The 55,558-nt window shown below is 69.3% G+C and carries 61 protein-coding genes (2 of these 61 cut by a window edge); 19 read left to right on the top strand and 42 right to left on the bottom strand.

Translation table 11 applies throughout. The annotated features are described in order from the left end of the window. From ACQ5DX_RS18065 to ACQ5DX_RS18075, 3 genes are all read right to left on the bottom strand, one after another. Positions 1-593 carry the 5' portion of an ABC transporter ATP-binding protein gene (locus ACQ5DX_RS18065; RefSeq protein WP_430333867.1) on the bottom strand. It extends 151 nt beyond the left edge of the window, so the window shows 593 of its 744 coding nt (coding positions 1-593); its start codon is at positions 591-593; its stop codon lies off the left edge, out of view. Beyond that, complete coding sequence (locus tag ACQ5DX_RS18070; RefSeq protein ID WP_430333868.1) at positions 586-2,886, bottom strand: ABC transporter permease; 2,301 nt, start codon at positions 2,884-2,886, stop codon at positions 586-588. Before ACQ5DX_RS18070 ends, ACQ5DX_RS18065 begins: the two co-directional genes overlap by 8 nt. Before the next feature lie 135 nt (positions 2,887-3,021). Further along, a complete protein-coding gene (locus ACQ5DX_RS18075) occupies positions 3,022-4,437 on the bottom strand; it encodes an ABC transporter substrate-binding protein (RefSeq protein WP_430333869.1) in 1,416 nt (471 codons plus the stop codon). Positions 4,438-4,891: 454 nt separating this feature from the next. Between ACQ5DX_RS18075 and ACQ5DX_RS18080 the strand changes: the two genes are divergently transcribed. The 9 genes from ACQ5DX_RS18080 (at position 4,892) to ACQ5DX_RS18120 (ending at position 11,885) form a co-directional block, all read left to right on the top strand. Continuing rightward, entirely contained in the window at positions 4,892-6,112 is a 1,221-nt protein-coding gene (locus ACQ5DX_RS18080) for an inorganic phosphate transporter (RefSeq protein ID WP_430333870.1), read from the top strand. 13 nt (positions 6,113-6,125) lie between these two features. Further along, positions 6,126-6,398 (top strand): hypothetical protein, encoded by a 273-nt coding sequence (locus ACQ5DX_RS18085; protein ID WP_430333871.1) that lies wholly within the window; start codon positions 6,126-6,128, stop codon positions 6,396-6,398. Between the two features lie 43 nt (positions 6,399-6,441). After that, positions 6,442-6,810 (top strand): DUF3349 domain-containing protein, encoded by a 369-nt coding sequence (locus tag ACQ5DX_RS18090; RefSeq protein WP_430333872.1) that lies wholly within the window; start codon positions 6,442-6,444, stop codon positions 6,808-6,810. 22 nt (positions 6,811-6,832) lie between these two features. Then, positions 6,833-7,135: a DUF3349 domain-containing protein gene (locus tag ACQ5DX_RS18095; RefSeq protein WP_430333873.1), complete on the top strand. Its 303-nt coding sequence runs from the start codon at positions 6,833-6,835 to the stop codon at positions 7,133-7,135. Between the two features lie 41 nt (positions 7,136-7,176). Then, a complete protein-coding gene (gene menE / locus ACQ5DX_RS18100) occupies positions 7,177-8,349 on the top strand; it encodes an o-succinylbenzoate--CoA ligase (protein WP_430333874.1) in 1,173 nt (390 codons plus the stop codon). 309 nt (positions 8,350-8,658) lie between these two features. Continuing rightward, a complete protein-coding gene (locus tag ACQ5DX_RS18105) occupies positions 8,659-9,210 on the top strand; it encodes a hypothetical protein (protein ID WP_430333875.1) in 552 nt (183 codons plus the stop codon). Positions 9,211-9,403: 193 nt separating this feature from the next. Beyond that, positions 9,404-9,931: a hypothetical protein gene (locus ACQ5DX_RS18110; RefSeq protein WP_430333876.1), complete on the top strand. Its 528-nt coding sequence runs from the start codon at positions 9,404-9,406 to the stop codon at positions 9,929-9,931. Between the two features lie 146 nt (positions 9,932-10,077). Further along, complete coding sequence (locus ACQ5DX_RS18115; RefSeq protein WP_430333877.1) at positions 10,078-11,052, top strand: ATP-binding cassette domain-containing protein; 975 nt, start codon at positions 10,078-10,080, stop codon at positions 11,050-11,052. Beyond that, on the top strand, positions 11,049-11,885 hold the full coding sequence (locus tag ACQ5DX_RS18120; RefSeq protein ID WP_430333878.1) for an ABC transporter permease: 837 nt from the start codon (positions 11,049-11,051) through the stop codon (positions 11,883-11,885). The genes ACQ5DX_RS18115 and ACQ5DX_RS18120 overlap by 4 nt, the downstream gene beginning before the upstream one ends. A 4-nt stretch (positions 11,886-11,889) precedes the next feature. Here the strand turns inward: ACQ5DX_RS18120 and ACQ5DX_RS18125 are convergent, their stop codons facing one another. Further along, positions 11,890-15,210, bottom strand: a complete 3,321-nt coding sequence (locus tag ACQ5DX_RS18125) for a BTAD domain-containing putative transcriptional regulator (RefSeq protein ID WP_430333879.1) — start codon at positions 15,208-15,210, stop codon at positions 11,890-11,892. A gap of 69 nt (positions 15,211-15,279) precedes the next feature. On the opposite strand from ACQ5DX_RS18125, the gene ACQ5DX_RS18130 reads away from it, so the two are divergent. Further along, a complete protein-coding gene (locus ACQ5DX_RS18130) occupies positions 15,280-16,149 on the top strand; it encodes a 1,4-dihydroxy-2-naphthoate polyprenyltransferase (RefSeq protein ID WP_430333880.1) in 870 nt (289 codons plus the stop codon). Positions 16,150-16,180: 31 nt separating this feature from the next. On the opposite strand, the gene ACQ5DX_RS18135 is transcribed toward ACQ5DX_RS18130, so the two are convergent. The 3 genes from ACQ5DX_RS18135 to ACQ5DX_RS18145 are packed head-to-tail and all read right to left on the bottom strand — an operon-like array spanning position 16,181 to position 17,324. Further along, positions 16,181-16,531 (bottom strand): VOC family protein, encoded by a 351-nt coding sequence (locus tag ACQ5DX_RS18135; RefSeq protein WP_430333881.1) that lies wholly within the window; start codon positions 16,529-16,531, stop codon positions 16,181-16,183. Between the two features lies 1 nt (position 16,532). Then, positions 16,533-16,913 (bottom strand): phage holin family protein, encoded by a 381-nt coding sequence (locus tag ACQ5DX_RS18140; RefSeq protein WP_430333882.1) that lies wholly within the window; start codon positions 16,911-16,913, stop codon positions 16,533-16,535. Positions 16,914-16,970: 57 nt separating this feature from the next. Continuing rightward, entirely contained in the window at positions 16,971-17,324 is a 354-nt protein-coding gene (locus ACQ5DX_RS18145; protein WP_430333883.1) for an inorganic pyrophosphatase, read from the bottom strand. Between the two features lie 101 nt (positions 17,325-17,425). Between ACQ5DX_RS18145 and ACQ5DX_RS18150 the strand changes: the two genes are divergently transcribed. Beyond that, positions 17,426-17,755 carry a succinate dehydrogenase gene (locus ACQ5DX_RS18150; RefSeq protein ID WP_430333884.1) on the top strand — a complete coding sequence of 110 codons (330 nt, stop codon included), beginning with the start codon at positions 17,426-17,428 and terminating at the stop codon, positions 17,753-17,755. A gap of 4 nt (positions 17,756-17,759) precedes the next feature. On the opposite strand, the gene ACQ5DX_RS18155 is transcribed toward ACQ5DX_RS18150, so the two are convergent. Beyond that, positions 17,760-18,497, bottom strand: a complete 738-nt coding sequence (locus ACQ5DX_RS18155; RefSeq protein WP_430333885.1) for a lysophospholipid acyltransferase family protein — start codon at positions 18,495-18,497, stop codon at positions 17,760-17,762. Between the two features lie 97 nt (positions 18,498-18,594). Then, entirely contained in the window at positions 18,595-19,446 is an 852-nt protein-coding gene (locus ACQ5DX_RS18160) for an SDR family NAD(P)-dependent oxidoreductase (protein WP_430333886.1), read from the bottom strand. 183 nt (positions 19,447-19,629) lie between these two features. Between ACQ5DX_RS18160 and ACQ5DX_RS18165 the strand changes: the two genes are divergently transcribed. Beyond that, positions 19,630-19,941: a hypothetical protein gene (locus tag ACQ5DX_RS18165; RefSeq protein WP_430333887.1), complete on the top strand. Its 312-nt coding sequence runs from the start codon at positions 19,630-19,632 to the stop codon at positions 19,939-19,941. 3 nt (positions 19,942-19,944) lie between these two features. Continuing rightward, complete coding sequence (locus ACQ5DX_RS18170; RefSeq protein ID WP_430333888.1) at positions 19,945-20,490, top strand: GNAT family N-acetyltransferase; 546 nt, start codon at positions 19,945-19,947, stop codon at positions 20,488-20,490. Here ACQ5DX_RS18170 and ACQ5DX_RS18175 read toward each other — a convergent pair. Further along, positions 20,487-21,575 (bottom strand): PLP-dependent cysteine synthase family protein, encoded by a 1,089-nt coding sequence (locus ACQ5DX_RS18175; protein ID WP_430333889.1) that lies wholly within the window; start codon positions 21,573-21,575, stop codon positions 20,487-20,489. The genes ACQ5DX_RS18170 and ACQ5DX_RS18175 overlap by 4 nt on opposite strands. Continuing rightward, on the bottom strand, positions 21,572-21,925 hold the full coding sequence (locus ACQ5DX_RS18180) for a DUF4229 domain-containing protein (protein ID WP_430333890.1): 354 nt from the start codon (positions 21,923-21,925) through the stop codon (positions 21,572-21,574). The genes ACQ5DX_RS18175 and ACQ5DX_RS18180 overlap by 4 nt, the downstream gene beginning before the upstream one ends. Before the next feature lie 436 nt (positions 21,926-22,361). Here ACQ5DX_RS18180 and ACQ5DX_RS18185 point away from each other — a divergent pair, with 436 nt between their 5' ends. Both ACQ5DX_RS18185 and ACQ5DX_RS18190 read left to right on the top strand, forming a co-directional pair. After that, positions 22,362-22,574: a BldC family transcriptional regulator gene (locus tag ACQ5DX_RS18185; protein ID WP_430333891.1), complete on the top strand. Its 213-nt coding sequence runs from the start codon at positions 22,362-22,364 to the stop codon at positions 22,572-22,574. 81 nt (positions 22,575-22,655) lie between these two features. Next, a complete protein-coding gene (locus ACQ5DX_RS18190; RefSeq protein WP_430333892.1) occupies positions 22,656-22,886 on the top strand; it encodes a hypothetical protein in 231 nt (76 codons plus the stop codon). Positions 22,887-23,271: 385 nt separating this feature from the next. Here ACQ5DX_RS18190 and ccsB read toward each other — a convergent pair whose 3' ends face one another. Genes ccsB through hemL form a run of 6 tightly spaced genes read right to left on the bottom strand, consistent with a single transcriptional unit; the run spans position 23,272 to position 29,453 of the window. Then, positions 23,272-24,261, bottom strand: a complete 990-nt coding sequence (gene ccsB / locus ACQ5DX_RS18195; RefSeq protein ID WP_430333893.1) for a c-type cytochrome biogenesis protein CcsB — start codon at positions 24,259-24,261, stop codon at positions 23,272-23,274. Between the two features lie 39 nt (positions 24,262-24,300). After that, complete coding sequence (gene resB / locus ACQ5DX_RS18200; protein ID WP_430333894.1) at positions 24,301-25,980, bottom strand: cytochrome c biogenesis protein ResB; 1,680 nt, start codon at positions 25,978-25,980, stop codon at positions 24,301-24,303. Further along, positions 25,977-26,804, bottom strand: coding sequence for a cytochrome c biogenesis CcdA family protein (locus tag ACQ5DX_RS18205; protein WP_430333895.1), 828 nt, complete (start codon positions 26,802-26,804; stop codon positions 25,977-25,979). The genes resB and ACQ5DX_RS18205 overlap by 4 nt, the downstream gene beginning before the upstream one ends. Next, positions 26,801-27,415 (bottom strand): TlpA disulfide reductase family protein, encoded by a 615-nt coding sequence (locus tag ACQ5DX_RS18210; protein WP_430333896.1) that lies wholly within the window; start codon positions 27,413-27,415, stop codon positions 26,801-26,803. The genes ACQ5DX_RS18205 and ACQ5DX_RS18210 overlap by 4 nt, the downstream gene beginning before the upstream one ends. Further along, positions 27,412-28,086, bottom strand: coding sequence for a histidine phosphatase family protein (locus ACQ5DX_RS18215; protein WP_430333897.1), 675 nt, complete (start codon positions 28,084-28,086; stop codon positions 27,412-27,414). Before ACQ5DX_RS18215 ends, ACQ5DX_RS18210 begins: the two co-directional genes overlap by 4 nt. A gap of 32 nt (positions 28,087-28,118) precedes the next feature. Further along, entirely contained in the window at positions 28,119-29,453 is a 1,335-nt protein-coding gene (gene hemL, locus ACQ5DX_RS18220) for a glutamate-1-semialdehyde 2,1-aminomutase (RefSeq protein WP_430333898.1), read from the bottom strand. Positions 29,454-29,601: 148 nt separating this feature from the next. On the opposite strand from hemL, the gene ACQ5DX_RS18225 reads away from it, so the two are divergent. Continuing rightward, positions 29,602-31,542: an acyl-CoA dehydrogenase gene (locus ACQ5DX_RS18225; protein ID WP_430333899.1), complete on the top strand. Its 1,941-nt coding sequence runs from the start codon at positions 29,602-29,604 to the stop codon at positions 31,540-31,542. Here ACQ5DX_RS18225 and ACQ5DX_RS18230 read toward each other — a convergent pair. From ACQ5DX_RS18230 to ACQ5DX_RS18290, 13 genes are all read right to left on the bottom strand, one after another. Then, positions 31,526-33,691 (bottom strand): heavy metal translocating P-type ATPase, encoded by a 2,166-nt coding sequence (locus tag ACQ5DX_RS18230; RefSeq protein ID WP_430333900.1) that lies wholly within the window; start codon positions 33,689-33,691, stop codon positions 31,526-31,528. The two genes, ACQ5DX_RS18225 and ACQ5DX_RS18230, sit on opposite strands and share 17 nt — an antisense overlap. After that, complete coding sequence (locus ACQ5DX_RS18235) at positions 33,688-33,891, bottom strand: heavy-metal-associated domain-containing protein (protein WP_430333901.1); 204 nt, start codon at positions 33,889-33,891, stop codon at positions 33,688-33,690. Before ACQ5DX_RS18235 ends, ACQ5DX_RS18230 begins: the two co-directional genes overlap by 4 nt. A gap of 16 nt (positions 33,892-33,907) precedes the next feature. Then, a complete protein-coding gene (locus ACQ5DX_RS18240) occupies positions 33,908-34,189 on the bottom strand; it encodes a metal-sensitive transcriptional regulator (RefSeq protein WP_013416995.1) in 282 nt (93 codons plus the stop codon). A gap of 27 nt (positions 34,190-34,216) precedes the next feature. Beyond that, entirely contained in the window at positions 34,217-34,450 is a 234-nt protein-coding gene (locus ACQ5DX_RS18245; RefSeq protein WP_430333902.1) for a hypothetical protein, read from the bottom strand. Further along, entirely contained in the window at positions 34,447-34,950 is a 504-nt protein-coding gene (locus ACQ5DX_RS18250; protein WP_430333903.1) for a hypothetical protein, read from the bottom strand. The genes ACQ5DX_RS18245 and ACQ5DX_RS18250 overlap by 4 nt, the downstream gene beginning before the upstream one ends. Continuing rightward, positions 34,919-35,335 carry a hypothetical protein gene (locus ACQ5DX_RS18255; protein ID WP_430333904.1) on the bottom strand — a complete coding sequence of 139 codons (417 nt, stop codon included), beginning with the start codon at positions 35,333-35,335 and terminating at the stop codon, positions 34,919-34,921. The genes ACQ5DX_RS18250 and ACQ5DX_RS18255 overlap by 32 nt, the downstream gene beginning before the upstream one ends. Positions 35,336-35,602: 267 nt before the next feature. Next, positions 35,603-36,247, bottom strand: coding sequence for a hypothetical protein (locus ACQ5DX_RS18260; protein WP_430333905.1), 645 nt, complete (start codon positions 36,245-36,247; stop codon positions 35,603-35,605). Continuing rightward, positions 36,244-37,221: a porphobilinogen synthase gene (gene hemB / locus ACQ5DX_RS18265; protein WP_430333906.1), complete on the bottom strand. Its 978-nt coding sequence runs from the start codon at positions 37,219-37,221 to the stop codon at positions 36,244-36,246. Before hemB ends, ACQ5DX_RS18260 begins: the two co-directional genes overlap by 4 nt. Positions 37,222-37,296: 75 nt before the next feature. Continuing rightward, a complete protein-coding gene (locus ACQ5DX_RS18270; RefSeq protein ID WP_430333907.1) occupies positions 37,297-38,862 on the bottom strand; it encodes a uroporphyrinogen-III synthase in 1,566 nt (521 codons plus the stop codon). A gap of 72 nt (positions 38,863-38,934) precedes the next feature. Continuing rightward, complete coding sequence (gene hemC, locus ACQ5DX_RS18275; RefSeq protein ID WP_430333908.1) at positions 38,935-39,933, bottom strand: hydroxymethylbilane synthase; 999 nt, start codon at positions 39,931-39,933, stop codon at positions 38,935-38,937. Continuing rightward, positions 39,930-41,303 carry a glutamyl-tRNA reductase gene (locus ACQ5DX_RS18280; RefSeq protein ID WP_430333909.1) on the bottom strand — a complete coding sequence of 458 codons (1,374 nt, stop codon included), beginning with the start codon at positions 41,301-41,303 and terminating at the stop codon, positions 39,930-39,932. Before ACQ5DX_RS18280 ends, hemC begins: the two co-directional genes overlap by 4 nt. Beyond that, the gene (locus ACQ5DX_RS18285) at positions 41,300-42,082 is read right to left on the bottom strand and encodes a redox-sensing transcriptional repressor Rex (protein WP_430333910.1); all 783 of its coding nucleotides are present in this window, start codon (positions 42,080-42,082) and stop codon (positions 41,300-41,302) included. The genes ACQ5DX_RS18280 and ACQ5DX_RS18285 overlap by 4 nt, the downstream gene beginning before the upstream one ends. Before the next feature lie 211 nt (positions 42,083-42,293). Further along, entirely contained in the window at positions 42,294-42,557 is a 264-nt protein-coding gene (locus ACQ5DX_RS18290; protein WP_430333911.1) for a glutaredoxin family protein, read from the bottom strand. A 181-nt stretch (positions 42,558-42,738) separates the two neighbouring features. Here ACQ5DX_RS18290 and ACQ5DX_RS18295 point away from each other — a divergent pair, with 181 nt between their 5' ends. Next, on the top strand, positions 42,739-43,890 hold the full coding sequence (locus ACQ5DX_RS18295) for an HAD family hydrolase (protein WP_430333912.1): 1,152 nt from the start codon (positions 42,739-42,741) through the stop codon (positions 43,888-43,890). On the opposite strand, the gene ACQ5DX_RS18300 is transcribed toward ACQ5DX_RS18295, so the two are convergent. The 7 genes from ACQ5DX_RS18300 to ACQ5DX_RS18330 all read right to left on the bottom strand — a co-directional run bounded on the left by ACQ5DX_RS18300 (position 43,848) and on the right by ACQ5DX_RS18330 (position 49,375). Beyond that, a complete protein-coding gene (locus ACQ5DX_RS18300; protein WP_430333913.1) occupies positions 43,848-44,906 on the bottom strand; it encodes a lysophospholipid acyltransferase family protein in 1,059 nt (352 codons plus the stop codon). The genes ACQ5DX_RS18295 and ACQ5DX_RS18300 overlap by 43 nt on opposite strands. 73 nt (positions 44,907-44,979) lie before the next feature. Next, on the bottom strand, positions 44,980-46,035 hold the full coding sequence (locus ACQ5DX_RS18305) for an NAD-dependent epimerase/dehydratase family protein (RefSeq protein WP_430333914.1): 1,056 nt from the start codon (positions 46,033-46,035) through the stop codon (positions 44,980-44,982). A gap of 208 nt (positions 46,036-46,243) precedes the next feature. Further along, a complete protein-coding gene (locus ACQ5DX_RS18310) occupies positions 46,244-46,345 on the bottom strand; it encodes a 30S ribosomal protein bS22 (RefSeq protein ID WP_003402602.1) in 102 nt (33 codons plus the stop codon). Between the two features lie 208 nt (positions 46,346-46,553). Beyond that, the gene (locus ACQ5DX_RS18315) at positions 46,554-46,814 is read right to left on the bottom strand and encodes a helix-turn-helix domain-containing protein (RefSeq protein WP_430333915.1); all 261 of its coding nucleotides are present in this window, start codon (positions 46,812-46,814) and stop codon (positions 46,554-46,556) included. A gap of 138 nt (positions 46,815-46,952) precedes the next feature. Beyond that, entirely contained in the window at positions 46,953-47,768 is an 816-nt protein-coding gene (gene proC / locus ACQ5DX_RS18320; protein ID WP_430333916.1) for a pyrroline-5-carboxylate reductase, read from the bottom strand. 81 nt (positions 47,769-47,849) lie between these two features. After that, on the bottom strand, positions 47,850-48,707 hold the full coding sequence (locus tag ACQ5DX_RS18325; RefSeq protein WP_430333917.1) for a thioesterase family protein: 858 nt from the start codon (positions 48,705-48,707) through the stop codon (positions 47,850-47,852). Beyond that, positions 48,704-49,375, bottom strand: a complete 672-nt coding sequence (locus tag ACQ5DX_RS18330; protein ID WP_430333918.1) for a MerR family transcriptional regulator — start codon at positions 49,373-49,375, stop codon at positions 48,704-48,706. Before ACQ5DX_RS18330 ends, ACQ5DX_RS18325 begins: the two co-directional genes overlap by 4 nt. Positions 49,376-49,487: 112 nt before the next feature. On the opposite strand from ACQ5DX_RS18330, the gene ACQ5DX_RS18335 reads away from it, so the two are divergent. Beyond that, complete coding sequence (locus ACQ5DX_RS18335) at positions 49,488-49,904, top strand: hypothetical protein (protein WP_430333919.1); 417 nt, start codon at positions 49,488-49,490, stop codon at positions 49,902-49,904. 3 nt (positions 49,905-49,907) lie between these two features. Here ACQ5DX_RS18335 and ACQ5DX_RS18340 read toward each other — a convergent pair whose 3' ends face one another. Genes ACQ5DX_RS18340 through ACQ5DX_RS18350 form a run of 3 tightly spaced genes read right to left on the bottom strand, consistent with a single transcriptional unit; the run spans position 49,908 to position 52,810 of the window. Then, positions 49,908-50,750, bottom strand: coding sequence for a sugar phosphate isomerase/epimerase family protein (locus ACQ5DX_RS18340; protein ID WP_430333920.1), 843 nt, complete (start codon positions 50,748-50,750; stop codon positions 49,908-49,910). Positions 50,751-50,789: 39 nt separating this feature from the next. After that, on the bottom strand, positions 50,790-51,860 hold the full coding sequence (locus ACQ5DX_RS18345) for a hypothetical protein (protein WP_430333921.1): 1,071 nt from the start codon (positions 51,858-51,860) through the stop codon (positions 50,790-50,792). Then, a complete protein-coding gene (locus ACQ5DX_RS18350) occupies positions 51,857-52,810 on the bottom strand; it encodes a hypothetical protein (protein WP_430333922.1) in 954 nt (317 codons plus the stop codon). Before ACQ5DX_RS18350 ends, ACQ5DX_RS18345 begins: the two co-directional genes overlap by 4 nt. Before the next feature lie 66 nt (positions 52,811-52,876). Here ACQ5DX_RS18350 and ACQ5DX_RS18355 point away from each other — a divergent pair, with 66 nt between their 5' ends. Then, complete coding sequence (locus ACQ5DX_RS18355) at positions 52,877-53,671, top strand: hypothetical protein (protein WP_430335730.1); 795 nt, start codon at positions 52,877-52,879, stop codon at positions 53,669-53,671. Positions 53,672-53,742: 71 nt separating this feature from the next. Here ACQ5DX_RS18355 and ACQ5DX_RS18360 read toward each other — a convergent pair whose 3' ends face one another. Both ACQ5DX_RS18360 and ACQ5DX_RS18365 read right to left on the bottom strand, forming a co-directional pair. After that, on the bottom strand, positions 53,743-54,432 hold the full coding sequence (locus ACQ5DX_RS18360; RefSeq protein ID WP_430333923.1) for a winged helix-turn-helix domain-containing protein: 690 nt from the start codon (positions 54,430-54,432) through the stop codon (positions 53,743-53,745). Between the two features lie 31 nt (positions 54,433-54,463). Continuing rightward, positions 54,464-55,558, bottom strand: partial view of a sensor histidine kinase gene (locus ACQ5DX_RS18365; protein WP_430333924.1) — the 3' portion only. The gene runs 102 nt beyond the window's last position; only the last 1,095 of its 1,197 coding nucleotides appear in the window; its start codon lies beyond the right edge, outside the window; the stop codon is at positions 54,464-54,466.

The raw sequence follows: 55,558 nt of genomic DNA on the forward strand, positions 1-55,558 counted from the left end.
ACCAGGCAGATCGCGAGTCCGTCCGCGGCCAGTTGATGCAGCAGTTCCGCGAAGTCCTCGGTCTCCTGCTCGGTCTGGCCGGACGCCGGCTCGTCGAGCAGCAGCAGCCGCGGCGACGTCATCAGGGCGCGCGCCGCCTCGACCACGCGGGCGCGGCCGGTCGGGATCTCCGCGACGTCCTTGTGCGCGACGTCGGTGAGCTTGGTGAGCTCGAGGATCCGGTCGGTCTCGGCGTCCACGTCGATCCTGCTGCGCGTGTTCGCCTTGTGGATGTCGCCGGCGACCCGGATGTTGTCCCGCACCGACAGCGACAGGAACAGCTCGAGTCGCTGGAAGGTGCGGGCCAGCCCCTTGTTCGCGCGCTTGGCGGGCGAGAGCCGGGTGACGTCCTGACCGTCGAGCAGGATCTTGCCCGACGCCGGCTTCTGCAGACCGGTGATCGTGTTGAACAGCGTGGTCTTACCGGCGCCGTTCGGCCCGATGAGACCGGTGATGGCGCCGCGATCGACGGTGATGTTGACGTCATTGACCGCCACGTGGCCGCCGAAACGGACCGTGATGCCTCGGGTTTCGAGGATCGGGATGTCAGACATGGACGATCGACTCCTTCGGCGTCGAGGCGACCTGCTCGGTGGCCGTGTGGGCTGTCGCGGTGTGCACCGTGATCGCGCTGGGCAGGCCGAGTTCGCGGTCGAGTGCGAGCAGGTTCTCCTCGGTGTACGGCTCGTCGATTCCGATGTCCTCGGGCGCAGTGCCCTGTCGAGCGGCCGCGGCCTCCTCCCCCAGCACGGCGGCGGGCATGACCATCTGGCCGACGACCGGGAGCATGAACACCGTGACGATCGTGATCGTCGCGAACCACCAGTTGCCGAGGACACCGGTCACCGCGAGCACGTACGCCAGCGCGATGACGGCGGCGCCGCCGATCAGCACCGGCTTGGCGTTCCGCAGGCGGCGGTAGCCCTCGACGACGTCGTGCACCGAGCCGGACGGGTTCTTGCCGACGCCGAGGCCGATGAGGGCCGGGCTGACGGCGGCGAGGTGACCCATGAACGTCCACAGGCCCTCGAGTTCGGGCTGCGCGGCCGTGAGGTTGTTGAACGACACCATGATCACGGCGAAGCCGACGCCGGCCATGAGACCGCCGAACAGCGCGCCCGAGACGTAGCCGATGCCCGCCACGACGGTGAGCATGAGGATCGTCAGGCTGATCATGATCGAGAAGTTCTCGTTCGAGACCGCACCGGTCGCGCTCGACATGAGGATGCCGCCGAGTCCGGCGATGCCGGCCGAGAGCATGAACACGCTCAGCTTGAGCTTGACGAGGTTCTGTCCGAGCATCGCCGATGCGGCCGGACTGTCCTTCATCGCGGCGAGGCGGCGACCGTAGCCGCTGTTGCGGAGAGCGATCACGCCGATGGCGAGGACCACGAAGATCGACGTGGTGGTCATCAGGTACGCCGTCTGGTTGCTCAGGTCCAGCGGGCCGATCTTCAGCGCCGGGATCACGAGGGAGCCGCCGGTGAAGATCGAGAACTTGACGCCGAACAGTTCGTGCTCGGTGGTGTCGCGCAGCACCATGTTGCTGAGGAACACACCGAACGCCATCGTCGCGAGGGCCAGGTACAGGCCGCGCAGGCGCAGCGCCGGCAGGGCGACGAGGCCGCCGATGATCGCCGCGGCGATCGTGCCGAAGATCAGGCCCCAGATGTTCATGCGGGCAGCGAGTCCGGTTCCGGAGATGCCGAAGTGGAACGCGACGATGGTCGCGATCGCACCGAACGACACCGGCGCCAGGTTCAGCTCACCGGCGTAGCCGGTCAGCAGGGTCAGCGACAGCGCGATGATCGCGAACGACATGCCCAGGGTCAGCGTGGTGATCGCGGACTCGACCATCAGCAGGCGGATCAGGTACACGATCACGATCAGTGCGGCGCCCCACGCGACGGCCTTGCGCACGCTGGGCACGTTGTAGCGCTCGCGGGTGCGGACCGCGGTTCCGCGGAGGCGGTCCTGCGGCAGCACGATGAGCACGACGAACAGCGCGATCATCGGCAGCGAGACGCGGAAGTTCGAGGTCCACGTCCACTCGGCCGGGAAGTAACCCAGCACGTAGGTGCCGGCCAGGCCGAGCACGATGGAACCGACGAACGTGCGCGGGATGCTGCGCAGGCGACCGAACATGGCGGCTGCGAACGCGTCGATGACGAGCAGCGTCAGCATGTTCGCCTCGAGGGTGCCGCCGCTGATCGGGGTGACCAGGATGCCGGCGAGGACGGCCAGAGTGGAACCGAGCGCCCACGAGAATGCGGCGATGCGCTCGGGGTTGTGCCCGTTGAGGCGCAGGAGGTCGGGGTCGTCCACGACGCCGCGCATCGAGACACCGACGCGAGTACGAGTGAACAGGAAGCGAAGTCCGACGGCGATGGCAACTGCCGCGACCAGACAGATGATCTCGTGCGTGTGGATGGTGGCCCCGAAGAACGAGAACCGACTGTCGTCTCCGAAGAACATCTTCATGGTCCGGGGATCCTCGGGATGCCAGAACCACTGGGAGAGCGCGAGCATGCCGAGCATGATCGACACCGTGACGACGATCTTGGTGACCTCGGCGGTGTCACGGAGACCGCGCATGATCAGGGCGTACAGCAGCAGGCCCATCAGCGGTCCGGCGATGCCGATCGTGATGAGCAGCGCCACGGGTGTCGGGATGTTCCAGCCGTAGCGGAGCTGCCAGTAGAGGAAGGCGCCGAGCATGGCCTGGGCGCCGTGCGCGAAGTTGAAGATGCCGGACGTGTTGTAGGTGAGAACCAGCCCGGACGCGGCAATTGCGTACACGGAGCCCAGGACGAGACCCAGGATCGTGAACGTCACGAATGTGTCCATCTGCGAACCCTCTGAAAAACTCGGTCGGGATGACGGCGGCGCCCCGTGGCGGTGGCTCGGGGCGCCGCGTTCATCGGTCGGATCGAAGTGGCCGGATCGGTCGAGAACCTGTGGGCTACGACCGCCGGCCCCGGATTACGCCTTCGGCGTGATCACGTTCGGGTTCAGGTACTTGGTGGAGATGCGGTCGGCGTTGAGATCGGTGCCCCACGTCGACGGATCGGTCTTGATCAGGTACTTCGGGTCGCACTTGAACTCGCCCTGCTGCGTGGGGAACGCCTGGGAGTACTCGGCGCCCTTCAGCTCGACCATCAGGCCGCACTGGGCCGGGGTGTTGGTGCCGGGGTCGCTGACGGCGTGCAGGCCGCCACCGTCCCACTCGTGGATCTTCGACAGCTCGGTGATCATGCACTGACGGGTCAGGTCCGAACCGCACTCCTTTGCCGCGGTGGCCCACAGCAGGAACGACGAGGTGGACTGCATACCGAGCAGCGCGGTCTTGCCGCCCTTGGCCGTGACGAGGTCCTTGTACTGCTTGACCGCCGGGTTGGCGTCGTTCTCGAGCATCTGGAAGGTCATGTCGGCGTTGAGGTTGTCGAGCAGACCGGTGTCCTTGTTGAAGGACTGGACGGCGTTGCCGTACCACGTGGCCTCACCGAAGATGATCGGATCGAGCCCGACCTGGTCGACGGCCTTGATGAAGTTGAACTCGGCCGGCACCGGCGAGCGCGAGGTCCACATGCCCTTGGCGCCGCACTGCTTGAGCTTCTCCGCGAACGGGACGTAGCTGGCCTCGCCCTCGTAGTTGAGCGTGATGCCGCAGTCCTTGAGCGTGAAGCCGGCGGCCTCGGCCATGGACTTCGTCTTGGTCAGCGAGGTGATGATCGTGGGCATCGTCGAACCGACGAGCGTGAAGTCGCTCTTCATGTCGGGATGCATCTCGCCCATCTGGAACCAGGCGGCAGCGTTGGCGACGTCGACCGGGAACGGCACGCCCTGGTACGTCATCGGGCCGTTGGCCGCATCCGGGGAGACGGTGAAGCCCGGAACCGCGGCCATGTTGCAGGCGACGCGGGTCTGCTCGGACGTCTGGTCCATGGCGAAGCCGTGGCCGACCATCATGAACTGGCTGCGGCAGGCGTCCTGCATGACCGAGTTGGCCTGCGTCATGGCGGCGTCGTAGTCGGTGCCGACGATCTTGCGGCCGTTGATGCCGCCCTGCTCGTTGCACCAGTCGATCATCGCGGAGACGGCGTCGGACATCTCCTTGTTGAGGCCCGGGCTCTTGGCGTAGCCGCGGTCGTCGCCGTAGCCGATCTTGATCTCGGTGTCGGTGACGCCCTGGTCGGTGGCGCCCTTCGCGTCGCCCGTACCGCACGGGGAGGCCAAGGTGCCGAACTTCTCGGCGGCGGTGGACGACGACGCCTTCGCGTCACCCGATCCGGTACCCGGCACGACCGCGTCGCCGCTGCGGTCACCGGCACAGGCCGAGACCAGGGCCGCGGTCGCGGCGAGTGCCACGACCAACTTGGCTGTCTTGTTTCTCTTCACGGTCGGTGAATCTCCTTCTCAGTGCCCGAGACCGGGCCGGGGTAGAACCAACGGATCGAAAACCTGTCCGGACCTGCGGCGATGACCGATATCAGCGCGCCGACCGGAAGTCACGCAAAACCTAGGTAAAGCAAGTGTTTTCTTTAGGTAAAGAACTGGAAGGGCAGCTCACCCCGACCGCTGCCGCCATCCCGCCACCGACCTTCCCGAGCTCCACTCACCGGGAAGCTCCGTTCCCGGTGGCGAGGACCGTAACGAGCATCACACCGCCCCCCAGACGCCGGTCCCGGTGAGTGAGACAACTCCGTGATGGTCGACACACCGCTCGAAAAACGTGAGTGTTCACACACCCAAGGAACCGTCATGCGAGGTGATGGGAAGTTGAGAGCCAGCGCACCGCCGATTCACCGGATGCTCGCTGTACTTTTACGCGTTGGATACGCACAATTCGCTTGTGACCGCAGAGCTCGTCGTTCTCTTGGTAGTGGTCGTCACTGCCCTCGCTTTCGATTTCACGAACGGCTTCCACGACACCGGGAACGCGATGGCCACCTCCATCGCCACCGGCGCACTACGACCGAAGGTCGCAGTGGCACTCTCTGCAACCCTCAATCTGATCGGCGCTTTCCTCTCCGTCGAAGTCGCGGCCACCGTCGCGAAGGGGGTGGTCAACCTCCAGTCCGTCAGCGGCGAAGCGCTGCTGCTGATCGTGTTCGCCGGCCTCGTCGGCGGCATCCTGTGGAATCTCGCGACCTGGCTGTTCGGCATGCCGTCCAGCTCGTCGCACGCACTCTTCGGCGGGCTCATCGGCGCAGCCATCGCCTCGATCGGAATGGACGGCGTCGAGTGGGGCGGCGTGCTGGGCAAGGTCATCCTGCCCGCGCTGCTCGCCCCCGTCGTCGCGGGACTGGTCGCGACCGTCGGCACCCACCTGATCTACCGCATCACCAGGGACATTCCCGACGACGAGAAGAGCAGGGGCTTCCGGATCGGCCAGGTGGGCACCGCGTCGCTCGTCTCGCTGGCGCACGGCACCAACGACGCCCAGAAGACGATGGGCGTCATCTTCCTGGCGCTCGTCGCCCACGGGTCGCTCTCCGCGGACGCCGAGATGCCGTTCTGGGTCAAGCTCAGCTGCGCCATCGCGATCGCGCTCGGCACCTACCTCGGCGGTTGGCGCATCATCCGCACGCTCGGCAAGGGCCTGGTCGAGATCGCCGCACCGCAGGGCATGGCCGCCGAATCGTCGTCCGCGGCGATCATCCTGACCTCGAGCCACCTGGGCCTGCCGCTGTCGACCACACACGTCGCGACCGGATCGATCATGGGTACCGGCCTCGGCCGCAAGGGCTCCGAAGTCCGCTGGGGCGTGGCCGGCCGCATGGCCGTCGCGTGGCTCATCACGCTTCCGTCCGCCGGCATCGTCGGCGCGATCTGCTGGGCACTGGCACACCTGATCGGTGGACTGCCCGGCGTCCTCGTCGTCTTCGCCCTGCTGGTTGCGCTGTCGATCTTCATGTACCTGCGCTCGCGCCGCCAACCGATCGACCCGAGCAACGTCAACGCCGAGTGGGACGGTGGCCTGACACCCGCCGCGGAGAGCGCGCCCGGCGCCGCGGTCGCGGTAACCGACCAACTCGCCGACGCAGACCAGACCACCCGAAGCAACACCTGAGAGGAGACGACCGATGGATCTACTGACGCAGACCGCCAACTCGCTGTGGCAGGTCGTCCTCGTGGGACTTCTCTTCGGGGCGGGCCTGCCGGCCGTCTTCGCGCTGGGCCTCAAGAGCCTGTCCGTGGGCGCACGGACGAACGCGGACGGGACGACCACGGCGTCCACTCCGGGCAAGATCGGCGCGGCCGCGTGCTTCGCCGTCGTGCTGATCGCGATCATCGCCGGGATACTGATGTTGATGCAGAACTTCCTGGCCAGCAGCTTCGGCATCCACGTCTTCTGAGCGGGGCCCCTACCCCATCCACACCCCCGCTCCCATCGTGAAAGTGATCGCAACCGTGAACAACAAGTACTCGCTCCGCTCGGTACTCGATTGGCTCCGCGCCGGCTACCCGGAGGGCATTCCGGCCAAAGATCACTTCGCGCTGCTCGCGGTACTGGGCCGCCGCCTCACCGACGAGGAGATCGGGCAGGTCGTCGACCTCTCCATCGCGACCGCGCACGAGCACCCCGCTCGACACGTCGACTACGACGCCCTCAAGAGCATCATCGCCGGCATCATCCACGAGGAACCCACCGAGGAAGACATCGCCCGCGTCACCGAACGCCTCGTCGCGGGCGGGTGGCCCGTCGTCGGAGACGACACCGAAGCACCCGCCGGGGACGACCAGGAAGCCTCGGACAGCGAGAGCTGACGGACCGAGTTCAGGAGCATCATTGAGCCTGCCTCCGTTTCTCGCCTCGATCATCGACTGGCTGCGCGCCGGCTACCCGAACGGTGTGCCCGAGCAGGACTACGTCCCCCTGTTCGCCCTCCTCACCCGACGCCTGTCGGAGGAGGAGGTCGACCTCGTGACGGCCGCGCTCGTCGAGCACGGCGACCTGCCCATCTCCAAGACCGATATCCAGGTCCTGATCACCAAGATCACGAACGAGATGCCGCTGGAATCCGATGTGGACAGGGTGCAGTCGCACCTGTCCTCCGGTGGCTGGCCGCTTGCGGGCCCGCCCCTCCCCTGACCGCGCGGGGGCCGGTACTCCGGTCGTGAAACCATCGACGGGTGAGCGCGCTCCTGCACACCCTTCCGATCCCTTCCGGCAGCGAGGTGGCCTCGGTTCTGCCGACGCTCGAACGAGTGCTCGACGGCGGTGGTCCACCGCTCCTGCCGGTACCGGAAGGAGACCGGAAGGAGACCGATCGGCTCACCCGCGCCCTGCATCCGGGCGAGGCGATCGACGACGTCCCTGGCGCCGACGACGTCGCGCTCGTGATGGCGACGTCGGGCACCACCGGCGTGCCGAAGGGCGCGATGCTCACCGCCCGGGCACTGCGCGCGAGCGGCGACGCGACGCACCGGCGTCTGGGCGGTCCCGGGTCGTGGCTGCTGGCCTTGCCGGCGCATCACATCGCCGGCATGCAGGTGCTGCTGCGCAGCCTGCTGGCCGGTCGGCCACCCATCGTCGTCGATGTCACGGCGGGCTTCGATCCCGACGACCTGCCGACCGCGGTCGAAGCGATGACCGGCCCGCGCCGCTACACCTCGCTCGTGCCGACGCAGCTGGTCAAGGCCCTCGACCATCCTGGAGCGACGGAGGCGCTGGCCTCGCTCGACGCGGTCCTGCTCGGCGGTGCGGCAACGCCGGCGCCGCTGCTGCGCCGCGCGCTCGACGCCGGGATCCGGGTGGTGCGGACCTACGGGATGAGCGAGACGTGCGGCGGGTGCGTCTACGACGGCCTCCCCCTCGACGGCGCGATCGTCCGTATCGCCGACGACTCCCGCGTCGTGCTGGGCGGCGACATGGTCGCGTCGGGCTATCGCGGACTGCCGGGGCACCCGGCCTTCGCCGAGCCCGGGTGGTTCCGGACCGACGATGCCGGCACCGTGTCCGGCGGAGTCCTCACGATCCACGGCCGGCTCGACGAGGCGATCTCCACGGGCGGACTCACCGTCGTGCCACAGGTGGTCGAGTCGGTGCTCCTCGAGCATCCGGGCGTGCGCGAGTGCGCCGTCCTCGGCGTGCCGGACGATCGCCTGGGTCAGCGTGTGGTCGCGGCGATCGTCCCCGCCGCGGGGTGCGCGCCCACCCTCGAGGAACTGCGCGAACATGTCCGCGGCGCGCTCGATGCCACCGCGGCGCCGCGCGAGGTCCGACTGCTCGACGCGCTGCCTCTGCGCGGGCCGGGCAAGACCGACCGCAACGCGCTGCGGACGTCCTGGGACCGGACTCGCTGACCGTCCGGAACGCGGGTAGTTGAACAAGCAATTGAAAGTTCTTCGAACTTCGCGGTTCGAAATACAATCGTTACAGAGCTGCCAATCCGCCTCGTACGTCCGGGTTTCCGCTGTTCACATTCGTTACCGACTGGTAGGAATGTCCGATCCGGGTCGAACGGTAAAGTCCGCACCTTACCCAATTCGGGGATTCGCCTTGCGCGAACTTGACCCAGCATCGATGCTGACGCAAGTGATCTTGGTTGTCGGGGACAAGACACCGCGATCACTCATCCGTCAGTGACATTTCCAACGAATGAGGGGTTGTTCATGCACATCCGTACCCGGAAGGCGCTCACCCGCACGGTCAGTGGCGTCGCGATGGCCGCAACGGCTGCTCTCGCCGTGCCTGCGCTCGCGACCGCCGCGCCCGCGGTCTCGGCACCGAAGATCACCGCGTCTGTCGATGCCCACGCCATCACGGTGACGGTTGAGAACACCAACACCGACGCCGGCACGACGTGCGGCGCCTACGCGATCGTCGCCTCCAAGGTCTCCGAACTCGAGAAGGACCCCACCAAGCTCCTCGAACCCGGATTCGCGGCATGGAAGGTCGCGTCGAAGGATCGCGTCGCTGCCGCGAGCACCAAGGAGTTCACCACGCCGAACTTCAACGACGGCGTGTACGCCGTGATCGGCGAGTGCACGTCGGCTTCCGGCGTTCCCGCGGTGAGCCAGCCCAAGATCGTCAGCCTGCCCGAGAACGCGCTGTTCGGCAGCCTGGAGAACGGCGCACTGAAGAACATCGTCGAGTTCCTCACCAGCGGGAACATCGACGGCCTGATCAAGGCGATCTCGGCGGGCTCCTCGCAGCCGGCGTAACGCCACTGGTCCTGCGCGGCGGCCCGGCTGTAGGTCGGGGATGTCCGGGCCGCCGCGCATCTTCCCCCCTTTTTGCACGACACCGGTTGCACGAGGTGCATCCGACGTCGTTCCTGTCGCGGGTGATCCCCGCCCTGCGTTCGTCCACGAACCCCGGCAGAGGTCCACTTCCCACCGCTGAAAGGACACGATCATGCGTGCACGATCCACCACAATCCTCACCCGCGCTGCCGTCGGCGGCGCGGTTGCCACCGCCGCACTGCTGGCCGGCCCCGCACTCGCGTCGGCCACACCCGCCCAGGAGTTCACCGGACCGGTCCTGACGACCGAGGCACACGACAACGTCGTCACCGTCACGGTCGGCAACCCCAACGTCGAATACCCGATGAGCACGTGCGGCGCGGTAGCCGTCGACGCCGCGAAAGCGCCTCAGGCCCTGGACGATCCGACCAAGCTGCTCGAGCCCGGCTTCGTCGTGTGGACCAGCGGTCTCGAAGCTGTCACTCCGGGCGCCACCACGTCGTACACGACAGCGCCGCTCGCCGACGGCGTGTACGCGTTCGTCGGCGCCTGCATCTCGCTGTCCAACCCCACGCCGGTGCTCGGTCAGCCTCAGCTCGTCCACATCGGTGAGGCGTTCGGCAGCCTCGAAACGGTGACCGGCAGCCTCGGCGACCTCATTCCGAACCTCGGCGATCTGCTCGGTGGCCTGCTGAAATAACACGAACCCTCCGGAAGACCCGGGGCCGCGGTGTACACACCGCGGCCCCGGTGTGTGTCCGCCTCCGAACGACGCGACAGGCGCTCGTACGCACCGCGCAAGGGCCCTGCAAGGGCGCTGCAAGAGGGCCACGCAAAGGTGAGGTCATGAACCTCGACACCTCACCCCCGGCGATCGAAGCCGTCGGGCTCGTCAAGACGTTCGGGCAGCAGCGCGCCGTGGACGGCGTGAGCCTCACCGTGCCGACCGGCTCGGTGTACGGCGTCCTCGGCCCCAACGGCGCCGGCAAGACCACCACGGTCCGGATGCTCGCCACCCTGCTGCGCCCCGACGGCGGCCAGGCCCGGATCTTCGGCCGCGACGTCGTCCGTGAATCGACCGCGGTCCGCTCCCTCGTCGGCGTCACCGGCCAGTACGCGTCCGTCGACGAGGACCTCACCGCCACAGAGAATCTCGTGATCTTCTCGCGGCTGCTGGGCCTGAGTCGTGCCGACGCGAAGCGCAAGGCGACCGAACTCCTCGAGGAGTTCGCGCTGACCGAGGCCGCATCGAAGCCGCTCAAGAACTTCTCGGGCGGCATGCGCCGGCGCCTCGACCTGGCGGCCAGTCTGATTGCCCGTCCCCCGCTGCTGTTCCTCGACGAGCCCACCACCGGGCTCGATCCGCGCACCCGCGCGCAGATGTGGGACACCATCCGCCGCCTCGTCGCCGAGGGCTCGACGGTCCTGCTCACGACGCAGTACCTCGACGAAGCCGACCAACTGGCCGACCGGATCGCGGTGATCGACCGCGGCCGGGTGATCGCCGACGGCACCGCGGACGAACTCAAGGCATCGGTCGGCGTATCGGCGCTGCAACTGTCACTCGCGGACCGCGGCCGGATCGACGAGGCCCGGATCCTCATCTCCAGCGCACTCGGGCTCGACGCGACCGTCACACCCGAGTCGGGCCGCATCACCGCGCCGCTGGCGGATCCGTCGATCACCGCGGATCTACTTGTGCGACTGCGCGATCACGGTATCGCGGTCGACGAGATCACCGTCTCCAAGCCGAGTCTCGACGAGGTCTTCCTCACCATCACCGGTCACGACACCGCCGAATCCGAAGGGAGCGCCGCATGACCACCACCCTCACCTCGCCCTCGACCACGACGACGACCGGCACCCGGACCGTCGCGGCCGTCGATCGCATCAGCCTCCGGGACTCCGTCGTCCACAGCTTCACGATGGCCTACCGCGGCATCCTGAAGATCAAGCACAATCCCGAGCAACTGTTCGACGTGGTGATCCAGCCGATCATCTTCACGTTCATGTTCACGTACATCTTCGGAGGCGCGATCTCCGGGGACGTGAAGTCGTACCTGCCGATCATCATCCCGGGCATCCTCGTGCAGACCGTCATCACGACGTCGATCGTGACGGGCACCCAGCTACGCGAGGACATGGACAAGGGCGTCTTCGACCGGTTCAAGTCGCTGCCGATCGCCCGGATCGCGCCGCTGTCCGGGGCACTGCTCGCCGACGTCGTCCGGTATCTGATCGCGACGACCATCACGATCGTCGTCGGCATCGCGATGGGCTACCGCCCGGGCGGCGGATTCGTGGGCGTCGCATCCGCCGCGCTGCTGGTCATGGTGTGCGCGTTCGCAATCAGCTGGATCTTCGCGCTCATGGGTGTGCTGATGAGCAAAGCCTCTGCCGTGCAGGGTGTCTCGATGATGATCCTGTTCCCGCTGACCTTCATGTCCAACGCGTTCGTGCCGGCCGACACGATGCCAGGCTGGATGCAGGCGTTCGTGAACGTCAACCCGGTCTCGCATCTGGTGACCGCGGTCCGCGAGCTCGCCAACGACGGCCACTTCGGAATCCACGCGGTGTACGCGCTGCTGGGCGCGGCTGTGATCGTCGCGATCATGGCGCCGCTGACGGTGCGCACCTACATGCGCAAGGCCTGACGGCTCACCCCTCCGACAGCGCCAGAAGCTCGAGAATCTCGTGACGCGCGGCGGCGCGCGGTGTCCCCTGGACGGACGCCAGCGCCGCCGCGACGGCGTCGTCACCGACCACGGCCCCGGCCGCATCGAGGTTACGGTCGAGACGCATCGACGGATAGTCCTGTCGTGCATGCACTCTCGTCGCCAGAGCAAGAAGCCGTAACTCCCGTTCGACGACACCGCGGCCGGTGGCGATTCGGTAGCCGGCGACGGCGCACGCCACCGCGCCGGTTTGCGGTAGATCCGGGTAGCCACCGGGTCCCAGCCGCTGCATCGACACCACCGCGATCCGGTCGGCGAGATCGGCCACGGGCTCGGGGCGTCCGGCCAGCACGTGGGCATCCACGGCCGCGGCAGCCACCATGATCTCGAACGGGTCGGCCGGAAGCTCCGCCGCGAGGCCGCCGGCGTGCCCCACCGCACGCCGGTACTCGGCCAGCCCCCGATCGACTGCGCCGACGGCCAGATCCGACTCCGCGGTGCTCGCCGACAGCGACGCCTGGTTGTGCGTGTCCTCGTTGTTCGCACTCTTGCTCGGCGCGTTCGCATGCATCGGGGCGAGCGTCGCGAGTTCGGACCGGGCCTCGGCGATCCGGCCGGCCCCGACGAGGGCGGCCACCATGAAGCCCCGCACCTGCAGGCTCTCGTCGTACAGGTGCAGGTCCCACAACCCCTCGGCGGAACGCCGGTAGAAGCCGACGGCTTCGTCGTACCGTGCGGACTGCGCGCACAGGCTGCCGAGGTGCTGACACACCATCGCCAGCCCCCAAGTGTCGTTCGTGTGTTCGGCCAGATCGAGCGCCAGCCGGGCATCCGATTCCGAGCCGAAGAGGTCGCCGTTGTTCTCCCGGAGGTTGGAGCGCGCCATCAACGCAGAACTGCGCGCGCCGGCATCGGCAGAGCGCACCGCCGTCGCCAGTGCCCGTGCCAGGCCGCGCCCGGACCCGGGCACCAGGATCAGCGTTGCGTTGACCCGCGACGACTCGCTGATGTCGGTGCGGGTGGCGAGCAGCCGCCGCAGGCGCATCCGGGCGATCGCAACCGAGCGCAGATTGCCACCCATCGCCATGTGGGCTGCGGCCAGCGCGTACGCCGACGCCAGGTGGTCACCCGGGACGTCCTCCGGATCGAGCCCCGAATCATCGAGTTCGATCACGCGCGGAACCCACGTGAAGACCTCCGAGTGCGCACCCCGTAGGGCCCACATGCCGCCGAGCACCGGGAAGACCGTGAGAACAGTGCGAACCGACTTCTCCGACAGCGCGTAGCGCAGTACCGCGAGCAGATTGTCGTGCTCGGCCTCCACTCGGTGCGCCGCCGCGATCTGCCGGCCGGACATGAAGTCGTGGAACACCTCTCGCGACATTTGCTCCGCCCACGCGACAGTTCGAGCGCTCACCTCGGCGGCTTCGTCGTCGTCCGACTGGTCCTCGCCGAACTCCCGCACGGTCTCGAGCATGTGGTAGCGCAACCCCACCGAGTCGGCGCCGGCGGCGGGTTCCACCACCGACAGCATCGACTGGTTCACCAACCCCTCGAGGGCATCGGCGACGTCGGCGACCTCGCCCCACTGGGCGACCGCGACGGCGGCCTCGGATGTGAAGCCACCGGGGAACCGGCACAGTCGGCGCAGCGCAGCGCGTTCGGGATCCTCGAGCAGGTTCCAGCTCCAGTCGATGACCGCCCGCAAGGTGCGGTGCCGCTCGGGCGACGTGCGGTCGCCCGAGCGCAGCAACGCGAACCGGTCGACGAGTCGGGCGTTGATCTCCTCGACGCTGAGCGTGCGGACCCGGGCCGCGGCGAGTTCGATCGCGAGCGGCAGACCGTCCAGCGTCCGGCAGAGCCGCTCGACCTCACCGCGGTCAAGACGCACCGAGGGCCGCACCGCAAGGGCCCGGGTCCGGAACAGTTCGACCGCGGGGGAACCGTCGTCGTCGATTGCCAACGGGGGCAACGGATAAACCGCCTCCGCCGTGATCGCCATCGGCGCGCGACTGGTGGCCAGGACCGTCAGGTGCGGGCTCGCCGAGATGAGGTCGGACACCACATCGGCGACGTCGTCGATCAGGTGCTCGCAGTTGTCGAGGATCAGCAGGGACGGCCGCGCCGCCAACACGTCCCGCAGCCGCTGACGCGCGTCGTGGATCCGGGTGCGCGTGAGCCCGCCCGGGACGAGATCGGCCTCGCTCAGGCCCAGCGTGCCGCTGATCGCGGCGATGACGTCCTCGCCGCTGCGCAGCGGGGCCAGTTCGACGAGTGCGACCGGCATCCGCGCGGAGATCTCGCCGCCGAGCGCGTGGGCCACCCGGGTCTTCCCGGTACCGCCGGGACCGAGAACCGTCACGACACGCGACGACGCCAGCAGCAGTTCGAGCGCGGCCAGATCGGTCTTCCGTCCGAGCAACGGGTTGGGCGCCGCCCGGAGCCCGATGACGGTGGGCAGCACGCGGTTCGCCGACTCCGGCTCGTCGACCGCGACGCCGCCACCGGACGTCGATTCTTCGGCCGGCCCACCCCGCAGGATCGTGGCGTTGAGATCGACCAGCCGGACGGACGGATCGACGCCCAGTCGGTCCGCCAGTCGGCCCCGCAGATCGGCGAACACCTCGAGCGCCTCGTTGGACCGCCCCGCACCGTGCAGGCACTCCATGAGCAGCGCGTGCGCTCCCTCGTCGAGCGGGGACGCGCCGGCTGCGGCACGGGCGATCGGCAATGCGTCGCCGTACTCCCCGGCAGCGACGAGCGCCGCGAGTTCGACAGCGTCGAGAGCACGCCGGTGGGTTGCCGCCTCCGTCGCCAGATCGTCGGCGAGGCCACCGTCGGGCAGATCGGCGCCGGGCTCACCACGCCAGAGAGCACGAGCCTGCCGGACCGCGTCGAGCGCACCCTGCTGGTCGCCGTCGGCGTGGCACTGTCCCGCCCGTCGCGCGAGTGTGCGCGCCCGCGCCAGGTCCACCTGCTGCGGGTCGAGCGTCAAACGGTAACCGGCCGGGCCCGCCTCGACGGCGCCGTCGGGCAACACCGACCGTAAACGTGAGATCTGGGTGTGCAGGGCGTTCGCCGGCGACTTCGGCGGGGTGTCGCCCCACACGTCCTCGACGAGTGCCGCCGCGCTGCGGCTGTGCCCCGGACGTCGGGCGAGGGCCACCAGCAGGCTGCGGGCACGCGGCCCGGGCAGCGGTACCAGGACGTCGTCGCGCCGCGTGGAAACCGCACCCAACAGCGCCACCTCGACCGGCGGTTCCGTGGGCGCCGGAGTCTGCGAATGGCTCGTCACGGGTTGCACCGGCGACCAGCCTATGGGAGGAGCCGACCGTGCGGCTACCCGATTCGGCCGGGGTGAAAGGATCGGGGCATGGCTTCTGTGTCGCAGTGGATCGAGGGCGCTCGTCCACGCACCCTCCCGAACGCGATCTCCCCCGTCCTCGCCGGTACCGGCGCGGCCGCGTCCCTGGGCGGTGCGGTGTGGTGGAAGGCGCTGCTCGCACTGGTCGTCTCGCTCGCGCTGATCGTCGGCGTGAACTTCGCCAACGACTACTCGGACGGCATCCGCGGAACCGACGACGAGCGGGTCGGCCCGCTGCGTCTCGTCGGTTCCGGGCTCGCGTCACCCTCCGCGGTCAAGGCCGCGGCAATGAGTTGTTTCGCGGTGGCGGCGGTGGCCGGCATCGTTCTGGCCCTGGTCTCGGCGTGGTGGCTGATCCTGGTCGGCGCGGTGTGCATCCTGGGCGCCTGGTACTACACCGGCGGCAAGAAGCCGTACGGCTACAGCGGATTCGGCGAGATCGCGGTGTTCGTGTTCTTCGGCCTCGTCGCCGTCCTCGGCACCGAGTTCGTCCAGGCCGACCGCGTCGACTGGGCCGGGCTGGTCGCCGCGATCGCGGTGGGCTCGTTCTCGAGCGCGGTGCTCGTCGCGAACAATCTGCGCGACATCCCCACCGACACCGAGTCCGGGAAGATCACGCTCGCAGTCAAACTCGGCGACGCACGGACCCGCACGCTGCATCTGATGCTGATGGTCGTCCCGTTCGTCGCCACCCTCGCGCTGTTGGTGCGGACGCCGTGGGCCCTCGTCGGCCTTCTCGCTCTTCCGCTGGCGGTCAAGGCGAACGCGCCGATCCGCACCGGCGGCCGCGGACCGGCGCTGATCCCCGCCCTCGCGATCACGGGCATGTCCATGTTGGTGTGGTCCGCGGCCACCGGGCTGGCCCTCGGGCTGGGCTGAGCCCCACAGCCACGCCGGAATCGGCTGCCGCTCAGGCGCGGTGCCCGAGCACGTTCACGACCCGGCCGTCCGGGTCGCGGACGAAGAACCGTCGCACGCCCCACTCCTCGTCCTGCAACGGGTGGACGATGGTCGCGCCGCGCGCGACCATCGTCTCGTAGACGGCGTCGACGTCGTCCACCTCGATGCTCATGTCGGGATGCACCGGCGCGGTCGCGTCGTCGCCCATGATCGTCACCTGGGCGGTGGGATTCGACGGCGACGCCATCGTCGTCACCCACCCCTGGTTCATCACCTCGACCAGCCCGAGAGCGCCGTAGAACTCCCGGCTCTCGTCGATGGAACGTGCGTGGATGTCGGGCACGACCCGCCTGATCGTCATGTCAACGCTTGTCCGGCACGAGGGCGCTGAGCACGAAGTTCACCAACGAGATGATCAGCGCACCCCACACGGCGGTCCAGAAGCCGTCGATGGTGAGGCCCCAATCGGTCTGCGAGCTGAGCCATGCCGTGAGCAACAGCATCAGCGCGTTGATCACGAGCGTGAACAACCCGAGCGTCAGGATGAGCAGCGGCAGCGAGAGCAATTTCACGATGGGCTTCACGAACGCGTTGACGACGGTGAAGACCAGCGCGATGCCGAGCAGGATCAGGATGTCCGTGCCGGTGCCCTGGCCCGAGTCGGCAATGTAGATGCCACTCAGCCACTGCGCGGCGAGCCAGATGGCGATCGCGTTGATCACCAGGCGAATCACGAATGTCATGGCCTCATGCTGGCACGAACCGGCCCGGCAAGGTGCGCGCCCGTGACGTCGCGCCGGTCACGGCCGCCGCACCACGGCGGCGTTCAACCGGAGCCGCTCGTGCAGGAAATGCTCGATGACGCCGATCTCGTCCTCGGTGCACGCGAGCAGGACCTTCACCTCGACGTCGCGTTTCGTCAGATCCGCGGTGAGCGCAACCCCCACGATGCCGACGCCGTCGGCCGACCCGCGGAACACGTCCACGCCCTCGCCGTCGCCGCCCGCGGTGTCCTCGAGGAATCCGTAGTCGACGGGGTAGACGACCTCCGGGAACCGTGGGTGCGCGCTGCCGCGCGGACGATCGATCCGAAGAGGCGCCTTGCGGACCAACTGATCCAGGGCCGAGAAGTACGCCGCCAGGTTCGTGTCCATACTTCCAGCGTGCCACGAAAGCCGAGGCGGCAGCCGCGAACCGGAGGCACGATACTCGGAGAACGAGGACAATGCACGCATCCATCCACTACGCTCGCAACATGACCGCGTGCCGTGTCAACTGGTGGACGGCCCTCGCCGCCGCCGCGTTGCTCGTCGCCGTCGGATTCGTGGCCTCGCAACTCGCACACCTGACCGACGGGTCGGCCACGGCGGGCCGCGAGTACGGCGAGAGCCAGGCCGTGATGTACAACCAGTTCGCCACCAGCGATCCGACCGATCAGCAGATCCACCAGTGGTGCAGCACCGGCGCCCAACTGTCCGCCGACACCCAGATCTGGTATCGGGGCGGCATCATCCAGGTGGGTGAACTCGACCAGAAGCGTTTCGCGGAAGGCTGTTTCGAGACCTACCGCGCCGCGACGCGATAACCGGTCAACGCGCGGCGACGGCCCCGTCGACGGCGATCTGCAGGTTCTCCGCGACCAGTCGCCTGATGTCCATCGGTGTCGTCGGCAGGTCGACGACCGGAGCACCGACGTAGACCTCGGCCGATCGGCCTGTGTCCGGGTTCGGCCCGTAGCTGATGCCGATGCTCACCAGTGCCGGCGGCGCACCGAGTTTGCCGGCCTTGACCGCGATGTGCCCGACACCGCTGTTGATCTGCTGCAGGCGGGTCGGATCGCCCTCGTTGCAGGTGCCCTCCGGGAAGATCGCGAGGACGTCGCCGCGGGCGAGACGTTCGGCCGAGATCTCCATCATGCGACGACCGGCGTCGGCGACGGCCCGGAGGCCGTGGTTCTTGCTGCGGAACACCGGAATCGAGCCCATCAGGTCCACCCTGCGGCGCAGGCCCGGCTCGGCGAACAGTTCGTCCTTCGCCAGGACCCGCGTCCTCCCGATCGCCCGGCGCAGCGGGGTCTGCCACGCGGTCGCGGCGAGCGTGTACTGGTCCCGCTCGGTCAGGTGGTTCGCGACGACGATCAGCGGCGTCCCCGACGCGAGCAGGCCCCGAAGTCGCTCCCGCGCACCGTCTGCGTACCGGACCTGTGGGCGGAAGCGCGCACTCAGCGTGGCGTAGGCCGCCTTGGCGAGGACCCGGTTCTGCTGGTGATCGCGGTAGAAGCGGTAGACGTCCTCGTAGTTGTCGAGCGTGACTTCGGGCCGGGTCATGTCGAGTCTCTCCTTCGGATCCCCACCCGACGACCACGGTACACAACCTACGGAACCGTAGGTTGAGTACCGTGGTCGATCCCGACGGCCCCTCAGGTCACGGGTTGCGCGGACGATTCGTCCAGCCGCCCTCGGGCTTCGGGAACCAGCCGCCGGCCGCGAACGTGCCGCCATCGACGTGCACCGTCGAACCGGTCGTGTAGCGCCCGAGATCGGAGGCCAGGAACAACGCGGCACCGGCTACGTCGTCCGGCTGCCCCGGCCCGCCCAGAGGCGCCCAGGTGGGCCACTTGGCCCACTCCTCCTCCGACACCAGATCGGTGTACGGCACCTGCACCGACTCGATGAGGTCCGGCGCGATCGCGTTGACCCGGACGCCGATCCGCCCGACCTCGACCGCCAGGCTGCGGCTGAACTGGGTCACCGCCGCCTTGTACGCCGCGTACACGCTGTGCCCGGGGATCGCCCGGTGCGCCTCGACCGTCGTGAGGTTCACGATCGAACCACCGCGGCCCCGGTCCGCCATGCCCGGCAGTACCGCGTGCGTGAGTCGCAGGACGTGGTCGAGGTTGATGCCGCCGACCTGCGCCCAGAACTCGGGGTCCGTCTCGGCGAACGGCCGTGGCGGACGCAGGAAGTGTCCGACATTGTTCACCAGGACGTCCGGCGCGAATTCCACGATCCGCCCCGGCACGACCGGCTCGAGGACGTCGCATGCGAGGACCTCGATCGAACCGCCCGCAGCGGCGTCGAATTCGAGCGCACGGGCCGCCTCGACATCGACGTCGGCGACGAGTACGGCGGCACCGTGCGACGCGAACGAGCGGGCGATCGACGCCCCGATCCCGTGCGCACCCCCGGTGACGACGGCCCGCTGACCGGGCAGCAGGGGGCCAGGGCGAAACGCCGGGCGGGACGACTGCGCAGACTGCGCGGGTTCTGACGGCACAACTTCCTCCTCGAAGTGGGGACAGACCGATGATCGAGCCCACTGCCGCACTCGCACACGGTATTTCCCGGCCAGCGAGAAACGCGGGGGTGCGCATTTCCGTGCGGGTCGCCCGACGCGCACCGCGCCCGCGTGGTTAGCCTCGAACCGAAGGACCCCACCAAACGAACGGGAGAAATCACCATGCTGAGCAAGACCGCCAACTCCGCTCTCGCCGCCGCCGGACTGGTCGGCGGATACGCCGTCGCTCGACAGACCGGCAACCGCCAGCTCGGCGGTGCGGTTCTCGCGGGCGTCGGCACCGTCTGCACCTACAACTGGGCCAAGAGCTCGGGCCCGGGCCGCGCGGCCGCCCTGCTGGGGACCTACATCGGCGCGTTCGGCGGCTCGCATCCGCTGGCGAAGAAGATCGGCGCATGGCCGTCGGTAGGCGTCGTCGCCGCCGGCACCGTGATCGCGTCGCAGGCCCTCACGAAGTCTTCCGCCCGAGGCTGACGGATGATCCGCCTCGCCGAACCCGCCGACCTGCCTCGTCTCCAGGAGATCGAGGTGGCGGCGGGCTCGGCCTTCCGGACGGTGGGGATGGACGCGATCGCCGACGATCAGGCACCCCCGATCGCGTGGTTCGAGGAGTACCGCACCGACGGCCGCGTCTGGGTGTGGGCCGAACGAGCGGCCCCCGCGGTGGCGTTCTGCGTCGTCGACATCATCGACGGCAATGCACACCTCGAGCAGGTGTCGGTGCATCCCGAACAGGCGCGACAGGGACTGGGCGCGGCGTTGATCGACCACATCGAGGAATGGGCCCGCGACCGCGGCCTACCCGAGATCACGCTCACCACATTCGTCGACGTGCCGTGGAACGCGCCGTACTACACGCGCCTGGGATTCGGCATCGTCGCCGACAGCGACCTAGGCCCCGGCCTACGCACTGTCCGCGAGCACGAGGCCGAGCGAGGTCTGGACCGCTGGCTCCGGGTCGCGATGACCCGGCACGTCCCGATCGACCCGACCGACGGTGGACGGCCGGAAGGCCGCCGCTAGGCGGTCCAGCGCCCGGTACGGACGAATTCGTCGAGCACGGCCGTCGGCCCGGACAGGTCGATCCCCTCGGACGCCACCCAGTGGTCGTCGAAGTACGTGCCGGAGTACCGCTCGCCGCCATCGCACAGCAGCGTCACGACGCTGCCGCTGCGCCCCTGCTCGAGCATCTCGGCAACCAGCCCGAACGCACCCCACAGGTTGGTACCGGTCGAACCGCCCACCTTGCGTCCGAGCACGGCGCTGGCGTGCCGCGTCGCGGCGATCGAGCCCGCGTCGGGCACCTTGACCATCCGGTCGACCACCTGGCCGATGAACGACGGCTCGACCCGCGGACGTCCGATGCCCTCGATCCGCGATCCGCGACCCGATGTGACGGCGCAATCGCTGCTCTGCCAGGCATCGAAGAAGACGGAGTTCTCCGGGTCCACGACGCACAGGCCGGTGTCGAAGGTGCGGTAGCGCAGGAAACGGCCGATCGTGGCGCCGGTGCCACCGGTGCCGGCACCCACGACGATCCACTCCGGGATCGGATGCTCCTCACGCTGGAGTTGCGTGAAGATGCTCTCGGCGATGTTGTTGTTGCCACGCCAGTCGGTGGCACGTTCGGCGTGAGTGAACTGATCCATGTAATGGCCGCCGCTCTCGGCCGCCAGGCGCTGCGACTCGGTGTAGATGCTCGACGGGTCCGTCACGAAGTGACAGCGACCGCCCTGCGCCTCGATCAGGGCGATCTTCGCCGGGCTGGTGCTCGCCGGCATGACCGCGACGAACTCGAGCCCCAACAGCTTCGCGAAGTATGCCTCGCTCACTGCGGTCGACCCGGACGACGCCTCGATCACCGTCGTGTTCTCGGTGACCCAGCCGTTGCAGATCGCGTACAGGAACAGTGAGCGTGCCAACCGGTGCTTGAGGCTGCCGGTGATGTGAGTGGATTCGTCCTTGAGGTACAGCTGCACGTTCCACTCGGGCGGCAGCGGGTAACGCAGCAGGTGCGTGTCGGCGCTGCGCTGGGCGTCGGCCTCGATGAGGCGGACAGCATTGTCGACCCAGACCCGCGAGCTCCGACGGTCGACGACGGCCGTCACCGGCGGTCCTCACCCCGGAGCTTGGCATGCAGGTCGGCCTTCTCGGCGCGACGCTTCGCGTCGACCGCCGAGATGTCCAGGTTGACCCTCTTGCGGAGCTTGGCGAAGAGAACCAGCGACAGCGGCAGTGCGATGAGCACCGCGAACAACGCGGCGACGATCAGCGGCACGTCGACCCCGAACGCCTTGGCGCCGAAGAGGATGACGACCGCGAGGACCACCACGAGGCCGAGACGGGCCACCGAGTACAGGACGACGTCGCGGACGAGCGTCCCCGTCGTCACGGCACCAGCGGACGCACTGGTCTCATTGCGGGCCTGGTCAGGACGGTTCTGCGCTGCATCACTCACAGGACCAGGGTACCGATCGCCAGGCGGGCGCCTCGTGAGGCCAGGGGCTCGACACCCGCGGCGAGCTTCGCGAACGTCGAACCCGCTCCCCCGAATGGCGGAGGTCGCATCAGGTTGCCCACTTTCCTGTCATCACCTACCCGATGGGGCGGTCCCCTCCTTCGGCTTCGGATAGGCCCGATACGCACGGAGAAGTCAGGCCCACCCTAGGGGTGGTCGGACCTGTTCGTGGCGAGATCGCCGATTCGTTTGCCCAGCCGAGACCTCACAGTCCGACTAGTCCGATTTGTCTATTACCTCCCCTTTACCAACTTTAGATTGTTCGAGTACCCGGGGGTTCTGGTGCCACTATGTCGGAGCCGGTCGACAAACGAACCGGTCCCGAATCTCCCCACCCGGTCCATCCGAGCGATGGACCCCGACACTTGGAGGATCGATGAGCGCACCCACCTATAACGGCGCCAAGGAAGCCCTACTGACCCCGGGCCAGGTCGCCGCACTGTTCCATGTCGACCCCAAGACCGTCACGCGTTGGGCGCACGCCGGCCGGCTCGGATCTCTGCGCACCCCCGGAGGACACCGGAGGTTCCGCGAGGCCGAGGTGATGGCGCTGCTCTCTTCCCTGACGACCGAAGCGCATCACGCGTAATCGATGCAGCCCGATTGGACGTCCGCCAGGTAGATACCCGGTCAGCCCGGACGCGGCTACCCTCGTAACAGGAGGTGCACCGTGATCTACCTACTGGCGTTCATCGGCCTGGTTACGCTCGCTGTCCTGTTCTGGAAGGCGTTCGGTCCGACCGCCACCACGGCCGTCCGAGGCGGCAGCGACAGCAGGGTCGGCAGAGCCGTCGGACCCGACGACGACCCCGAGTTCCTGTGGCGTGTGGATCGTGAGAACCACCGTCGACAGTCGGGGCCGCGGCCCGGACCCGACACCCCCACAGATCCCGAGGGCTGATCGGCGCCCGTCTCCCGACGGGCGCTGGTTCGCGCCCACACCGGCCTTGGTTCCCGACGTCGGGGCAACGGCGCCCGGTGGTGACGGCGCCTCGTGGCGAACGCCTGATGATGAAGGCCGCCTAGCAGAGCAGATCGAACAGGCAAACGACGACGGTCGCCGTGCACCCGCACGGCGACCGTTTCTCGTTCTCCGGCGTCTCGTTCTCCAGCGTCTCGTTCTACAGCGTCTCGTTCTACAGCGCCTCGTTCTACAGCGCCCCGCGCAGGCCCCGTACGCCCCGAAGTAGCCGAAGGGACCCTTCGTGCGCTCACAGCGCGCGAAGGGTCCCTTCGACTGAAGCCTTCTGAGGCCGTCCGGAGCCCTCGCGGGTCCGGTACCGCGGTCAGTTCAGGCCGGCGTAGGAGTGCAGGCCCGAGACCACCATGTTGATGATGAACAGGTTGAACAGCATCGCGATGAATCCGGCGACGTTGATCCAGGCGGCGCGGGTGTCACGCCAGCCCGACGTCGCGCGGGCGTGCAGGTAGGCCGCGTAGACGACCCACGCGATGAAGGACACGGTCTCCTTGGGATCCCAGCCCCAGAATCGACCCCACGCGGCCTCGGCCCAGATCGCGCCGAGGATGATGCCGGCACCGAACAGCGGGAACGCGACGATCGTCGTCTTGTAGGCGAGACGGTCGAGGGTCTGGGCGTCGGGCAGGCGCTGGGCCAGCTTGCCGAACGGGCCGGTGCCCTCATTACCCTTCGGGAACCGGATGCGGTAGAGGAACAGGATGCTGGCGACACCGGAGACCATGAAGATGCCGCTGCCGATGCTGATGATCGTGACGTGGATCGGCAGCCAGAACGACCGCAGTGCCGGCACTACCGGAGCCGCGTCGGCGTAGAGCACGGTCGCCGCGAGGAACATCAGGATCAGCACGGGAACGAGCAGGAACACGAACAGGTCGGCGTTCTTGCGCAGTGCCACGATGCCCGCGATGACGGCGGCCGCACAGGCCATCGTCACGAACTCGTACATGTTGCCGAGCGGGAACCGCTCCGTCGCGAAGCCACGCAGCACGATCGAGGCGACGTGCAGCACGATGCCGACGACCAGGAGCGCGTAGCCCATGCCGGCGAACTTCTCCGACAGCGTCTTGCCGGGCTTGTCGACCACCCGGCCGGGCGCCTGCCCGGTAGGTGCGGTAGTGCTGCTGCCGCCGGCGCCGGCGCCGACGAGTTCGCGCTCATGCTCGCGCTGCTGGACGTCGCGTGCGCGCATCGACGCGTAATGCGCGATCAGCAGCACCGTGGCGAGGACGTAGATCGCAAACGCCGACTCGAACGACCAGTCGCTGTAGCGAGCGAGTGTCTCGTTGATCGTCATATGTTTCATCTCCTGCGCATTGCGCGCTCGTGTGGTCCGTTATGCCGTGCTGTCACCCAGCAGGCGGGTGCGCAGTCGATCGAACTCGTCGCCCCAGCCGGCCTGATCCGTTCGGGCAAGCCCGCCGAGCTCTACTACGGTACGTCGTTCTCCCTCGGCCAATGTAGCCGACACGGTGTCGGGATCCTTCGCGGGGTAGATCCGCACCCAGACCCGGCGCCGCTTGATGACCAGCGACGTCAGTAGACCCGCCATCATCACGAGCGCCGACACCAGCACCCACTGCTGCGCGGGATCGTGCGACACCTGCAGGTTGACGAAGTCGACGGCGCCGTCGAAGCGCACCTGGGTGCCGTCGGCGAGCGTCTTGCTCTCGCCGGGGAACAGGTTGACCCGCTCCTGCTTCACCAACCGGCCCTGGTTGACCAGTTCCTTGTTGAGTGAGAACAGGTTCTGCGGCAGGCCGGTGTCGAGGCCGGTGTCGCCTTTGTAGATGTCGATCGCGACGGCGGGATCGTTCATCGCCGGGTAGCTCGACGACAGCAGGCTGCCGTGGAAGACGGCGGTCGGCGCGAACAGGCCTTCGATGGCGATCTGGTTCTTCCGTCGATCGTCCTCGTTCGGGTAGAGGCCGCCGGGCGGATCGAAGCGCATCGCACCGCTGGACAGGAACGTCGTGGCGTCGTCCGGGCGCCACTGCAGCGTCTCGGTGCGGGTCTCGCCGTTCGGGAAGGTCACGGTGAACGTGGGGGCGTAGCCGTGGCCCTGCAGGTAGACGCGGTCACCCGCGACCCGCAGCGGATGGTTGACCCGCAGCTCCGCGTCACGCCAGGTGTTCGCGTCCAGGTCGTCACCGGCCTGGTACGAGATGTTCGACCGGAACATCTCGGCCTGACCATTGTCGAGGTAGTCGGCTGTGAAGTCCTTGACGCGCACGCACAACGGCGTCATTCCGGTGCCGTCCTCCGCGAGGCCGGGGCGGAACGAGTCGAAGATCGCCGGGGACGTGGTGCACAGGCCCGCGCCGTTGTCGGCGATGACGATGGCGTTGCCCTCGTAGCTGAACATCTTGCCGACCGCGATCGAGACGAGCAGCGCCACCAGCGACAGGTGGAAGACCAGGTTGCCGGCCTCACGCAGGAAGCCCTTCTCCGCCGAGAGGGTGATCTCGTCCGGATGCGTGGCGCGCGCACCACCGACCCGCTGCTCGACGCGCCAGCCACGCAGTTGCTTCCGGACCCGCTCGGCGACGGCCTCGGGGGCCTCGTCGATGGTCTCGACGTGGTGGTGCGGGAGCCGGCCCAGGTTGCGCGGGGCCGCGACGGGCTTCGAACGCAACGCCTTCGCGTACTCGACGCAGCGCGGGATGATGCAGCCGACCAGCGAGATGAACAGCAGGACGTAGATCGCGGTGAACCAGAAGCTGCCGAACACGTCGAACAGCTCGAGCTTGTCCATGATCGGGCCGAGCGTCGGGCGGTTCGCGATGTAGTCGGCGACCTTGCCCTCGTTGAGGCTCCGCTGCGGCAGCAGCGCGCCCGGAATGGCGGCGAGCGCCAGCAGGAACAGCAGCACCAGGGCGGTCCGCATCGACGTCAGACCACGCCAGACGTTGCGGACCACGGCGACGGCCCGGCCGGCCGGTGACTGCCGCGGCGGACGTGGCGGCGTGGTCTCGGCAGCCGAAGTGTCGGCGCTCAGTGTGTCTCGAACCGTCATATCGGCAGGGTCACCTCCGTGATGAATGCGTCGCGGATCCAGCCGACGAACTGATCCCACGCGCCGGTGACCAGTGCGATACCGACCACGATCAACAAGATTCCGCCGAAGACCTGGATCTTGCGGCTGTTGCGGCGCAGCCAGCCCACACCGCGCAGTGCCCGCGCCGACCCGAGCGCCACCAGGACGAAGGGCAGCCCCAGGCCCAGGCAGTACGCGACGATGAGGGCCACGCCCCGGGCCGCGGTCGCGCCGTCGGTTCCGGCGGCCACCGACATCACACCGGCCAGCGTGGGCCCCAGGCACGGCGTCCAGCCGAGTGCGAACACCGCGCCGAGCAGCGGCGCGCCGAGCAGGCCGGACACCTGCCGCGGCGCGAACCGGGTGTCCTTCTGGAGAACCGGGATCAGGCCGACGAACGCCAGGCCCATCACGATCGTGACGACGCCGCCCACCCGCTGCAGGACGTCCCGGTTGATCGTCAGTGCCTCGATGGCGCCGAACACGGTCGCCGTCGCCAGCACGAACACGACGGTGAACCCGGCCACGAACAGCCCCGCGGCGCCGGCGACGCGCAGGCGCCCGTCGCGCAGCGTCTTCGTCCGGGTCTGCGCCTCGGCCGCGGTCACGGCGGGCGCGTCGGCGCCCACCACACCGGCCAGGTACGACAGGTAGCCCGGGACGAGCGGCACGACGCACGGCGACGCGAACGACACCACACCGGCGAGCAGGCAGGCGCCGAGCGCGAGCAGCAGCGGCCCGGTGGAGGCGGTCTCCTGGAACGTCTGGCCGACGTCGGCCAGCAGGATCGTGTCGGTCGTCATCCCTGGTCCTGCGGCTCCTGCGCGACGCGTTCCACGATGGGCTGCAGATCCTCGACCAGCAGTTCCTTGAGGAAGACGGCCGCGACGCGGTGCTGTCGGTCCAGCACGATGGTCGTGGGGATGACGCTGCTCGGGTAGTTCTTGCCGAGCGAGATCATGGTGCGCATCGCCGGGTCGTAGATCGACGGGTAGCTCACCTTGTTGTCGATCACGAAGTCCTGGGCCTTGTCCTGCGTGTGGTCGCGGACGTTGATGCCGAGGAACTGGACGCCCATGTCCTTGGTGTTCTCGTAGACCTTCTCGAGGTCGTCGGCCTCACCGCGGCACGGACCACACCACTGGCCCCACACGTTGAGCACGACGACCTGGCCCTCGAAGTCCGACAGCGACGTGGTCTTGCCGTCGGTCATGAGGTCGGGGCCGGACACGTTGCCGACGGTGCCGCGCTCGGACGGCGGGTCGTAAAATAGTTCGGTCTTGCCGCCGGGCGAGACGAACGTGAACGTACCGCCCTGGGCCACGGCGTCGTCGCCGCTCGCACAGCCGGCGACCGTCGCGGCGACGGCCACCGCGCACGCGGCAGCCGCGATCCGCAGGGATGGGAACTTCATGCGCCGGTCACCCTCGGGTCCGACGATCCGGCCGGCTCGGAGTAGACGATGTCGACGAGTGTGTCGCCCTCGTAGACCAGCGACGTCAGGGACGCCAGACCGCACTGGCGGTTGCGCGGGTCGTGCCACAGGCGCTCGCCCTGCAGGAAGCGGCGCAGCGTCCACACCGGCAACTGGTGGCTCACGCACACGGCCTCGTGGCCGACGGCGGCGACGCGGGCGGTGTTGATCGCCGCGAGCATGCGGTGCGCGATCTGCAGGTAGGGCTCGCCCCACGACGGGGTGAACGGGTCGCGCAGCTTCCACCAGTGCCGCGGCCGGCGCAGTGCGCCGTCGCCGACGGACACCTTGAGTCCCTCGAAGTCGTTCGCGGCCTCGATCAGGTTGGCGTCGGTCGCGATCTGCAGGCCGTGCTTCTCGGCGATCGGCGCAGCCGTCTCCTGCGCCCGCTGCAGCGGCGACGCGACGACGTGCGTGATGTCGTGGTCGGCGAGCGCCGACGCGACGGCACGGGCCTGCGCCTCACCGTTCACCGACAGTCGGAAGTTGGGGAGGCGTCCGTAGAGGATGCCGCCCGGGTTGTGCACCTCGCCGTGCCGGAGCACGTGGACGATGGTGCGGGTGTCGGAGTGCGGGTGGTCGGCAGCGCTCGCGTTGTCGGCGTCGGTCACGGTGGTGGTCCCTGTTCGCTGTGTTCGGTGGGTCAGTGCTTGGCGGCGGCGGCGGCCTTGGCCGCGTGCGGGGCGGCGTCGGCGATCTTCGAGAAAGCGTCGTCGTCGAGGGCCGACGACACGAACCAGGCCTCGAATGCACTCGGCGGCGCGTAGATGCCGCGCGAGAGCAGGGCGTGGAAGAAGTCCGGGAAGCGCCAGGTGTCGGCGGCCTTGGCCTCGGCGTAGTTCGTGACCTGGTTCTCGGTGAAGAACACGCTCACCAGGGTGCCCGCGAACTGGACGCGGTGCGGGACACCCTCCGCGGTGAGGGCGTCGCCCAGCAGCGTGCCCAGGGTGTGCGCGTTGCGCTCGAGCGCAGCGTAGACGGCGTCGTCGGCGGCGCGCAGGTTCGCCAGACCGGCGGCGACGGCGACGGGGTTACCCGACAGCGTGCCCGCCTGGTAGACGGGACCGGACGGGGCCAGCTTGGCCATGACGTCGGCGCGGCCGCCGAACGCGGCGGCGGGCAGGCCGCCGCTCATGACCTTGCCGAAGGTGTAGAGGTCGCCGGCGACGCCGTCGCGGCCGTACCAACCGGAGCGGCTGACGCGGAAGCCGGTCATGACCTCGTCCATGATCAGCAGCGCGCCGTGCTCGCGGGTGAGGGCGCGCAGGCCCTCGTTGAAGCCGGGCAGCGGGGCGACCGCACCCATGTTGCCGGCGGCGGCCTCGGTGATGACACACGCGATCTCGCCCGGGTTCGCGGCGAACGCGGCGCGGACGGCCTCGAGGTCGTTGTACGGCACGACGACGGTGTCCTCGGCCTGCGCGCCGGTCACGCCGGGCGAGGTGGGCAGGCCGAACGTGGCCAGACCCGAGCCGGCGTCGGCGAGCAGCGCGTCGACGTGGCCGTGGTAGCAGCCGGAGAACTTGATGATCTTGGAGCGGCCGGTGAAGCCGCGGGCCAGGCGCACCGCGCTCATGGTGGCCTCGGTGCCGGAGTTGACCAGGCGGACCTGCTCGACGGGCGCGACGCGGGAGACGATCTCCTCGGCCAGCGCGATCTCGCCCTCGGTGGGGGCGCCGAACGACAGCCCCGTCGTGGCGGCCTTCTGCACGGCCTCGACGACGGCCGGGTGCGCGTGGCCCAGGATCATCGGGCCCCACGAGCACACGAGGTCGACGTAGTCGTTGCCGTCGACGTCGGTGAGTGTGTATCCGGACGCCTTCTCGATGAAGCGGGGAGCACCGCCGACCGAACCGAACGCGCGGACCGGGGAGTTGACACCACCGGGGATGACCTTGGACGCCCGGTCGAAGAGCTGGGCGGAACGGGCGTCACGAAGATCGGGTCCCAGGCCGGACCCGCTGGAGGCAGCAGTCACGGCTTCCAGTGTCCCAGTTCTGTCGAATTTGCCAACGACAGGGTGTAGGAGGTGGCCGGAATCACACCCTCGGCGTGTCGCTATCCGTGCAGGTCGGACCGCGGACCGTTCCCCGGCAGAACGGGCCGGGCCGCACTACCGTCGGACCATGGCGACCCCGGCGGACTTCCTGCGGACGACACTCGACGGCCGATGGGCCGAGGTACGGCAGAAGGCTCGTGCCGTCCTCTCCACCGACGAATTCCGCCCCCACTTCACGCCGGACCTCGACCGGGCCCGGGCGAAGTCGCTGGAGCAACTGCGCATCCTCGCGGCCGGCGGCTTCGTCGATCGCGGCTTCGGTGTCGACATCGGGAGCGCCGCCGCCCCGGGTGCCGCGGTGACCGCGATCGAGATGCTGGCGATGTCGGACCTGTCGCTCATGGTGAAGGCGGGCGTGCAGTGGGGACTGTTCGGCGGCGCGATCGAGAATCTCGGCACCGAACCCCACCACGCCGAGTACCTGCGCCCGATGATCGACCTGGATCTGCTGGGCTGCTTCGCGATGACCGAGACCGGGCACGGCAGCGACGTGCAGAGCCTCGAGACCACCGCGACGTACGCCCCCGCCACCGACGAGTTCGTGGTCCACTCCCCCACCCCGTCCTCCCGCAAGGACTACATCGGTGGGGCCGCCGAGCACGCACGGATGGCCGCCGTGTTCGCGCAGTTGATCGTCGGCGACGAATCGCACGGCGTGCACTGTCTCCTGGTCCCGATCCGGGGAGACGACGGTCACGACCTGCCGGGCGTGACGACGTCGGACTGCGGCTACAAGGGCGGACTGCCCGGCGTCGACAACGGCCGCATCGCGTTCGACCAGGTGCGGGTGCCGCGGACGAATCTGTTGAACCGGTACGGGTCGGTGGACGCCGACGGTGTGTACACCTCGCCGATCGAGAACAAGAACCGCCGCTTCTTCACGATGCTCGGGACGCTGGTCCGCGGACGGGTCACCGTGGGCGGTTCGGCGGCCGCCGCGGCGCGGGTGGCCCTCACGATCACGACGCGCTATGCGTTGCAGCGCAAGCAGTTCAGTGCGCCGAGCAGGGACGGCACGACGCCGGATCCCGAGGTGCCGATCATGGACTACCTCGTTCACCAGCAGCGACTACTGCCGAACATCGCCCGCGCGTACGCGCTCGGCTTCGCGCAGAACGAGCTGGTCGCGAAGATGCACGACATCCAGACCGCGGACGCGGTGGACCCCACCGAACAGCGCGAACTCGAGTCCCGCGCAGCCGGACTCAAGGCCGCCAACACGTGGCACGCGACGCGCGCGATCCAGGAGTGCCGGGAGGCGTGCGGCGGCGCCGGCTACCTCGCCGAGAACCGTCTGACGTCGCTGAAGGCGGACACCGACGTCTTCACCACGTTCGAGGGCGACAACACCGTGCTCACCCAGTTGGTCGCGAAGGAGCTGCTCACCAAGTACGCGGACGAGGTTCGCGGGATGAGCCCGGTCGAGTGGATGTCCTTCGCCGCCAACGCCTTCGGTGACGCCGTCCGTAAGCGGACCGCAGCCCAGCAGATCATCCAGACCATCCTCGACACCCGCCAGGACAACGAGGAGGACGGCAGCCTCTTCAACCGCGGCACCCAGCTGACGATGTTCGAGGACCGCGAGGAGTACCTGCTCTCGACCGCGGCGCGGCGTCTGCAGGGCGCCCGCAAGCGCGAGGACGACCCGTTCGACGCGTTCAACTTCGTGCAGGACCACGTGCTGCACGCGGCCCGCGCCCACATCGACCGGGTGGTGCTCGAGGCGTTCATCGCGGGCATCGACGCGTGCGAGGACGACACCGCCCGCGACCTGCTGAGCGATCTGTGCGACCTCTACGCGCTCACCGTGATCGACGATGACAAGGCGTGGTTCATGGAGCACCGGCACCTGTCCGTCGAACGCGCCAAGGCGGTGCGCCGCGGCATCAACGAGCGCTGCCGGACGCTGCGCCCGCATGCGGCGACGCTCGTCGACGGACTCGGGGTGCCGGACACCCTCGCGGAGGCCGCGATGCTCGACCACACACCCGTCACCGGAACCGCCTGAGCCGCAAGCTGTTCCCGACCACGAACAGAGACGACAACGCCATCGCTGCGCCCGCGATCATCGGATTGAGCAGACCCGTCGCGGCCAACGGAATGGCCGCGACGTTGTAGGCGAACGCCCAGAACAGGTTTCCCTTGATGGTGGCGAGGGTGCGCCGCGACAGCCGGATCGCGTCGGGCACCGACCGTAGGTCCCCACGCACGAGCGTCAGGTCACTCGCCTCGATCGCGGCGTCGGTCCCGGTGCCCATCGCGATGCCGACGTCGGCGGTCGCGAGCGCGGCCGCATCGTTGACGCCGTCGCCGACCATCGCGACGGCCCCTTCCTTCCGCAGTCGCGCGACGGTCTCGGCCTTCTGGTCGGGCAGCACCTCGGCGATCACCCGGTCGATGCCCACCTCCCGCGCGACGGCGGTGGCCACCGCCTCGGAGTCGCCGGTGAGCAGGACCGGGGTCATCCCGAGGCCGCGGATCTCGCGGATCGCCTCGGCGCTGGTCGGTTTCACGGCGTCGGCGACGACCAGCGCGCCGCGGACCCGGCCGTCCCACGACACGATCACCGCGGTCCGCCCCGCGGGCAGCTGTCCGCGCAGGTCGTCCGGCACCGGGCCCCGGGGCCGGCCCACGCGGACGGCGTGCCCGTCGACAACGCCCTCGACACCGAGGCCGGGCCGGTTGCCGAACCGGTCGACGGGCAGCGGCGACGGCACGGCCCGCACGATCGCCCGCGCGACCGGATGTTCGGAGCCGGACTCGACGGCCGCAGCCAGCGCCAGCACCCGGTCCCGGTCCTCGCCCGGCACCGCGACGACGTGGTCGAGTTCCGTCTGTCCGGTGGTGACGGTGCCGGTCTTGTCGAGGACGACGGTGCCGATGCGGCGCGTCTGCTCGAGCACCTCGGGCCCCTTGATGAGGATGCCGAGCTGGGCGCCCCGCCCGGTGCCGACCAGCAGCGCGGTGGGTGTGGCCAGTCCGAGCGCGCACGGGCACGCGACGATGAGCACCGCGACGGCCGCGGTGAACGCCTCGGTCACCGGCCGCCCGAGCAGCAGCCACACCGCGAGCGTGGCCACCGCGATCACGAGGACGGCGGGGACGAACACGGCCGAGACCCGGTCCGCGAGTCGCTGTGCGTGCGCCTTCCCGCTCTGCGCCTCGGTGACGAGCTTGGCGATGTGCGCCAATTGCGTGTCGGCGCCGACCCGTTCGGCCCGCACGGTCAGCATTCCGTCGGTGTCGAGGGTGCCGCCGACGACGGTGTCCCCCTCCGCCACCTCGACCGGCACCGACTCCCCGGTCAGCATCGACGTGTCGACGGCCGCGCCGCCGCGGACGACGCGGCCGTCGGTCGCGATCTTCTCGCCGGGCCGGACCACGAACTGGTCGCCGACGCGCAGCGCCGACACCGGCACGCGGCGTTCGACGCCGTCGTGCAGCACCGCGACGTCCTTGGCGCCGACCTCGAGCAGAGCCCGCAGCGCGGCCCCGGATCTGCGTTTGGCGCGCGACTCGGCGTACCGGCCGGCGAGCAGGAACGTGGTGACACCCGCCGCGACCTCGAGATAGATCTGGCCGGAAGCGTCGTGGGCGCCCGACCGGAACGTGAATTCGTGGGTCGCCCCGATCTGCCCGGCGGTACCGAACACCAGCGCCCACAGCGACCACCCGTAGGCGGCGAGGGTGCCGAGCGAGACGAGGGTGTCCATCGTGGACATGCCGTGTCGAGCGGTGACGAGGGCGGCGCGGTGGAACGGATAGCCGCACCAGAAGACGACGACGGTCGTCAGGGCGAGCGATACCCACTGCCAGTAGTCGAACTGCAGCGGCGGAATCATCGACACCAGCACCACCGGAACCGACGCGACGATCGCGACCGCCAGGCGCGCGCCCAGTCGGTCACCGGCCTCGGCGGGGGCCGGCTCCTCCGGGGCGGTCACAGCCGCCGAGTAGCCGACCTTCTCGACCACGTCCACCAGGTCCTGGAGCGCGATCGACTCCGGGTACCGGACGTGGGCCTGCTCGGTCGCGTAGTTGACGGTCGCGGTGACCCCGTCCAACTTGCCGAGTTTGCGCTCGATCCGGGCCGCGCACGACGCGCACGTCATACCGCCGATGTCGAGTTCGACGGTGCGCAGCCCGGTGGTGGTCACGGAACCAGCTCGTAGCCCGCCTCTTCGACCGCGGCCGCGACGGCGATCGTGTCCAACGGGGCGTCACTGGTCACGACGACACGTCCGGCCTCGACGTCGACCGCGACGCCCGTGACCCCGGACAGTTCGCTGATCTCCTCGGTCACCGTCGCCGCGCAGTGCTGGCAGGTCATGCCCTTGACGATGTAGGTGTGCTCCATCCGGGTCTCCTCCACCTCAGGATCTCACCAGGCGCGCGATCGCGTCGGACGCTTCCTTCACCTTGGCGTCGGCCTCCGGGCCGCCCTTCTTCGCGGCCTCGACGACGCATCCCGCGAGGTGCGCCTCGAGCAGCTTCAGCGACACCGACTGCAGTGCCGAGGTGGCCGCCGACACCTGGGTCAGCACGTCGATGCAGTACCGATCGTCGGCGATCATGCGCGAGATGCCCTGCACCTGGCCCTCGATGCGCCGCAGACGCTTGAGCAGGTCCTCCTGCTGCGGGCTGTATCCGTTCATACCCAAATGATACCCCCTATGGGTACCTCAGGTACGGAGTCGACGCCGGACGTCGAGGGCGAGCAGTCCTGCGACGAGCACCGACGCGAACGCCGCCGCGATCCACGGACCCGAGTAGTGGACGCCCGTGTACGACGGTGTGCCCGGAGCGATCGGCGCGAACCCGCTGGTACCCACGCCCCGCATCCAGCACACGACCGCGGCCACGACCGCCGCGACGGCACCGACCGCCTCGGCGACGACCACCACGGGCCGCGTCACGCCGACGTCCCTCGGCCGCCGTCGACGGCCTCGGTCAACGCTTCGCGCAGGCCGTCGTCGTCGCGGGCCCATGCCTGGACCAGCGACCCGTCGCGCAGTCGCAACCCGATCCCCGTCCTCCGGCGCGGTACCCCGGACAACTCCCCGAGGCTGCGTGCACTCTCCCACCGCTGCGGCTCGTCCGCGTACGGATCGGCCTCGGGCAGGACGGCCTCGATGTCGGTGAGCGGCAATTCCTCGGATCCCTGCCGCAGCGTCGTATCGGTCAGTGACACGCTGACGTGCCGGCGGGCGGCAGCCACCTGCACGGACACGATGCCGGCGAGGATCGCGGCGAAGAGCGTGAGCGCGAACCAGTGCACCACCGGCCCGGTCAGCAGTTCGATCACGAGCGCGACCACGCAGAAGACGGGGCCGTACGCCACGGTCCGCCACCGGCCACCGAGCTCGTCGAACAGGACGCCCGGCTCAGCCGGACTGCCCGCGTCGGTACCACTCACGCGCACCCTCCCGAAACACCAGAACGCTGGCCACCACCAGCAGCAACGGAATCACGAGCAACACCGGCGCGATCACCCCGATCGCCGCCAGCGCGATCGTCACCAGCGCGAACACCGAGGACAGCACCACGACGGCGTTTCGCAGCCGCGCGCTACCTGCCCGCGTCGGCGCCGCGAGGAACCCGATGACGACACCGAACACCACCGATGTGGCCCCGATGCCCCGCAGCAGCCACACGAACGCATCGGCGTCGGTGCCGAGCTGCTCACGGATCGCGTCGGCGGATGTCGTCAACGCCAGCAAACCGAGCAGGACCATGACGGCCGCGCACAGCACCCAGATCCAATAGGCGACGGAGACCACGCGCGGACTCGACTCACTCACCACCCCATCCTGAGGCATCCGCCGCTGTCCGACGAGCGGGACGCCGAGCGGCGGCCGCTCAGGCGGCGAGGACACCCGGTAGGAGCAAAAGCACCAGCGTCGCGATCCCGAACAGTGCGATCAGCGCAATCCACAGCAGTTCCCGTCGCCCACCGGTCCGATGTTCGACGCGCATCGCTACCCCTCAACGGTCTCCGACCACCCTGTTCATGTGACTCGATTCACATTACAGCGGAGCGGTGGGACCACCGAATCACGGTTGTGCGGTCAGCGCACCGGCGGCGGACCGTCAGGCAGGTTCAGGAAGTACTCGTTGGATTCCTTGCGGTGCATCAGCACGATCGCACCAACTGCCACCACCGCCTGCAGGATCCCCGCGCCGCCCATCACGAGCGCCGCCGTCCCGGTCGCGGCGCCCGCCCCGAAGACGGTCGGGATCGCCGAGAGCACGGTGAACACCCCGGCCATCGTCAGCACCATCCGGGCCCAGTTCTTGCCCTTGCGCATCTTGAAGTCGAACAGCACCGTCAGGCCACCGAGGACGACGGTGAGCAAGACACCCGTGGCCACCAGGCCGAACATCAGCAGTTGCTCGGCCTGCGAACGCGTGACCGTCACGTCGGGCTGCTTGGCGAACTCGTCCATCAGCTGGTCGACGAACGAGGTCCGGTCGCTGTAGACGTACAGCAGCGCCGCCACCAGGTACACGACGCCGAGCGCCGCGACGCCGAACCACAACTGGAACGCCGTCTGGACGTCGGCCGGGATCGGCTTCTGCTGCTGCGCCGCGGGCGGCGGCGGATACTGCCCCGGCTGCCCGGGTGCCTGCGACGGACCGGCCGGGTACTGCGGGGTTCCCGGCCAGGGGTCGGGCTGTCCCGGCTGCTGCGGCGGCGGCCACTGCCCGGTCACGACAGCCACCCCGCTGCTTCGGCGGCCCAGTAGGTCAGGACGACGTCGGCGCCCGCGCGGCGGATGCTCAGCAGCGACTCGAGAACAGCGGCGTCACGGTCGATCCAGCCGTTCTGCGCGGCCGCGGTGATCATCGCGTACTCACCCGAGATCTGGTAGGCGGCCACCGGCACGGTCGAGCGGTCGGCGACCTCGCGCAGCACGTCCAGGTAGGACATCGCCGGCTTGACCATCACCATGTCGGCGCCCTCGGCGAGATCGAGATCGACCTCGAGCAGCGACTCGCGACGATTCGCCGGATCCTGCTGGTAGGTGCGGCGGTCGCCCTCGAGCGACGAGCCGACGGCCTCCCGGAACGGGCCGTAGAACGCCGACGCGTACTTCGCCGAGTACGCCAACTGCCCGACGTCGATGTGACCGGCCGCGTCGAGACCCTTGCGGATCGCGGCGACCTGGCCGTCCATCATGCCGCTCGGGCCGAGCAGGTGCGCGCCCGCGTCGGCCTGGGCAATGGCCATGTCGACGTACCGGGCGAGCGTCGCGTCGTTGTCGACGCGGCCGTCCTCCGACAGCACGCCGCAGTGCCCGTGCGAGGTGAACTCGTCGAGACACGTGTCGGCCATCAGCACCGTCGAGTCCCCGAGTTCGGTCTTCAGCGCCGCGAGGCCCCGGTTGAGGATGCCGTCCGGGTCGGTCGCGCCGGAGCCCTCGACGTCTTTGTCCTCCTCGCGCGGCACACCGAACAGCATCAGCCCGCCCACTCCGGCCGCGACCGCGTCGGCCGCGGCCTTCCGGAGCGAGTCCAGCGGGTGCTGGACGACGCCCGGCATCGACGAGATCGGACGCGGCTCGTCGATGCCGTCGGCGACGAACATCGGCAGCACGAGGTGCCGCGGCTCGAGCGACGTCTCGGCGACGAGACGGCGCAGCGCGGGCGTGCCACGCAGACGACGGGGACGGTGAACAGGAAACACGGGAAACTGGCCCTCCTTCGTCGGGCATGTGCGCCTTTTTGGTAGTACCCACTACCAAAAAGACGCACGGGTGCATCAGCGCCTCGCGCGGGACTTCTTGCGCGGAGGCGGCAGCGCACCCTCGGCGCGCAGCCGGGCCGCGTGCTCGGCGAGTGCCTCGACGAGCGGACCCATCTGTGCCGTCTCCGGCTGGACGTCGACGCGCAGACCGAACTCGATCGCGGTCTCGGCCGTCTTCGGGCCGATGCACGCGACGATTGTGCGGGCGTGCGGCTTGCCGGCGATGCCGACGAGGTTGCGCACCGTCGACGACGACGTGAAGCACACCGCGTCGAAGCCACCCGTCTTGATCATCTCGCGGGTCTCGGCCGGCGGCGGCGCCGCCCGCACCGTGCGGTACGCGGTGACGTCGTCGATCTCCCAGCCGCGCTCGCGCAGGCCCTCGGCGAGGGTCTCGGTGGCGATGTCGGCGCGCGGCAGCAGCACGCGGTTGACCGGGTCGAACACCTCGTCGTACGGCGGGAAGTCGGCCAGCAGGCCCTCGCTGGACTGCTCACCCGACGGCAGCAGCTCGGGAGTGATACCGAACGAGCGCACCTTCTCCGCGGTGGCCTCGCCGACGCACGCGATCTTCACACCGGAGAACGCGCGGGCATCCAGGCCGAACGCCTCGAACTTCTCCCACACCGCGCGGACTGCGTTGGTGGAGGTGAACACGACCCACTGGTAGCGGCCGTCGACCAGGCCCTTGACGGCCCGCTCCATCTGGGCCGGGCTGCGCGGCGGCTCGACCGCGATGGTCGGGACCTCGATCGGGATGGCGCCGTGCGTGACGAGCCGGTTGCTCATGTCGGCGGCCTGCTCCTTGGTGCGCGGCACCAGGACGGTCCAGCCGTACAGGGCACGCGACTCCCACCACGACATCTTGCTGCGCTGCGAGACGACCTTGCCGACGGTGACGATCAGCGGGCCGACCAGTTCGGAACCGGCGTCGTTGAGCGTCGCGAGGGTGGCCTCGACGGTGCGCTGCTGACGCGTGGTGCCGCGGACGGTGATCGCGGCCGGGGTCTGCGGGGCCAGGCCATGCTCGACGAGCGCGCTCGCGGTCTCGGCGAGATGCGCGGCGCTCGCGTGCAGCACCAGCGGGCCGGGGGCCGCGGCCAGCGCCGCCCAGTCGACCTCACCGCGCACGTCGGCCTCGGTGTGCGCCGAGCCCAGCGCCATACCGGCGTAGCTGGGCACCGCGGACCCGGACGGCAGACCCGGCAGCACCTCGAACATCACCTGGGTGCGGGCCACGGCCGAGACCTCGGCGATCACGGAGTCGGTGGTCAGCGGGTCACCCGCGACGAGACGGACCACGTCGTGGCCGTTCTTGGCCTCGGCGACGAGGGTCTTGGCGACCTCCGCGGGCTCGCCGAGCGCGGGGCGGACCTCGGCGATCGGCTCGTCGGTCTCGGGATCACGGCCGAGCTCGGTGCCGACCAGAGCCGTCACGCCCTTGTCGACGTCGGGGTCGGTGAAGGCCAGCGCCGCCGACGCGAGCACGTCCCGCGCGCGGACGGTGAGCAGCGCCGGGTCACCCGGACCCGATCCAACGAAGAGGATCCGTCCGGGGCTGTTCTTACGGACTCGGCTCATCGGTAGTTCTCCAGTGCGGTCTCATGTCGATAGGAAGAAAATGCAAAATCAGGCCTCGAAAGGTCAAGCACGTCAAGCATCGGCATCACCCTCCTCGGCAATCGTCATCAGATCTCGGGCGCCGAGCTCGAGGAGTTCCCGCGCCACGGCGCGCCCCAGCTCGTCCGCACGCTCGGGCGACCCCACGGTGGACGCCCGAATCACATCGGAACCGTCGATCGCGGCGGCGCAGCCGCGCACGGACAGTTCCTCGAACACTCGGCCTTCGTCGTCGATCGACTCGACGACCTCGGCGATCGCGCCCACCGGGGCGGTGCAGCCCGCCTCGAGCTCGGCGAGCAACGCCCGTTCGGCGACGACGGCGGCCCGCGCGGCCGAGTCGTCGAGCTCGGACAGGGCCGCGATCAGCTCCGGGTTGTCGGCGCGGCACTCGACCGCGAGCGCACCCTGCGACGGCGCCGGCAGCATCTGCACGGGCTCGAGCGTCTCGGTGATCTCGGCGGCCCGGCCGATACGGGACAGGCCCGCACGGGCGATCACGATGGCATCGAGTTCACCGGACGCGACCTTGCCCAGGCGCGTGTCGATGTTGCCGCGCAACGGCTCGATCTCCAGGCCGAGGCCGAGAGCCCGCAACTGCGCGCGGCGGCGAGGTGCCGAGGTGCCGACCTTCGAACCGGGCGGCAGCTCGCCGAGCACCAGCCCGTCGCGGGCGACGAGCGCGTCGCGCGGGTCCTCACGTGTGGGGACCGCGGCGATCACGAGGTCGTCGGGCTGCGCGGTGGGCAGGTCCTTGTACGAGTGCACCGCGACGTCGACCTCGCCGGCCAACAGCGCCTCGCGCAGTTCCGCGACGAACACGCCGACCCCGATGCGCTGCACCGGGCCGGAGGTGACGTCGCCCTTGGTCTTGATGATCACCAGTTCGGCGGGATGCCCGGCCGCGATCAACGCGTCCCGGACCGTGCCGGCCTGCGTCGTGGCGAGCAGGCTGCCGCGGGTACCGATCCGCAGAGTGCGGGTGCCGGGAACATTCTGGGTGGTCGTCGACGATGCCGCGTCGGTGGTCATGCCTTCGCGTCCTTTCCTGCTACATCGGTCCCGCCGGCGAACTCGCCGAGGTCGATCGGCGCGGCGACAGCCTCCGCCGATCCGGGCCGCAGTTCGAACAGCTCGCGCAGTGCGGCCGCATACGAGTCGCCACCCGGGGTGGAGGCGAGCTGCTTGACGCGCACAGTCGGCGCGTGGAGAAGTTTGTCGACGACGCGGCGCACGGTCCGGGCCACCTCGTCGCGCTGCGGATCGTCCAGGCCCGGCAGTCGCGAATCCAGCCGCAACAGTTCCGCCTCGACGACCTCGGCGGCGCGCTGGCGCAGTGCGGTGACGGTCGGGGTGACCTCGGCCTGACGCTGTGCGGCCAGGTACTGGGAGAGTTCGGAGGCGACGATCTCGCGGGCGGCGTCGGCGTCGGACGCCGCGGCACCCGCACCCGGATCCCGTTGCAGCGCAGCCATGTCGAGCACGACCACCTCGGGCAGGCCGGCGACGGACGGTTCCACGTCGCGGGGCAGACCCAGGTCGCAGATCACGAGCGGACGGTTCGGCTCGCGTCCCGGCCGGGCGAGGGCCCGGTGGGTGTCGGCGAGCGTGACGACGGAACCGACCGCGCCGGTACAGGTGACGAGCACGTCGGACTGCGCCATCGCGTCGGAGAGGTCCTCGAATCCGACTGCGACGGCGTCGATTCCGTTGGCGACGGCGGTGGCGGCCAGGTGCTCGGCACGCTCGCGGGTGCGGTTGACGACCAGGATGCGTCCGATGTCGGCGCGGGTGAGGTGCGCGACCGACAGGCTGCCCATCGCGCCGGCGCCGACCACGACGGCGGTGCGTCCGACCAGGCCCCCGTCACCGAGGATCCCGGCGGCGCGGTCGAGCGCGACGGAGACGACCGACGCGCCGGCGGCGTCGATGCCGGTCTCGGAGTGCACCCGCTTGCCGACCCGCAGCGCCTGCTGCGCCAGCTCGTGCAGGGCCCGCCCGGCGGCCTGCTGGGCGTCCGCGGCGGCGTACGCGGCGCGGATCTGCCCGAGGATCTGCTGCTCGCCGATCACCATCGAGTCCAGACCGCTCGCAACCGCGAACAGGTGCTCGGCCGCGGCCTCGCTGTATCGGACGTAGGCGTGCTTGTGCAGTTCGGCGAGATCGAGTTCGGCGTGCTCGGCCAGGAGGTCCCCGATATCGGTGAGCGCACCGTGGAACGCGTCGACCACCGCGTAGATCTCGATGCGGTTGCACGTCGAGACGATCATCGCCTCCGAGATGTGAGCCGAGGCCAGCATCTTGTCCGTCAGCTTCGGGCGATCGGTGTCCGTGACCGCGATCCGCTCGAGGACGGATACGGGAGCACTACGGTGCGAGATCCCGACGAGAAGCACACTCACGGCCTGATCACCGATCCGTTTCTGGTCGAAGCGCCGACCGCCGCGGAAGCGGCGGCAGGCCGGGGGTTACCTTGCTCGTCCGGAGTCGAGTTCCGGGCCATGTTGAACGACAGCACCTGCATCTCCATCGCGAGATCGACCCGACGCATCTCCACGTGGTCGGGGATCTCCAGCGCGAGCGGGGAGAAGCTGAGAATGCAGCGCAGCCCGGCGCCGACCAGCTGGTCGCACACGTCCTGGGCGGCGGAGTCGGGGGTGGCGATGACGCCGATCGTGGCTTCGAGGGCCCGGCACGATTCGGTCAGTTCGGCGACGTCGCGGACGGTCAGCCCACCGATGGTGGATCCGACGCAGGCCGGGTCGTTGTCGAACAGCCCGACCATCGAGAAACCGCGACGGTCGAAACCTCCGTACCCGGCGAGCGCGCGCCCGAGATTGCCGATGCCGACCAGCACGACGCGGTGGCCTTGGTCCAGGCCGAGTGCCGACTCGATGCGGGCCCGCAGCCGGGAGACGTCGTAGCCGACGCCGCGCACACCGTTGGGGCCGAGGAACGACAGATCCTTGCGGAGCTTGGCCGATCCGACACCGGACGCCGTGGCCAGTTCCTCGCTCGAGACGATCAGCGCACCCTCGTCGGCGAGCACTCCGAGGACCCGCAGGTACGTCGCGAGGCGCGTCACCGTAGCCTGGGGGATGTCACGTTGCTGAGGAGCGGACGGACCAGCCCCGGCGACGCCGCGAGCCACTGCCCCCTGCGCCTGGTGCTGTTCGGTCACGTCGATGGCTCCTCGTCCGGTCGGCCGTGTACCCCAGCCTTCGCGCCGAAGGTCCGGGGGATTTGTTCACACCACGGTAACCGCTTGTGAAGCCATGCACAAAGTTGCTCAACCGCATTCAGACGTGCTCTCACCTGCAAAGCGACTGGATTCGAGGGTCTGGGGTGACCCTTCCCACTCCCCTGTCGACCCGCGCCCCGCAGGGCGGAATTCAGCCCGCGGCGAGGTCCGCGCGCAGCCGATCCTCGTCGACCTCCCAGTAGCTGTGCTCCTTGCCGTCGAGCAGGACCACCGGCAACCGATCCCCGTACTCGGCCCGTAGATCGGGGTCGTCGGCCGCGGCCTCGTCGACGTCGATGCAGGTCAGTTCGAGATCGAACTCGCGGCAGATCTCGCCGAGCAACTCGCGAGCGGGAACGCACGCCCCGCAGCCGGCACGAGTGAGGAGGGTGATCCGGGTTCGCGACTGATGCATGGACACCAGTGTTCCTCGAGGGTCCGGGCGCCGATTCGACGGCGCCGGAACCGCGCGGGTTCCGTACCGTTCCGTTTCGAGACGAACATCACACGCCTCCGGTCCGGCCACAATCCGACGGGATGCACTCGTGCACTCGGGCTAGGGTGAGCCAGAGGTGTCTGCGACGCGGGAGGTGCGTGTGCCTGGGCGATCACTGCCGAACGGCGCGAGATTCGGTACGGGTCTGTCCGGGATCCTGCGTCCCGGCCGCCGCCGGATCCGGAATCTGCTGGGTCCGAGCGAGGCCGAGCTGCGCGCCAATCTCGCCGGTGAGGCCAGCGCCGACGCGGCACTCGCACTCCAGGAGGCTGAGGCCCTCGAAGCGGCCGCTCTCGAGGCGGCGGAGGCGCAAGCCCTCGAAGAGGCCCTGGAGAGCGCGCCCGAGGCGGTAGTCGAAATCGAGGAACCGCCGGCCGCGCCCGCCGAGCCCGCCGTTCCCCGCGACCTCACCGCCGCCGCGTTCTTCGACGTCGACAACACGATGGTGCAGGGTGCGTCGATCATCCACTTCGCGCGCGGCCTCGCGGCCCGCAAGTACCTCAGGACCTCGGACCTGGTCGACTTCGCGTGGAAGCAGGTCAAGTTCCGCATCACCGGCAAGGAGAACAGCGACGACGTCGCCGAGGGCCGCGAGAAGGCCCTCTCCTTCGTCGCCGGACGTTCGACCGCCGAGCTGGCGCGTCTGGGCGAAGAGATCTACGACGAGGTCATCGCCGACAAGATCTGGGCCGGCACCCGCGCGCTCGCGCAGATGCACCTCGATGCCGGCCAGCAGGTATGGCTCGTCACGGCCACTCCGGTCGAGTTGGCCCAGGTGATCGCCAAGCGCCTCGGACTGACCGGCGCGCTCGGTACCGTCGCCGAGAGCAGGGACGGCGTGTTCACCGGCCGCCTCGTCGGCGACATCCTGCACGGCCTGGGCAAGGCCCACGCCGTGCGCACTCTCGCCATCCGGGAGGGCCTGAACCTCAAGCGCTGCACGGCGTACTCGGACAGCTACAACGACGTGCCGATGCTGTCGCTGGTCGGTACCGCCATCGCCGTCAATCCCGACGCGGACCTGCGCGAGCTGGCCAAGAACCGTGGGTGGGAGGTGCGCGACTTCCGCACCGGGCGCAAGGCCGCGAAGGTCGGCATCCCGACCGCGCTGTTGCTCGGTGCCGTGGGCGGCGCCGTCGGCGCGATCCTCAGCCGTCGACGCGATCGGGCCCTGCTCGCGGAACTGACCGCGGCCGCGCCGGACCGGGCTCAGCCCATGAAGACGTTGCGGCGCTGCGCCAGCAGGCGGTAGAGGGTCTGCTGGATCGTCTCCCGGACGTGGTCGGTGACCTCGAACAGCACCATCGGATCGTCGGCCTCGGCGACGTCGTAGGTGTCGGTGACGATCGGGGTGCCGAACTCGATGTACCACTTGGACGGCAGCGGCACCAGACCGAGCGGGCCGAGATGCGGGAAGAGCGGTGTCACCGGGAAGTACGGCATGTCCAGCAGCCGCGCGAGGGGCGCGATGTCGCCGATCTTGGGGTAGATCTCCTCGGACCCGACGATCGAGCACGGAATGATCGGCGCCCCGGCGCGCATGGCCGCCGAGACGAATCCGCCGCGGCCGAACCGTTGCAGCTTGTAGCGCTCGGAGAACGGCTTGCCGATGCCCTTGTAACCCTCGGGGAACACCGCCGCGACCTCGCCTTCCCGGAGTAGCCGCTCGGCGTCCGGGTGGCACGCGAGGGTGTGCCCGGCCTTGCGGGCGATGTTCCCGATGACCGGCATCTCGAACGCCAGATCGGCCGCGAGCATACGCAGGGCTCGATGTTGCGGGTGGTGGTCGTGCACCGCGACCGAGGTCATGAGAGCGTCGATCGGAACGACGCCGGCGTGATTGGCCACCACCAGGGCGCCGCCTTGCGCGGGAATGTTCTCGACGCCGCGGACCTCCACGCGGAACCACTTCTCGAACAGCGGCCTCAGCGCCGGCAGGAACACGCCGTCGGTGAAGTGCGGGTCGTAGCCGAAATCGTCCACCTCGTAGTCACCGGCGATGCGGCGGCGCAGGAATCCCGCGACCCCGGCGACCTGGTCCGCGACCAGGCTGCGGAGTCCGTCGAGTGGTGAGCCGCCGTGCCCGCCCGCGGCCTCCGCGGTGTCGGGCTCGGGAACTGCCTCGGTGGTCGCCTGGGCGGCGCCGTCGCGTTCGGCAACCGGGCGCGGGTCCGTCGGGGTCGGCGAACGTCGATGCGCGGCGCGATCACGAGCCGGGCGCGCGCCCACGCCGCCGTGCAACGGAATCACCTTCGCCACCTCGTTCACGAAAGTCCCCTGCCTGTGTGTCTACTCGCTGTGCGTCTGTCTGATCCGTACCGGTCTGTCTCCGGCCCGCCGCTCATCGATCCAGGGTCGTGGGCGTGGCGCCGGTGAGGGCGAGGGCCGTCGACTCGGCGCGGTCCACCCACTCGGGCTTGATCACCGGGGTCAGGCCGGTGCCGCGCACGAAGTCGTCGAGCGCCTGGAGCGTCGTCCACCGCGGCTCGAACCCGAGGTCGGCACGCATGCGGGTGGTGTCGAGTCCGCATCCGAAATGGAAGTAGTCGAGCTGCTCGCGGGTGAACGACCGCATCTGCGACCCCATCAGCGCCCGCCCGGCGCTCCGGAACAGCGAGAACGGCATCGGCACCTCGACCCGTCCGGCACGGCGGATCGCCTGCGACATCATCACCGCCCCGTCCCCCGCGATATTGAACGTGCCGGCCGGACCGGCGACCGTGGCCCGCTCGAGAGCCGCGAGGGCGTCTTCCTCGTGCAGCAGTTGCATGCGCGCGTCGCGGCCGAAGATGCTGGGGACGATCGGCGCCGACAGGTACCGCGCCACCCAGCCGTGCAGCCGTGGCCCCATCAGCGGGGCCAGACGCAGGATCGACACCGCGATGTCGGGACGACGTCGTCCCAGGCCGCGGGCATACCCCTCGATCTCGATGCAGTCGCGGGCCCAGGCACCCTGCGGGGGCCGTCGGGCGCTCATCTCCTCGGTGAACTTGGCCGGGTCCTTGGGGCTGCCGCCGTACACGGCGGACGCGGACCGCACCACTACCTTGCGCACGGACGGCGCCTTCTGGCACACCGCGAACAGCTGCATCGCGCCGATGACGTTCATGTCCTTCATCGCCGCCCGGCTGCCAGACTTGGGCGCCTGCGCCACCGTGGAGGCGTGCACGACGGTGTCGACCTCGGCGCCCCGAATCACCTTCCCGATGATCGGGTTGCGAATGTCGGCGCGGACGAACTCGGCGCGGCCCATCCGGCGCATCATGTCCTTGCTCGGCGAGACGGCGTCGACCGCGACGACCCGCTCGACCCTGGGATCCTGCGCGAGTCGCGCCACCAGGAACCCACCCGGGAACCGACTCGCTCCCGTCACCAGCACCACCTTCGGTGGCTGCACACCGCGATCGTCAGGACTCACCCGCTCCCCCGTCCACTCGCCCCTCGGGTGAGCCTAACCAATCCGGGAGCCCAGACAAGGGTTCTGCTCGAGCCTTTACAACCTGGCAACACGACACCCGGCCACGACCGGACACATCTCCCCCGAACACGCGGATGCCCGCCACCGACTCGGTGACGGGCATCCGCGTGCAAGAGCCTCTATCGGCTTACTTGCCGAGCTTCCGACGCTGAACTCGCGTGCGACGAAGCAGCTTGCGGTGCTTCTTCTTCGACATACGCTTGCGGCGCTTCTTGATCACTGAACCCATGGTGGGTGTCCCTCTTCTCTAGCGTTCAGCGCACGCCGGTCACGTACGCCTGTGTCTTCATCTGGCGCTTCAAGGCCTCGTTTTGCCACTGGCCGCTCTCACGACCCCAGCGCCTGACGACACCGGCTGGCTGGTACGACGACTCACGATCGTACCGGGACGGGTCCGCTCGGCGAAAACCGAGGTTCACCGTTTCTGTTCCGACGCCTCAGCCGGCGTCGAAATACGAGGTCTCGAGATAGTCGTGCACCGCCTTGGCATGAACACGGAAGGAACGCCCGACGCGAACGGCGGGCAGTTCACCACTGTGAACGAGGCGGTACACGGTCATCTTCGAAACCCTCATCAGCGTCGCTACCTCCGCAACGGTGAGGAACTGCGTCCCGGCAAGGTTCGAGCCACCGGGGCCGTCTTGCTTACCGGACTTGTCTGACTTTGCCGGGTTTGCCGGGTTTTCCGGGGATCCCATCTGTCCACATACCTCCGGCACGTGTCGCGCCGCCGGCTTCCCCTCCGGCGGAACAGACACGCACGTGCTGATACGCAGCTTAGCGTTGCCAGAGGGGTTGATGCGACGGGTGTTGCAAACAAGATCGACAATCTCGATCTACTCGGGGGTTGCCCCGAGCTCCGCCGACCGATCGCGTGCGGCCGCGAGGGCCTCGTAGAAGGCTGTCCGCAGGCCCCCACGCTCCAGCTCGCGGACCGCCGCGGCGGTGGTACCGCCCGGCGACGTGACGGCGGTTCGCAGATCGGTCGCGCTCTCCTCGGACTCCGCGAGCATCGCCGCGGAGCCGACCATCGTCTGCACCACCAGCTCGCTCGCCGTCGCGCGCGCGAGACCGAGCGCGACACCCGCGTCGATCATCGCCTCGACCGCGAGGAAGAAGTACGCGGGACCGGAGCCCGACACCGCGGTCACGGCGTCGATCTGCGACTCCGGCACCGTGGTCACGGTGCCGACGGACGCGAGGATCGAACGCACCAGGTCCAGGTGCTCCGGCTTGACGTGCCGTCCGGGTGCGACGACGCTCGCGCCCTGCCCGACGAGCATCGGGGTGTTCGGCATGACGCGGACGACCGGGAACCCGGCCGGCAGCTTCACCTCGTACCGCGCCGTCGGAATGCCGGCCGCGAGGGAGACCAGGATCTGCTCCTGCTCGCCGTCGAGGTCGACCTTGCCCAGCGCGGTGAGGACGGAGTCGACGTCGGTGGGCTTGACCGCGACGACGATGACGTCGGCGCCCTCCGCCGCGTCCTCGATCGTGGTGACGCGGATCGAGTACGTCGCCGTCAGCTCCTCGGCACGAGCCGGGTACTGCTCGGCCACCACCAGGTCCCGGGCGGAATGGCCGCCCTGCAACAGTCCAGAGACCAGGGCCTCACCGATCCGGCCGCCACCGATCACCGCAATTCTCGTCATGGCGTCCACCCTGCCACGACGGATGATCGGGGCCGTGCCCCGGTACCGGACCGCGGGAGCGAACAGGGAGTCAGCGGCGAATCAGCGGGGAATCATCGCGAGCTGACGACTCTGCACCACGACCGCGCCGGTGGAGTCGAGGACGGTGTGGTCCTCCTCGAACCACGTGTCGCCCAGCACCGTCGAACTGGCCATGACCCGCAGCCAACCGGGCGCCGGCTGCCGGCGCAGGTACGTCGTCAGCTGGACGGTGGGCGCCCACCCGAACATGCCGCGGTTCATCGTCACGGGCGCGCAGATGTCGCCGGTCATGATCGCGAACAGCGCCGCGGTGGCCGGGTCCTGTTCGTCGGCGGTCCACGGCCGCGCCCACATCCGCACCTGCGGCTCGCCCTGCTGCCCCCGCAGGAAGTGCGCGGACGACCCGTCGACGCTCAGGTCGCAGCCCTGCGACACGTGCACGATCTGGGCCATCGGATGGTCGGCGGCCAGCGCCTGTGCCTCGGCGGTCGGCTCGACCGGCAACTGCCCGAGCGCCTGCGCCTCGGTGTAGTGCGGTTCGCCGGCGTCGGGTACGCCCAGCGTGACGGCGGCGTGCACGGCGGGCCGGCCGTTCTGGGACAGCTCGACGTCGACGAGCGAGACCTGACGCCCGCGCTTGCGGACGGTCGCGACGACGTCGACGTCACCGGGGTCGGGCGCGGCCAGGTAGTTGGCGCTGACGGCGAGCGGTTGGACGGCCGGGTCGACGACCATCTCGGGCGATGCGGTCTCGATCAGTTCCCGGCGAGCCGCAGCCGCGCAGACGGCCATCATGCAGCCGCCGTGCACCTTGGGCCCGATGGTCCAGATCGGGTCGATGTGGGCGGAGTACCGGCCGGCGAGACCGTCGCCCTGCGAGGTGAGGTCGGTGAGGTCCCGGAACGGGTGAAGGGTCACGACTCGTCCTGTCTGTGTGGGGTGGCGTCGGGGGCGGTGAAGTCGCCGAACGTGCGTCCGGAGAAGGTTTCTGCGCCGATGTCCTGGTGCGCCAGCCGGCGCAGCGCCGCGAGCACGGGTTCGTAGATCGCGGTGCCGAGCACCGCGTACTCGATTGCAGACTCGACGGAATCGGTGGGCATCAGTTCGAGGTCGATCTCGGCGATCGCGCGGATGTGCCGCGCGTACACCTCGAGGCGCTCGTCGGTCATCGGGATGCCGACGTCCTCGGCGGCAGCGAGCGCCCGTTCCAGTTGGGCCACTGCGGGATACGACGGTTCGTACACCTGCCCGAGCCGTTCGAGGACGGCCCGGGCCCGGGGGTAGCCGGCGGCGGCGCGATCGCCGTCGACGGGGTACGGCGGCAGCGCCGCCAACGCCCGCCCGAGGGTGTCGAAGACGGTGTCGGCCGGGTGGTCGACCAGCCCGACGATCGTGCGGATCTTTCCCAGTGGCAGCCCGACCCCGGCCAGCGCCTTGATGAGCGCGAGGCGCCGCACGTGCTGCTCGCCGTACACCGCCTGCGTGGCACTGCTCGCCTCGCCCGGCATGAGCAGGCCCTCGCGCAGGTAGTACTTGACCGTCGCGAGGGGGACGCCGCTGGCGGCGACCAGTTCGGACACTCGCATCGCGGACCTCCCCTGCTTGACACGCGACCGCATCGGGCCGACCATGGATCCGTACTGGATAGCTGAACTATCCAATATTGGGTTCGAGCCTACCGCACACGAGGAGCTCACCATGGATCCCGTACTCACCATCGTCGTCGGCGTCACCGTGCTCACAGTGGTCGGAATCGCGTCCGGCGGCGCGTTCCTGCTCCGCATCCTCACCGGCCACCGGGGTGCGAACGACCTGCAGAAGAGCTTCTTCCGGGCGGGTCACGCGCACGCCGGAGTGCTGGTCACGCTCGGGATCCTGCTCGCGACCCTCACCGCGGTCGTCGACGCGAGCCCCGGTTGGGCGGCGGCCGGCGCGATCGCCGTCCTGGTGGCGGCGATCTTCATCCCGGCCGGGTTCTTCCTGTCCGTCCTCGGCCGCGATCCCGCACGGCCCGGACCGATGGTCGCGTCGATCTGGGTCGGCGCGGCGTGCCTGGTCACCGGGCTGGTGATCTCCGGGATCACCGTGATCAGCGCGGGTGTGTCCGCGCTGTAGGTCTCAGCGCAGGTGCTCGCGCGCGAAGCTCAGCGCCTGGCCCAGCATCGACGCGCGCTCGGGCCGGGTCCGCGCGTTCTGCGTGTTGATCTCGACGACGACCTGGCCGGTGAAACCGCTGTCGACCAGGTGCCGGCACACCTCGACACACGGTTGCGAGCCGTGGCCGGGGATGAGGTGTTCGTCGACCGACGCGCCGCGGCCGTCGGCGAGATGCAGGTGCGAGAGTCCGGGGCCCATCCGGCGCGCCAACTCGAGCGCGTCCATGCCGGCGGTGGCGGTGTGCGACAGATCCAGCGTGTAGTGCTGGTGCCCGGAGTCGGTGGGGTCGTACGACGGGCTGAACGCCGACACCGCCGCGCCGGGTCCACCGCGTCGGCGCAGCCGCTGTGCCGTCCGCTCCCGCCCGCCGAAGAAGCTGTCGGCGCGCATCGGGAACATGTTCTCGACGGCAACCACGGCGCCGATCTTCTCCTCGAGCCCCGACACCTGGTCGGCGAACCCGTCGGCGTACCGACGCTGCCAGCGGAACGGCGGATGGACCACGACGTTCGACGCCCCCAGCGCCTCGGCGACCTCGACCGAACGGTCCAGCTTCGCGATGGGGTCGGAGCCCCAGACCCGCTGCGAGATCAGCAGGCATGGCACGTGCAGGGCCTGCACCGGCACCGCGTACTTGCGGACCAGACGCTTGACCGCCGAGACGTCCTGGCTGACCGACTCGGCCCACACCATCAACTCGACGCCGTCGTAGCCGACCTCGGCGGCGTACCGGAACGCCGCCTCGGTGTTCTCCGGGTAGACGGACGCCGTGGACAACCCGACGAGGATCTTCCGATCCGGCATGCGCGCCCTCCCCACGACCTTCTCTCCGCCTACGGCCGGTCAGCTCGTGCTGAGCAGGAAGGCCAATGGACCGAGCGTGACGAAGACGCCGGCGACGAGGGCGATCACCAGGCTGGTGATGTCGTCGGTGCGGCGCAGGATCCGGACCATAGCGACGAGGCCGACGATGACGAGGACCGCCAGGACCAGCGCGACCATCGGCAGCATGTCCCACAGCTTCTCGAAGCCCTTGAACATCAGCGCGCCGGCGACGACCGCCACCGCGCCCTGACCGAGCAGGACGGCCCACTGCTTGGCGCCGCTGGGTTCGGGCTGGAGCTCGTCGAGATCCTCGAGGTCTGCGAGATCGATGTCCTCCGCGTCCGCCCCGGTGTCGGCCGGTGCGGTGGCATCGAGTTCGGCGTCGCCGCGCCGCACGGGATCGCCCACGACGGTCTGTCCCGACGGCACCCGCGGCTCGGACTCACCGGCACTCGGGAGCGGGCGCACCGGTTCGATGACCGTGGTCGTGGTGGTCGCGCTACTCGGCGGCACCGAACGCCAGCCGGTGTCGACCGGCTGCGGGCTCTTCGGCGCGTCGGCCTTCACCGCAGGCGCGACGACGGTCGGTGCGTCGGTGGCATCGGACCGGAGCGGCGGCCGCTTCGCAGGCTGGGGCTTCGGGGTCGGCGCCGGCCTGGTCTCCGCGGCGGGCTTGGGTGCCGGCGTCGGTGCGGGCTTCACCTCGGTCGCGCGCGCGACATCCGCGGGCTTGTCCTCGGCGGCCTTGCTCGGGGTGGCCGCGACCCGCGGAGCCGTGTCCTGGCTCGCCCGGGCCGGCGGGGCTGCCGGGGCCGGCGGGGCTGCCGGGGCCGTCGGCGCCACCTTCGGCTCGGTCCTTGTCTCGGCCTTGGGCTCGACCGGCGGCGCCGCGTCGGCAGCCTCGGGCTCGGCGGCGGCGGCGCGCCCGTTCCGGACGGCCGGGAACTCGCCGGTCAGTTCGGCGACGGAGATGCCGCCCTTGACGCCGCGACGTCGTCGGCCGCCGGCTCCGGAGCCGACGCGCTGGCCGTTGCGGGCCAACAGCTCCGCAACCGAGATTGCTTGGCTGTCACCTTCGGGCTCAGTCATCGAGCGCTCACCACCAGTTCTCCACCCATGTCCGTATCGAGCTTGCGAAGAATCAGACCCTCACGCAGTGCCCACGGGCAAATCTCGAGCGTGTCGATCCCCAGCGCGCGCATGCTGGCCTCCGCAACGAGAGCACCGGCCACGATCTGTTGGGATCGGTCGGCACTCACGCCCTCCAATTCTGCACGGTCGGAGGCCGTCATCCGCGAGATGAACGCGATCAGCTGCCGCAGACCACTGGCCGTGAGGGTCCGTTTGACGCGCGGACCTGCGGCGGACGGTGCGGCACCGGTCAGTCGTGCCAGCGAACGGAAGGTCTTCGAAGTGGCGACGTGCAGGTCCGCCGTACCCGACGCCCGAAGCTGCTTCGCCGGGACGGCGAGCTCGGCATCGAGCCAGTCCCGCAGCACCGCGACACGACGCTTGCCGGGCGGATCTTCCTGCAGCCAGTCACGGGTGAGGCGTCCGGCGCCGAGCTGCAGCGAGAACGCGGTGTCGGGGTCCTCGTCGCCGCCACACGTCAACTCGAGCGATCCGCCACCGATATCGATGTTCAGGATGCGTCCCGCGCTCCAGCCGTACCAGCGGCGCACCGCGAGGAACGTGAGCCGCGCCTCGTCGACACCGGAGAGCACCTCGAGGTTCACGCCGGTCTCGGTGCGCACTCGGGAAAGGACGGCCTCGGAGTTGTTCGCGTCGCGCACAGCAGACGTCGCGAAGGCCATCAGTTCGCCGCAGCCGGACGACTGCGCGATACCGGCGAAGTCCTGCACGGTCGAGACCAGCCGGTCGGCACCGTTCGAGGTGATGTCACCCTTGTCGTCGGTGTTCTCGGCGAGCCGCAAGGTGGCCTTCGTTGAACTCATCGGTGTGGGGTGCCCACCACGATGTGCGTCCACCACGAGCAGGTGGACGGTGTTGCTTCCGACGTCGAGTACCCCAAGGCGCACACGGCTACGGTACTGGGTCTACCGTCGGGCACTGTGACAGCAGGCAGCACCGGCGGCTCGCACAAGATCGCGCCCACGCCGGAAGTGGATCTCGACTTCCCACGCGAGTGGGTCCAGTTCGTCGACCCGGAGAACCCCGAACACACCATCAAAGCCGACATGACGTGGCTCCTTTCGCGCTGGACCTGCGTGTTCGGCACGCCCGCGTGCCAGGGCACGGTCGCCGGTCGCCCCGACGACGGTTGCTGCTCGCACGGCGCGTTCCTCTCCGACGAGGAGGATCGCGAGAAACTCGACGCGTCCGTGAAGATGCTCACACCCGACGACTGGCAGTTCATGGAGAAGGGCCTCGGGAAGAAGGGCTACGTCGAGGAGGACGACCTCGAGGACGAGCCGGCGCTGCGCACCCGCCGATACAAGGGCGCGTGCATCTTCCTGAACCGTCCAGACTTCGAGGGCGGTATCGGGTGCGCGCTGCACAAGATGGCGCTGCGCAAGGGCATCGAGCCGCTCGAGGTCAAGCCGGACGTGTGCTGGCAGTTGCCGATCCGTCGCACCCAGGAGTGGGTGGACCGCCCGGACGGCGAGCAGATCCTCGAGACGACGATCACCGAGTACGACCGTCGCGGCTGGGGTGAGGGCGGCGAGGACCTCGCGTGGTACTGCTCCGGCTCGCCGGACGCGCACGTCGGCAGCAAGCCCGTGTGGCAGTCGTACGCCCCGGAACTCACCGAACTGCTCGGCAAGGCCGCCTACGACGAGCTGGCGTCGCTGTGCCGCCGTCGGGAAGGCCTCGGCCTCATCGCGGTGCATCCCGCGACCACCGCTGCGCAGGAGAAGGCGCAGCGGGCAGAGGGCTGACGCCCCTGTTCCGTGGCCGAATGTCACATGCGTTCAATCGAACTGAACGCATGTGACATTCGGCCGGGTGCTCATTCCTCGAGCTTGTATCCGAGCCCGCGGACCGTCACGAGGTGCTTCGGCTTGCCGGGGTCGGCCTCGATCTTGGCGCGCAACCGCTTGACGTGGACGTCGAGGGTCTTGGTGTCGCCGACGTAGTCCGCTCCCCACACCCGGTCGATGAGCTGACCGCGGGTGAGGACGCGGCCCGAGTTGCGCAGCAGGTACTCGAGCAGGTCGAACTCCTTGAGCGGCAAGGACACCGCCTCGCCGTCGACGTGGACGAGGTGCCGTTCGACGTCCATCCGCACCGGGCCGGCCTCGAGGACGCCGTCGTCGGACCCGCCGTCGGGTTCGGCGTCGGCGCCGCGGCGCAGCACGGCCCGGATCCGGGCGATGAGTTCACGGGCCGAGTACGGCTTGGTGACGTAGTCGTCGGCACCCAGTTCGAGACCGACCACCTTGTCGATCTCGCTGTCGCGGGCGGTGACCATGATGACCGGCACCGACGACTTCGCGCGCAACTGCTTGCACACGTCGGTTCCGCTCATCCCGGGCAGCATGACGTCGAGCAGGACGATGTCGGCGCCGGAACGCTCGAACTCGGCCAGCGCGGACGGTCCGTCACCGACGATGGTGGTCTCGAACCCCTCCTTGCGGAGCAGGAACGCGAGCGGATCGGCCAGCGATTCCTCGTCTTCCACAATCAGCACACTCGTCAACGGTTGGCCTCCAGACTCGTGCCGCGGCGCTTCACGACGCGGCTCTCTTCTCGATCATTGCGGGCTTGTGGGTCGAACCGGGTACGGCGCCGTCGGCCTCGGCGAAGTGCCCGGGGATCTGCAGGGTGAAGGTCGAGCCGGTGCCGGGCCGGCTCCACAGGTCGATGGTGCCGTTGTGGTTGGCGGCCACGTGCTTGACGATGGCCAGACCGAGGCCGGTGCCGCCGGTCGCGCGGGAGCGGGCCTTGTCGACGCGGAAGAAGCGTTCGAAGACGCGTTCCTGATCTTCCTTCGCGATGCCGATGCCGCGGTCGGTGACCGCGACGGCGATGTTGTCGCCGCGGACCGTGCGGCTCACCGACACCGCGGTTCCCTTGGGCGAGTAGGCGATCGCGTTCTCGATGAGGTTCGACAGCGCGGTCACCAGCAGTGTGCGGTCCCCCATCACCTCGAGGCCGCTCGAGGCGTCGGTGTGGACGGTGATCTCGGCGGTCTCGGCCGCCAGCGTGGACCGACGCAGCGCCTCCGCGACGACGTCGTCGACGTCGACCACCTCGAGGTCGGGTAGTTTCTCGGCGCCCTGCAGTCGCGAGAGCGCGATCAGTTCGGTGACCATGTTGCCGAGCCGGGCCGATTCGCTGAGCACGCGCTGCCCGAAGTAGCGGACCGCCTCGGGGTCGTCGGTGGCCTCGAGGAGCGCCTCCGCGAGCAGGCCCATCGCCCCGACCGGGGTCTTGAGCTCGTGGCTGACGTTGGCGACGAAGTCACGCCGGGTGGCCTCCATGCGGACCTGTTCGGAGTCGTCGTCGGCGAACACCACGACGAACCGCGGGTCCTCCTCGCTCAGCAGCCGCGCGACGGCGCGCACCGCCATCTTGTCGCGCCCACGCGCGGCGCGGCGGGTCAGATCCACCTCGACCGGTTCACCGGTCTCGAACACGTCGGTGGCCGCGACCCATGCCCGGTCGTCGATCATGCGTTGGCGCACCAACCCCAGCTCTTCGGCGCGCGGGTTCGCCAGGACGACGTCGTTGAACTTGTCGACGACGGCGATGCCGCTCTCGGAGGTGCGGACGATCAGGTCGAGGACCTGGGAGAGGGTCAGTCCGGCCTGGGACTGCTGGCG

This window comes from Rhodococcus sp. ACT016 (assembly GCF_050477185.1).
In the GTDB taxonomy this organism is placed as follows: Bacteria; Actinomycetota; Actinomycetes; order Mycobacteriales; family Mycobacteriaceae; genus Prescottella.

Bases quoted from the DNA above. Each gene is read 5' to 3' on its own strand.
- ACQ5DX_RS18070 (WP_430333868.1), bottom strand. From the start codon at position 2,886: ATGGACACATTCGTGACGTTCACGATCCTGGGTCTCGTCCTGGGCTCC.
- ACQ5DX_RS18135 (WP_430333881.1), bottom strand. From the start codon at position 16,531: ATGACGATCAGGCGGGTCGTGCCCGACATCCACGCACGTTCCATCGAC.
- ccsB (WP_430333893.1), bottom strand. From the start codon at position 24,261: ATGACGATCAACGAGACACTCGCTCGCTACAGCGACTGGTCGTTCGAG.
- ACQ5DX_RS18110 (WP_430333876.1), top strand. From the start codon at position 9,404: ATGCGTGCACGATCCACCACAATCCTCACCCGCGCTGCCGTCGGCGGC.
- hemC (WP_430333908.1), bottom strand. From the start codon at position 39,933: ATGACCACCGACGCGGCATCGTCGACGACCACCCAGAATGTTCCCGGC.
- ACQ5DX_RS18225 (WP_430333899.1), top strand. From the start codon at position 29,602: ATGGCGACCCCGGCGGACTTCCTGCGGACGACACTCGACGGCCGATGG.
- ACQ5DX_RS18130 (WP_430333880.1), top strand. From the start codon at position 15,280: ATGGCTTCTGTGTCGCAGTGGATCGAGGGCGCTCGTCCACGCACCCTC.
- ACQ5DX_RS18170 (WP_430333888.1), top strand. From the start codon at position 19,945: ATGATCCGCCTCGCCGAACCCGCCGACCTGCCTCGTCTCCAGGAGATC.
- ACQ5DX_RS18315 (WP_430333915.1), bottom strand. From the start codon at position 46,814: ATGGGATCCCCGGAAAACCCGGCAAACCCGGCAAAGTCAGACAAGTCC.
- ACQ5DX_RS18150 (WP_430333884.1), top strand. From the start codon at position 17,426: ATGACCGCGTGCCGTGTCAACTGGTGGACGGCCCTCGCCGCCGCCGCG.
- ACQ5DX_RS18210 (WP_430333896.1), bottom strand. From the start codon at position 27,415: ATGAAGTTCCCATCCCTGCGGATCGCGGCTGCCGCGTGCGCGGTGGCC.
- ACQ5DX_RS18155 (WP_430333885.1), bottom strand. From the start codon at position 18,497: ATGACCCGGCCCGAAGTCACGCTCGACAACTACGAGGACGTCTACCGC.
- ACQ5DX_RS18240 (WP_013416995.1), bottom strand. From the start codon at position 34,189: ATGAACGGATACAGCCCGCAGCAGGAGGACCTGCTCAAGCGTCTGCGG.
- ACQ5DX_RS18115 (WP_430333877.1), top strand. From the start codon at position 10,078: ATGAACCTCGACACCTCACCCCCGGCGATCGAAGCCGTCGGGCTCGTC.
- proC (WP_430333916.1), bottom strand. From the start codon at position 47,768: ATGACGAGAATTGCGGTGATCGGTGGCGGCCGGATCGGTGAGGCCCTG.
- ACQ5DX_RS18185 (WP_430333891.1), top strand. From the start codon at position 22,362: ATGAGCGCACCCACCTATAACGGCGCCAAGGAAGCCCTACTGACCCCG.
- ACQ5DX_RS18105 (WP_430333875.1), top strand. From the start codon at position 8,659: ATGCACATCCGTACCCGGAAGGCGCTCACCCGCACGGTCAGTGGCGTC.
- ACQ5DX_RS18345 (WP_430333921.1), bottom strand. From the start codon at position 51,860: ATGACTGAGCCCGAAGGTGACAGCCAAGCAATCTCGGTTGCGGAGCTG.
- ACQ5DX_RS18235 (WP_430333901.1), bottom strand. From the start codon at position 33,891: ATGGAGCACACCTACATCGTCAAGGGCATGACCTGCCAGCACTGCGCG.
- resB (WP_430333894.1), bottom strand. From the start codon at position 25,980: ATGACGGTTCGAGACACACTGAGCGCCGACACTTCGGCTGCCGAGACC.
- ACQ5DX_RS18335 (WP_430333919.1), top strand. From the start codon at position 49,488: ATGGATCCCGTACTCACCATCGTCGTCGGCGTCACCGTGCTCACAGTG.
- ACQ5DX_RS18310 (WP_003402602.1), bottom strand. From the start codon at position 46,345: ATGGGTTCAGTGATCAAGAAGCGCCGCAAGCGTATGTCGAAGAAGAAG.
- ACQ5DX_RS18270 (WP_430333907.1), bottom strand. From the start codon at position 38,862: ATGAGCCGAGTCCGTAAGAACAGCCCCGGACGGATCCTCTTCGTTGGA.
- ACQ5DX_RS18205 (WP_430333895.1), bottom strand. From the start codon at position 26,804: ATGACGACCGACACGATCCTGCTGGCCGACGTCGGCCAGACGTTCCAG.
- ACQ5DX_RS18085 (WP_430333871.1), top strand. From the start codon at position 6,126: ATGGATCTACTGACGCAGACCGCCAACTCGCTGTGGCAGGTCGTCCTC.
- ACQ5DX_RS18120 (WP_430333878.1), top strand. From the start codon at position 11,049: ATGACCACCACCCTCACCTCGCCCTCGACCACGACGACGACCGGCACC.
- ACQ5DX_RS18330 (WP_430333918.1), bottom strand. From the start codon at position 49,375: ATGCGAGTGTCCGAACTGGTCGCCGCCAGCGGCGTCCCCCTCGCGACG.
- ACQ5DX_RS18140 (WP_430333882.1), bottom strand. From the start codon at position 16,913: ATGACATTCGTGATTCGCCTGGTGATCAACGCGATCGCCATCTGGCTC.
- ACQ5DX_RS18340 (WP_430333920.1), bottom strand. From the start codon at position 50,750: ATGCCGGATCGGAAGATCCTCGTCGGGTTGTCCACGGCGTCCGTCTAC.
- ACQ5DX_RS18165 (WP_430333887.1), top strand. From the start codon at position 19,630: ATGCTGAGCAAGACCGCCAACTCCGCTCTCGCCGCCGCCGGACTGGTC.
- ACQ5DX_RS18290 (WP_430333911.1), bottom strand. From the start codon at position 42,557: ATGCATCAGTCGCGAACCCGGATCACCCTCCTCACTCGTGCCGGCTGC.
- ACQ5DX_RS18145 (WP_430333883.1), bottom strand. From the start codon at position 17,324: ATGGACACGAACCTGGCGGCGTACTTCTCGGCCCTGGATCAGTTGGTC.